At 71.4% G+C, this 57377-nt stretch carries 52 protein-coding genes (2 of these 52 cut by a window edge); 28 read left to right on the plus strand and 24 right to left on the minus strand.

Annotated features, from left to right (window positions below):
* The 5 genes from OG417_RS33515 to OG417_RS33535 form a co-directional block, all read right to left on the minus strand.
* On the minus strand, positions 1-138 hold the 5' portion of the coding sequence (locus OG417_RS33515) for an ABC transporter permease (protein WP_329237143.1). It extends 621 nt beyond the left edge of the window; the window shows 138 of its 759 coding nt (coding positions 1-138); the start codon lies at positions 136-138; its stop codon lies off the left edge, out of view.
* Complete coding sequence (locus OG417_RS33520; protein WP_329237146.1) at positions 135-974, minus strand: ABC transporter permease; 840 nt, start codon at positions 972-974, stop codon at positions 135-137. Before OG417_RS33520 ends, OG417_RS33515 begins: the two co-directional genes overlap by 4 nt.
* Entirely contained in the window at positions 971-1768 is a 798-nt protein-coding gene (locus OG417_RS33525; protein WP_329237149.1) for an ABC transporter ATP-binding protein, read from the minus strand. The genes OG417_RS33520 and OG417_RS33525 overlap by 4 nt, the downstream gene beginning before the upstream one ends.
* A gap of 12 nt (positions 1769-1780) precedes the next feature.
* Positions 1781-2788: an ABC transporter substrate-binding protein gene (locus OG417_RS33530; protein ID WP_329237152.1), complete on the minus strand. Its 1008-nt coding sequence runs from the start codon at positions 2786-2788 to the stop codon at positions 1781-1783.
* A 267-nt stretch (positions 2789-3055) separates the two neighbouring features.
* Positions 3056-4060, minus strand: a complete 1005-nt coding sequence (locus OG417_RS33535) for an LLM class flavin-dependent oxidoreductase (protein WP_329237155.1) — start codon at positions 4058-4060, stop codon at positions 3056-3058.
* Between the two features lie 68 nt (positions 4061-4128).
* Between OG417_RS33535 and OG417_RS33540 the strand changes: the two genes are divergently transcribed.
* Both OG417_RS33540 and OG417_RS33545 read left to right on the plus strand, forming a co-directional pair.
* Positions 4129-5301, plus strand: a complete 1173-nt coding sequence (locus OG417_RS33540) for an acyl-CoA dehydrogenase family protein (protein WP_329237157.1) — start codon at positions 4129-4131, stop codon at positions 5299-5301.
* A 13-nt stretch (positions 5302-5314) separates the two neighbouring features.
* Positions 5315-5914: an SRPBCC family protein gene (locus OG417_RS33545; RefSeq protein ID WP_329237159.1), complete on the plus strand. Its 600-nt coding sequence runs from the start codon at positions 5315-5317 to the stop codon at positions 5912-5914.
* A gap of 15 nt (positions 5915-5929) precedes the next feature.
* Here OG417_RS33545 and OG417_RS33550 read toward each other — a convergent pair whose 3' ends face one another.
* A complete protein-coding gene (locus tag OG417_RS33550; RefSeq protein WP_329237161.1) occupies positions 5930-7102 on the minus strand; it encodes an amidohydrolase family protein in 1173 nt (390 codons plus the stop codon).
* Between the two features lie 72 nt (positions 7103-7174).
* On the opposite strand from OG417_RS33550, the gene OG417_RS33555 reads away from it, so the two are divergent.
* Genes OG417_RS33555 through OG417_RS33575 form a run of 5 tightly spaced genes read left to right on the plus strand, consistent with a single transcriptional unit; the run spans position 7175 to position 12572 of the window.
* The gene (locus OG417_RS33555) at positions 7175-8629 is read left to right on the plus strand and encodes an aldehyde dehydrogenase family protein (protein ID WP_329237164.1); all 1455 of its coding nucleotides are present in this window, start codon (positions 7175-7177) and stop codon (positions 8627-8629) included.
* Between the two features lie 13 nt (positions 8630-8642).
* Positions 8643-10265 carry a thiamine pyrophosphate-binding protein gene (locus OG417_RS33560; RefSeq protein WP_329237167.1) on the plus strand — a complete coding sequence of 541 codons (1623 nt, stop codon included), beginning with the start codon at positions 8643-8645 and terminating at the stop codon, positions 10263-10265.
* Positions 10262-11431, plus strand: a complete 1170-nt coding sequence (locus OG417_RS33565; protein WP_329237169.1) for a CaiB/BaiF CoA transferase family protein — start codon at positions 10262-10264, stop codon at positions 11429-11431. Before OG417_RS33560 ends, OG417_RS33565 begins: the two co-directional genes overlap by 4 nt.
* A 23-nt stretch (positions 11432-11454) precedes the next feature.
* A complete protein-coding gene (locus OG417_RS33570; protein WP_329237172.1) occupies positions 11455-12105 on the plus strand; it encodes a GntR family transcriptional regulator in 651 nt (216 codons plus the stop codon).
* Positions 12102-12572, plus strand: a complete 471-nt coding sequence (locus OG417_RS33575; protein ID WP_329237175.1) for a RidA family protein — start codon at positions 12102-12104, stop codon at positions 12570-12572. Before OG417_RS33570 ends, OG417_RS33575 begins: the two co-directional genes overlap by 4 nt.
* Here OG417_RS33575 and OG417_RS33580 read toward each other — a convergent pair.
* The 3 genes from OG417_RS33580 to OG417_RS33590 form a co-directional block, all read right to left on the minus strand.
* On the minus strand, positions 12544-13221 hold the full coding sequence (locus OG417_RS33580) for a GntR family transcriptional regulator (protein ID WP_329237178.1): 678 nt from the start codon (positions 13219-13221) through the stop codon (positions 12544-12546). The genes OG417_RS33575 and OG417_RS33580 overlap by 29 nt on opposite strands.
* A 121-nt stretch (positions 13222-13342) precedes the next feature.
* Complete coding sequence (locus OG417_RS33585; protein WP_329237181.1) at positions 13343-14041, minus strand: 4-carboxy-4-hydroxy-2-oxoadipate aldolase/oxaloacetate decarboxylase; 699 nt, start codon at positions 14039-14041, stop codon at positions 13343-13345.
* 144 nt (positions 14042-14185) lie between these two features.
* On the minus strand, positions 14186-15559 hold the full coding sequence (locus OG417_RS33590) for an MFS transporter (RefSeq protein WP_329237184.1): 1374 nt from the start codon (positions 15557-15559) through the stop codon (positions 14186-14188).
* Positions 15560-15804: 245 nt separating this feature from the next.
* Here OG417_RS33590 and OG417_RS33595 point away from each other — a divergent pair, with 245 nt between their 5' ends.
* The 4 genes from OG417_RS33595 to OG417_RS33610 are packed head-to-tail and all read left to right on the plus strand — an operon-like array spanning position 15805 to position 19038.
* Complete coding sequence (locus OG417_RS33595; RefSeq protein ID WP_329237186.1) at positions 15805-16731, plus strand: DUF6282 family protein; 927 nt, start codon at positions 15805-15807, stop codon at positions 16729-16731.
* Positions 16728-17516, plus strand: coding sequence for an NAD(P)-dependent oxidoreductase (locus OG417_RS33600; protein WP_329237189.1), 789 nt, complete (start codon positions 16728-16730; stop codon positions 17514-17516). The genes OG417_RS33595 and OG417_RS33600 overlap by 4 nt, the downstream gene beginning before the upstream one ends.
* Complete coding sequence (locus tag OG417_RS33605) at positions 17513-18172, plus strand: GntR family transcriptional regulator (protein ID WP_329237192.1); 660 nt, start codon at positions 17513-17515, stop codon at positions 18170-18172. Before OG417_RS33600 ends, OG417_RS33605 begins: the two co-directional genes overlap by 4 nt.
* A gap of 20 nt (positions 18173-18192) precedes the next feature.
* Positions 18193-19038: a DUF72 domain-containing protein gene (locus OG417_RS33610; RefSeq protein WP_329237195.1), complete on the plus strand. Its 846-nt coding sequence runs from the start codon at positions 18193-18195 to the stop codon at positions 19036-19038.
* A 58-nt stretch (positions 19039-19096) separates the two neighbouring features.
* Here the strand turns inward: OG417_RS33610 and OG417_RS33615 are convergent, their stop codons facing one another.
* Entirely contained in the window at positions 19097-19966 is an 870-nt protein-coding gene (locus tag OG417_RS33615; RefSeq protein ID WP_329237198.1) for a FadR/GntR family transcriptional regulator, read from the minus strand.
* An 83-nt stretch (positions 19967-20049) separates the two neighbouring features.
* Here OG417_RS33615 and OG417_RS33620 point away from each other — a divergent pair, with 83 nt between their 5' ends.
* The 7 genes from OG417_RS33620 to OG417_RS33650 all read left to right on the plus strand — a co-directional run bounded on the left by OG417_RS33620 (position 20050) and on the right by OG417_RS33650 (position 28718).
* Positions 20050-20910, plus strand: a complete 861-nt coding sequence (locus OG417_RS33620; RefSeq protein WP_329237201.1) for an HpcH/HpaI aldolase/citrate lyase family protein — start codon at positions 20050-20052, stop codon at positions 20908-20910.
* A gap of 152 nt (positions 20911-21062) precedes the next feature.
* A complete protein-coding gene (locus OG417_RS33625; protein ID WP_329237203.1) occupies positions 21063-22511 on the plus strand; it encodes an MFS transporter in 1449 nt (482 codons plus the stop codon).
* Positions 22512-22564: 53 nt separating this feature from the next.
* A complete protein-coding gene (locus OG417_RS33630) occupies positions 22565-23089 on the plus strand; it encodes a MaoC family dehydratase (RefSeq protein ID WP_329237206.1) in 525 nt (174 codons plus the stop codon).
* Positions 23086-24291, plus strand: coding sequence for a CaiB/BaiF CoA transferase family protein (locus tag OG417_RS33635; protein ID WP_329237209.1), 1206 nt, complete (start codon positions 23086-23088; stop codon positions 24289-24291). The genes OG417_RS33630 and OG417_RS33635 overlap by 4 nt, the downstream gene beginning before the upstream one ends.
* A gap of 1 nt (position 24292) precedes the next feature.
* Positions 24293-25456, plus strand: a complete 1164-nt coding sequence (locus OG417_RS33640) for an acyl-CoA dehydrogenase family protein (protein ID WP_329237212.1) — start codon at positions 24293-24295, stop codon at positions 25454-25456.
* A gap of 151 nt (positions 25457-25607) precedes the next feature.
* Positions 25608-26990, plus strand: a complete 1383-nt coding sequence (locus OG417_RS33645; RefSeq protein ID WP_329237216.1) for an MmgE/PrpD family protein — start codon at positions 25608-25610, stop codon at positions 26988-26990.
* 513 nt (positions 26991-27503) lie between these two features.
* A complete protein-coding gene (locus OG417_RS33650; protein ID WP_329237219.1) occupies positions 27504-28718 on the plus strand; it encodes a sialidase family protein in 1215 nt (404 codons plus the stop codon).
* A 147-nt stretch (positions 28719-28865) separates the two neighbouring features.
* Here OG417_RS33650 and OG417_RS33655 read toward each other — a convergent pair whose 3' ends face one another.
* Entirely contained in the window at positions 28866-29633 is a 768-nt protein-coding gene (locus OG417_RS33655) for a FadR/GntR family transcriptional regulator (RefSeq protein WP_329237222.1), read from the minus strand.
* A 142-nt stretch (positions 29634-29775) separates the two neighbouring features.
* Here OG417_RS33655 and OG417_RS33660 point away from each other — a divergent pair, with 142 nt between their 5' ends.
* From OG417_RS33660 to OG417_RS33690, 7 genes are read left to right on the plus strand one after another with little or no spacing between them, the layout of a single operon-like run.
* Positions 29776-31383, plus strand: a complete 1608-nt coding sequence (locus OG417_RS33660; RefSeq protein ID WP_329237225.1) for an ABC transporter substrate-binding protein — start codon at positions 29776-29778, stop codon at positions 31381-31383.
* Between the two features lie 43 nt (positions 31384-31426).
* Positions 31427-32386 carry an ABC transporter permease gene (locus tag OG417_RS33665; protein WP_329237228.1) on the plus strand — a complete coding sequence of 320 codons (960 nt, stop codon included), beginning with the start codon at positions 31427-31429 and terminating at the stop codon, positions 32384-32386.
* A complete protein-coding gene (locus tag OG417_RS33670; protein WP_329237231.1) occupies positions 32386-34365 on the plus strand; it encodes a dipeptide/oligopeptide/nickel ABC transporter permease/ATP-binding protein in 1980 nt (659 codons plus the stop codon). Before OG417_RS33665 ends, OG417_RS33670 begins: the two co-directional genes overlap by 1 nt.
* A complete protein-coding gene (locus OG417_RS33675; RefSeq protein WP_329237234.1) occupies positions 34362-35381 on the plus strand; it encodes an ABC transporter ATP-binding protein in 1020 nt (339 codons plus the stop codon). The genes OG417_RS33670 and OG417_RS33675 overlap by 4 nt, the downstream gene beginning before the upstream one ends.
* A gap of 57 nt (positions 35382-35438) precedes the next feature.
* A complete protein-coding gene (locus OG417_RS33680; protein ID WP_329237239.1) occupies positions 35439-36368 on the plus strand; it encodes a dihydrodipicolinate synthase family protein in 930 nt (309 codons plus the stop codon).
* Between the two features lie 12 nt (positions 36369-36380).
* The gene (locus OG417_RS33685) at positions 36381-38183 is read left to right on the plus strand and encodes a sialidase family protein (protein ID WP_329237241.1); all 1803 of its coding nucleotides are present in this window, start codon (positions 36381-36383) and stop codon (positions 38181-38183) included.
* 53 nt (positions 38184-38236) lie between these two features.
* On the plus strand, positions 38237-40273 hold the full coding sequence (locus tag OG417_RS33690; protein ID WP_329237243.1) for a beta-galactosidase: 2037 nt from the start codon (positions 38237-38239) through the stop codon (positions 40271-40273).
* A 5-nt stretch (positions 40274-40278) separates the two neighbouring features.
* Here the strand turns inward: OG417_RS33690 and OG417_RS33695 are convergent, their stop codons facing one another.
* Positions 40279-41466 carry an ROK family transcriptional regulator gene (locus tag OG417_RS33695; RefSeq protein WP_329237245.1) on the minus strand — a complete coding sequence of 396 codons (1188 nt, stop codon included), beginning with the start codon at positions 41464-41466 and terminating at the stop codon, positions 40279-40281.
* A 186-nt stretch (positions 41467-41652) separates the two neighbouring features.
* Between OG417_RS33695 and OG417_RS33700 the strand changes: the two genes are divergently transcribed.
* Both OG417_RS33700 and OG417_RS33705 read left to right on the plus strand, forming a co-directional pair.
* Positions 41653-45126: an alpha-N-acetylglucosaminidase TIM-barrel domain-containing protein gene (locus tag OG417_RS33700; protein WP_329237248.1), complete on the plus strand. Its 3474-nt coding sequence runs from the start codon at positions 41653-41655 to the stop codon at positions 45124-45126.
* A 181-nt stretch (positions 45127-45307) separates the two neighbouring features.
* On the plus strand, positions 45308-47014 hold the full coding sequence (locus OG417_RS33705) for a KOW motif-containing protein (protein WP_329237252.1): 1707 nt from the start codon (positions 45308-45310) through the stop codon (positions 47012-47014).
* 43 nt (positions 47015-47057) lie between these two features.
* On the opposite strand, the gene OG417_RS33710 is transcribed toward OG417_RS33705, so the two are convergent.
* Entirely contained in the window at positions 47058-47648 is a 591-nt protein-coding gene (locus OG417_RS33710; RefSeq protein ID WP_329237256.1) for a S1 RNA-binding domain-containing protein, read from the minus strand.
* Between the two features lie 186 nt (positions 47649-47834).
* A complete protein-coding gene (locus tag OG417_RS33715) occupies positions 47835-48593 on the minus strand; it encodes an ROK family protein (RefSeq protein ID WP_329237259.1) in 759 nt (252 codons plus the stop codon).
* Between OG417_RS33715 and OG417_RS33720 the strand changes: the two genes are divergently transcribed.
* A complete protein-coding gene (locus OG417_RS33720) occupies positions 48592-48873 on the plus strand; it encodes a fibronectin type III-like domain-contianing protein (protein ID WP_329237262.1) in 282 nt (93 codons plus the stop codon). The two genes, OG417_RS33715 and OG417_RS33720, sit on opposite strands and share 2 nt — an antisense overlap.
* A 174-nt stretch (positions 48874-49047) precedes the next feature.
* On the opposite strand, the gene OG417_RS33725 is transcribed toward OG417_RS33720, so the two are convergent.
* The 10 genes from OG417_RS33725 to OG417_RS33770 all read right to left on the minus strand — a co-directional run.
* On the minus strand, positions 49048-49803 hold the full coding sequence (locus tag OG417_RS33725) for an SDR family oxidoreductase (RefSeq protein ID WP_329237267.1): 756 nt from the start codon (positions 49801-49803) through the stop codon (positions 49048-49050).
* Positions 49804-49869: 66 nt separating this feature from the next.
* Positions 49870-50574: an ABC transporter ATP-binding protein gene (locus OG417_RS33730; protein ID WP_329237269.1), complete on the minus strand. Its 705-nt coding sequence runs from the start codon at positions 50572-50574 to the stop codon at positions 49870-49872.
* A complete protein-coding gene (locus OG417_RS33735) occupies positions 50558-51298 on the minus strand; it encodes an ABC transporter ATP-binding protein (RefSeq protein WP_329237272.1) in 741 nt (246 codons plus the stop codon). Before OG417_RS33735 ends, OG417_RS33730 begins: the two co-directional genes overlap by 17 nt.
* The gene (locus OG417_RS33740) at positions 51295-52338 is read right to left on the minus strand and encodes a branched-chain amino acid ABC transporter permease (protein ID WP_329237274.1); all 1044 of its coding nucleotides are present in this window, start codon (positions 52336-52338) and stop codon (positions 51295-51297) included. The genes OG417_RS33735 and OG417_RS33740 overlap by 4 nt, the downstream gene beginning before the upstream one ends.
* Complete coding sequence (locus tag OG417_RS33745; protein WP_329237277.1) at positions 52335-53216, minus strand: branched-chain amino acid ABC transporter permease; 882 nt, start codon at positions 53214-53216, stop codon at positions 52335-52337. Before OG417_RS33745 ends, OG417_RS33740 begins: the two co-directional genes overlap by 4 nt.
* A 24-nt stretch (positions 53217-53240) precedes the next feature.
* The gene (locus OG417_RS33750; protein WP_329237280.1) at positions 53241-54503 is read right to left on the minus strand and encodes an ABC transporter substrate-binding protein; all 1263 of its coding nucleotides are present in this window, start codon (positions 54501-54503) and stop codon (positions 53241-53243) included.
* A 23-nt stretch (positions 54504-54526) separates the two neighbouring features.
* Complete coding sequence (locus tag OG417_RS33755; RefSeq protein WP_329237283.1) at positions 54527-55282, minus strand: SDR family oxidoreductase; 756 nt, start codon at positions 55280-55282, stop codon at positions 54527-54529.
* Positions 55279-56211 (minus strand): polysaccharide deacetylase family protein, encoded by a 933-nt coding sequence (locus OG417_RS33760; RefSeq protein ID WP_329237285.1) that lies wholly within the window; start codon positions 56209-56211, stop codon positions 55279-55281. Before OG417_RS33760 ends, OG417_RS33755 begins: the two co-directional genes overlap by 4 nt.
* Complete coding sequence (locus OG417_RS33765; RefSeq protein ID WP_329237288.1) at positions 56208-56957, minus strand: isochorismatase family protein; 750 nt, start codon at positions 56955-56957, stop codon at positions 56208-56210. Before OG417_RS33765 ends, OG417_RS33760 begins: the two co-directional genes overlap by 4 nt.
* Positions 56951-57377, minus strand: partial view of a CaiB/BaiF CoA transferase family protein gene (locus OG417_RS33770; RefSeq protein WP_329237291.1) — the final stretch only. The gene runs 770 nt beyond the window's last position; only the last 427 of its 1197 coding nucleotides appear in the window; the start codon falls outside the window, past its right edge — the gene reads right to left on this strand; its stop codon occupies positions 56951-56953. The genes OG417_RS33765 and OG417_RS33770 overlap by 7 nt, the downstream gene beginning before the upstream one ends.

A 57377-nucleotide genomic window follows, 5' to 3' on the forward strand; every position in this document is an offset into this window, starting at 1 on the left:
GGCCGCCGGCGTGGGGATCGCGAAGGTCAGCCTCGACAGCAGCCACCAGAGGACGGCGGCGGCCAGGAGCACGAGCACCGAGCCGATCGCCACGGCCGGCGGCGCGGACGCCCTCCGTGCCGGGGACAGGGTCGTCATGAGCCGGACCTCCCTTTGAGCAGGGCGCGTTCGAGGAGCGCGAGCGCCGATGTCAGCGCCAGTGAGATCACGAAGACGACGAGGATGTAGGCCACCATCGTCGCGTTGTCGAACGACTCGTACAGGTAGCGGATGCGGTGGCCGAGCCCCGAGGACGCCGTGGTGAACTCCATCGCGATCGCGCCGATCAGCGCGTACACGCCGGCGAGGCGGAGCCCGGCGAGCAGGAACGGCGCGGCGGCGGGCAGCGCGATGTGCAGCAGCGTCTGGCGCCGGCCGCAGCCGAGGGAACGGGCCAGCTTGAGGTGGACCGGCCGGATGCCGCGCAGCCCCACCCACGTGTTGAGCGCCATGGGGATGAACGCCATGGCCGTCGAGAGGATCACCACCGGCCACTGGTTGATGCCGACGAGGACGATCATGACCGGGTAGAACAGCACCATCGGGACCGCGTAGAACGACACCAGGTACGGCTCGAAGATCTTCCCGGCGATCGGCGCCTTCCAGAACACGATGCCGACGACCAGTCCCAGGACGGCGCCGCCGGCGAAGGCCATGCCGACCTCCCAGACGGTGCTTCCGCAGTCCGCCCAGAACTGGCCGGTGCGCACGGCCGCGGTGAACGCGGTCCATACCGAACCCGGTTTGGGCAGCGTCGCCTCGGACCACAGAGACGCCGCCGAGCCGGCGATCCACACGACCACGGCGAGCACCACGAGGCCGGCCGTCGACCAGGCGCCGGCGGGCCCCGGCAAACGCACGGTGCGCCTCCGCGCGGCCGGCGGCACCGTCTCGGCCGCCGCCGGCCGCACGGCCTCGCGTACGCGGCCCGTCACGCCGACTCCGCCATGAATCCGCGCATCGCTTCCTTCTGCAGCGACTCCCAGATCCGGTTGCGCAGGTCGTTGAACCGCGGCGTGGACACGACGCCCGCGTCGCGGTCGTCGGGCAGGTCCACGTCGATCACGTCGATGATCCGGCCGGGCCGGTACGACATGACCCACACCTGCTGCGACATCAGCAGCGCCTCGGACATGTCGTGCGTGACGAACAGGACCGTCTGCTGCGTCTGGCCCCAGATGCGGCGCACCTCGGCGCCCAGCAGCAGCCGTGTCTGCTGGTCCAGTGCCGCGAACGGCTCGTCCATCAGCAGCACCGAGGGCCGCTGGGCGAGCGTCCGTGCGAGGGCGACGCGCTGGCGCATGCCGCCGGACAGCATTGACGGGTAGGCGGACTCGAACCCCTGCAGCCCGACGAGCTCCACCATCTCGCGGGCACGGGCGGCCCGCTCTCCCTTGGGGACGCCGAGGACGCGCATCCCGAAGACGACGTTCTCCGTCACCGTCTTCCAGGGCAGCGTCGAGTCCTCCTGGAACACCATGCCGGTGCGGCGGTCCGGGCCGGTGACCCGCGCGCCGTTGATCTCGACCGTGCCCGAGGTGGGTCGTTGCAGGCCGGCCACCACATTGAGCAGCGTCGACTTGCCGCAGCCGCTCGGGCCGACGATCGAGACGAACCGATGCTCGCCGATCTCGTGTGTGATCCCGTCGACGGCGGTGACGGGCTCGTCATCGCCGTTCGCGTCGAACCGTACGGTGACGCCGTCCAGTCTCAGTCCCGCGGTAGCCATCCTGGGACCTCCCTAGGAAAGATTTCCGGCGCGGTCGGCCGCGGGCAGGTACCGCTGGTCGAGGACCTTCGGCCAGTCGACCGGCGCCTTGATCTGGCCGGCGCCCCGCATCATGTCCGACAGGTTCTTCAGGGCGGCCGGGTCGACCTTCAGCGAGTACGCCTTCGCCGTCTCCGGCGTCTGCTTCAGCGCGTCCGTCATGGTCGCCTCGTCCACGCCCACGAGCGGCCCGAGCTCCTTGCCCGCGACGTCGGGCTGCTGGGCGACACTCTGCAGCGCCTGGTCGGCGACCTGCAGGAACTTGCTGACGGCCGCGGAGTGCTTCTTGGCGAAACCGGTGTTGACCGCGACCATGTCCGCCGGGAAGTCGCCGATGAGGTCGCGGGCCTGGACGAGAACGCGGGCGCCGTCGGTCTTCTGCTTCTGGGTGATGAACGGGTGCATCGCCCAGCCCGCGGTGATCTTGCCGGACTTGGCGGCGGTCCAGTTGTCGCCCATCGCGCCGACCGACACCCCCTTGATCCCGTCCTGTGGCGCTTTGGCCTGCATGGCCTTGAGCACCAGCTCGGTGGAGGAGCCGGCGGTCGAGTAGCCGAGGGAGGCTCCGTTGATGGTCGCGCCGTTCTTGGCGGTGATCCAGGAGAAGTCGTTCACCTGGAACCACGGCGCGATGACCTTCAGGTTGGCGGCCGGCTTGCTCGACGCCAGCACGACCGAGGCTCCGCCCGCGATGGCGATGTCGGCGTCGCCGCTCGTGACGACGCGGAGCGTGTTGCCACCGCCGCCGCCCGAGTAGATCGACACGTCGAGTCCCTGCTGCTTGAACCAGCCCTTGTTGATCGCGAGCTGGAGGACCGCCATGAAGGGCAGCTTGTCGACGTCCGTGGCGGACACCCGGACCTTGACGTTGCCGGATTCGGACTCGTCACCGCCGCCTCCACAGGCGGTGGCGGTGGCCATGGCCAGGGTGGCCACCGCGAGTGCGACGAGGCGGCGTGGCCTGCGCGACGTTCTGTTCATGCGTCTCTCCTCACTCCGCCGGCCCGCGGCAGGAGGGTGTGAGCTTTCGGGGGATGGCTCGTGCAGGGATACGGCGGGCCGCCACCGCGGCCACCAGGCCGAGGAGCGCCAGGAGAAGCACCGGCCAGGACCAGTCGCGATGACGGGTGCGGGCCGAGGCCTCCGATGATTCGCGGTGCGCCGGCGGCTGCGTGGCAGTGCGCCGCAACGGCGGAGGGGCACCTGGTACGGGCGCCCCTGGAGGTGGATACGGGTCCGCCATGGGGACTAGCCCCGCGGTTCCAGGCCGTCGACGATCTCGGCGAACGCCCGGATGGTCGCCGTCCTGCTCTCCCCCGGCCGCACGAACGGGACGATCGACATCTGGTCGATCCCCAGCTTGGCGACGTCGGCGACACGTGCGCGGCACTCGTCGGGAGTGCCGGCCATGGCGAACAGATCCACCAGCTCGTCGGGCACCAGGTCGGCGTGGTCGGCCTCGGTGTCCATGTGGTGGTAGTAGTCGTAGGTCTCCCGGATGCGGTCGATCGCCTCCTGCAACGACGGGTCCACCTGTGCGGGCAGCGGGCGGATGCAGACCCGCGCCACGTGTGCGCGGGTGAGGTCGCGGGCCCGCACCGGGTCGTCGGCGATGGCCGTCGGCGTCCACAGCACGATGTGCAGGTCGTCAAGGGTGCGGCCGGAGGCGCGGGCGCCCTTCTCGATCGTCGCCAGGGCGGCCTCGACGAACTCGCGGGCCGTCCCGACCAGGACGATCACCCCGTCGGCGATCCGGCCGGCCAGCTCCAGGATCTTCGGCGCCGACGCCGCGATGTAGATCGGCACGCGCACCGGCTCGCGCAGGTAGCCGAGGCGGAACTCCGCGCCGCTGTCGGGTTCGCGCACGGCCTCTCCGCGGAACAGCCGGCGCAGTTCGTCGACGGCCTCCTCGAGCTGGGCCAGTTTGAGAGGCGACAGTCCCATCGTCCGCAGCGAGGAGTCGCCGGTGCCGATGCCCAGCGCCACGCGTCCGCCCGTGTACTCCGCCAGAGTCGCCCAGGTCGAGGCGAGCAGGGATCGATGCCGGGTCACGGCGTTGGTGACGCCGGTGCCGAGCACGACCCGCTCGGTGCCGACGGCCGCGGCGCCCATCGTGATCGAGGATTCGCGCCAGATGTTCTGCGAGTCGCCGAACCAGACGTTGTCGTAGCCGAGTGTCTCGGCGAGCCGTGTGTAGTCCCGGATGACCCCGACGGGCTCGGTGGGGAAGAGCCCGACGCCCTTGCTGATCACGCGACCTCCGCAGGTATCATGAATCATGTATACATGACCCTAACGGAGCCCGATCTCGAAGGGAAGACATGTCGAGCAGCTCGTTGCAGTCCCTCAGCCCGCTTGACCTCGACCGGCTGCTGACCGCCGACGAACGCGCCGTACGCGACGCGGTACGCGACCTGGCCGCCAAGGAGCTCCTGCCCAATGTCGAAAAGTGGTACGAGGCAGGGAGGATCCCCCGCGAACTGGCTCAGGAGTTCGGCAGGCTCGGCCTGCTGGGCATGCACCTGAACGGCTACGGCTGCGCCGGCATGAGCGCCGTCGACTACGGCGTCGCCTGCCTCGAACTCGAGGCCGTGGACAGCGGGCTGCGCAGCTTCGTTTCGGTCCAGGGCTCCCTCGCGATGACCGCGATCCACCGGTTCGGCTCGGAGGAGCAGCGCGAGCACTGGCTGCCGCGGATGGCGACCGGTGAGGTCGTCGGCTGCTTCGGCCTGACCGAGCCCGACCACGGCAGCGACCCGGCCGGCATGCGCACCCGCGCCCGCCGCGACGGCGACGACTGGGTGCTGAACGGCGCCAAGATGTGGATCACGAACGGGAGCATCGCGGACGTCGCCGTCGTGTGGGCCGCCACCGAGGACCGCGTCCGCGGATTCCTCGTCCCCGCAGGCACGCCCGGCTTCACCACCCGCGAGATGAAGCGCAAGCTCTCGTTGCGCGCCTCGATCACCTCCGAGCTGCTCCTGGACGAGGTGCGGCTGCCCGCCGACGCGGTCCTGCCGGGCGTGACCGGCCTGCGCGGGCCCCTGTCGTGCCTGAACGAGGCGAGGTACGGGATCCTGTGGGGCGCGATGGGCTCCGCCCGTACCTGCTTTGAAACCGCCGTCGACTACGCCGGCTCGCGGGTCCAGTTCGGCCGGCCGATCGCCGGCTTCCAGCTCACCCAGCGCAAGCTCGCCGACATGTACCTCGAGCTGACCAAGGGAGCACTGCTGGCCCTGCAGATCGGCCGGTTGAAGGACGCCGGCGAACTGACGCCGCAGCTGGTCAGCGCCGGGAAGCTGAACAACGTCCGCGCGGCGCTGACGATCGCCCGCGAGGCCCGCACCATCCTGGGCGCCAACGGCGTCACGCTGGAGTACCCCGTCATGCGGCACGCCGCGAATCTGGAGTCGGTGCTGACCTACGAGGGCACCAGCGAGATCCACACCCTCGTTCTCGGTGAGGCCATCACCGGGATCCCCGCCTACCGCTGAGAGGGAGACACCGGTGCGGCTGCGGAACGCGTTCCAGGTACCCACGAGCATCGACACCGCCTGGGAGGTGCTCACCGACATTCCACGCCTGGCTCCCTGCATGCCCGGAGCCCGTCTCGACGAGCCGTCCGGCGGCGGGGAGTTCACCGGCGCGGTCAAGGTGAGAGTCGGCCCGATCGGAGTCGAGTACCGGGGCACCGCCCGCGTGCTGGAGCGCGACGACGCGGGGCGGCGGATGGTGGTGGAGGGCCGGGCGCGCGACGTCCGCGGCCAGGGCGACGCCACGGCGGTGATCACGCTGACCGCCCGCGAGGAGTCCGGCACGACGATGGCCGAGGTCGTCACCGACCTCGACATCAGCGGGCGGATCGCCCAGTTCGGACGAGGCGCGCTGGAGCAGGTGAGCGGCCGTCTCGTGGAGGAGTTCGCCGGGCGGCTGCGCGCCGAGGTGACGGGCGGCACGCCGCCGCCCCCCGCCGCGGACGCCGTGAGCCTGCGCACCCTGCTTCCCGGCCGGCCCTCGCCCGCCGCTCTGCGGTACGTGGCCGCCGCCGCGGCGACCGCGGCGGCCCTGGCGGTCCTGGCCGTCAGGGCACGCCGCGGGCGTCGCTGAACGATGCGGACCTGGTCAGTACGCCGTGACCGCCGCGCTCGCCTGAGGCGGCGGAGTCTGCTCGCTGCGCCCGCTGACCAGCGGGACACCGTCGACGAGAACCGCGGAGATGCCCGGCAGGTCGCCGAGGGCGAAGCACTCCAGCGCGTCCGTGCCGCGCGAACCCTTGATCGGGCCCAGCACGACGAGATCGGCCGGGCGCCCGGGGGCGAGCACGCCCTGGGGCAGGCCGTGCCGGGCGGCGGTGTTGCCGGTGGCCGCCGCGACGGCGAGTTCGGGCGCGAGTCCGCAGACCGAGGCGAGGAAACAGATGTTGCGCATCATGCCTCGGGGGATCACGCCCGTGCCGCCGGGCGTGTCGGTGCCCACGGTGAGCCGGTCGAGCCGGCCGGCCTCGCGCAGGTGGTCGACCGTGACCATGGTCGCCCGGTAGTTCATCGAGCTGCACACCTCGAAACCGGCGTCCGGCAGGTCGTCGATGACACCGCGAATCTCCTCGTCGGGCATGGGGATCGGGCCGCCGGAGATGTGCCCGACCACGTCCGGCCGTACGGCGGCGACCACGTCACGGCCGGCGACCCGGCTCGAGCCCGAGCGCGAGACGCCGCCCGAGTGCATCTTCACGGTCATGCCGCGCTCGGCCGCCCAGCGCATGTACTCGACCGCCTCGCCGTCGTCGAGGCGGTTCCAGTCGTAGAAGATGAACTTGAGCTGCCGGATGCCGGCCTCGGCCATCTGGTCGAAGTGCGCGGCGGTCATGCCCGGCACCAGCAGCAGCGTCCCCGCCTCGACCTTCACCCCCGAGGGCCGCGTCCGCGCGAGAGTGGCGCGCGACAGCCGTGCCAGGCCGAGGACCAGGTCGGGGGTGAGGTCCTCGAACGGCAGACCGGGGACGTGCAGCTCGCCGGCCGAGACCATCGTCGTCGTCCCGCCGTGCAGGTAGTTGTGGATCCAGCCGACCGCGTTCTGGGCCGGCGTCCACTCCCCCACGGTCGGATGCACGTGGCCGTCCACCAGGCCGGGGATGACGGTGAGCCCGTTCGCGTCGACGACCGTGTCGGGAGCCGGGCAGTCGCCGCCGACCGAGGTGATCACGCCGTCCTCGACCACCAGCGTCGTGTCGCGCACCGGTGGCGCCGCGTCCCCCGTCACGAGCAAGCCGATACCGGTCACCAGCGTCCGTCCCACGGTGCCTCCCAGGATTGATCGGAGAATACGGACTATGTATACATGATACGTGACCCCACGGAAGGTGCTCAGATGACGACTGCGGTGCAGAGCCTCGTCGGCGGCCGGTGGCGGGACGGGTGCGGAGCCGCCCGTACGTCGGTGAATCCGGCGCGCCCCGGCGAGGTGGTCGCCGAGTTCTCGGCGGCCGGCGACCAGGACGCCGAGGACGCGATCGCCGCGGCGAACGCGGCGGCCCACGCGTGGGCGCGCACGCCCATCCACGAACGGGCCGCCGTGCTGCGCCGCGCCGCGGACCTGCTCGACGCCCGTGCCGAGCCGGTGGGCACCGAGTTGACCCGCGAGGAGGGCAAGACCCGGCCCGAGGGGATCGCGGAGGTGCGCCGCGCGGCGGAGATCCTCCGGTTCCAGGCCGATGAGGCCAACCGGGACGCCGGCGAGATCTACGCGTCGCCGCGCCGGGAGGAGCGGATCCTCGTGGTGCGCAAGCCGCTCGGTGTCGTCGCGATCGTCACGCCGTGGAACTTCCCGATCGCCATCCCCGCATGGAAGATCGCCCCCGCGCTCGTGCACGGCAACTGCGTCGTGTGGAAGCCCGCGAGCCTCGTCCCACTCCTCGCCTACCGCTTCGCCGAGGCCCTCGTCGAGGCGGGACTGCCCGCCGGCGTGCTCTCACTCCTGCTCGGCCCCGGATCGACCGGGTCGTACCTGGCCCGGCATCCCGGCGTGGCCGCGGTGAGCTTCACCGGCTCCACCGAGATCGGCACGGAGCTCATGGTGACCTGCGCGGGACTGCGCAAGCCCGTGCAGACCGAGATGGGCGGCAAGAACGCGGCCGTCGTGCTCGCCGACGCCGACCTCGACGTGGCCGCCGAGCAGATCGTGCTCGGTGCCATGCGGTCGACCGGGCAGAAGTGCACGGCGACGTCGCGGCTGATCGTCGAGAAGCCGGTCTCGGACGACCTGCTCGCCCGCGTCCGCCGCCGGCTCGACGGGCTGAACGTCGGCGACCCGCTCCTGGAGGAGACCGACATGGGCCCGGCGGCCTCGCTCGACGCCCGCGACTCGATCTTCGCCGGCATCGACGGGGCGGTGGCCGACGGCGCCGAGGTCCTCACCGGCGGTGGCCGTTTCGCGGACGAACGCGCGGACGCGGCGTTCGTACCGCCGACCCTGCTCCGCCTGTCCTCCACCGACCCGGCCGTATGGCGCGAGGAGGTGTTCGGGCCGGTCCTGTCGGCCGTCACCGCGACCTCGGCCGACGAGGCGTTCGCACTGGCCAACGACTCGCCGTTCGGGCTCGCGGCGTCGGTCTTCACCGAGGATCTCGGCCGGGCCATGCGCGCCGTCGACGAGTGCGCCGTAGGCGTCCTGCACGTGAACTCCGAGACCGCCGGCGCCGATCCGCATGTGCCCTTCGGCGGGGTAAAGGACAGTGGGTCGGGGCCGAAGGAGCAGGGGCGGGCGGCGCGCGAGTTCTTCACCCACACCACGACGGTCTACCTGCGCCCCGGCGCGCGAACCTGAAAGGAGAGCCGCCATGGAGGAGGCATCAGTCGCCCGGCGTGTACTCGAGGCGTTCGAGCGGGCGGGCGTACGTAAGGCGTTCGGCCTGCCCGGGGTGCACAACCTCGCGTTCTGGCGCGACGCCGGACCGGGCACTCCGGAGATCGTCGGTGTGCGGCACGAGCAGACCGCGGTGTACGCGGCCGACGGGCTGGCGCGCGCGACCGGCGGGCTCGGTGTCGCCCTGACGACCACGGGACCCGGCGCGGCGAACGCCGCGGGGGCCTTCGGTGAGGCCGCCGCGGCCGGCTCGCCGGTCGTGCTGGTCGCCAGCGAGGTGTCCACGGCGCTGCGCCGGCCGGGGACCGTACGGGGCATCCTGCACGAGTCACGCGACCAGGCCGGCATCTTCGCCCCCCTGGCCAAGGCGGTGTACCGGCCGCGGACCGCCGCGGAGGCCGGTGCGGCGGTCGGCGACGCGGTGCTGACCGCCATGTCCTGGCCGCGCGGGCCGGTCTACGTCGACATCCCGACGAATGTGCTCACCGAGCCCCTGCCGCCGATCGAGGTCTCCGCGCCGACACGCCGGCCCCCTGGCCTCGGGCAGGTCGACCGGCTGGCCGCGCTGCTGGAGGAAGGCGTCGGCACCGTGATCTGGGCCGGCGGAGGCGTCGTGCAGTCCGGCGCCGAGGCTGAGCTGGTCGCGCTGGCCGAGCGCCTGGACGCGCCGGTGGTCACCACGTACGCCGCGCGCGGCTCGATGCCGCCCGGTCACCCCCTGCACGTCGGCCTGCCGCCGCACGAGCCCGAGGTGGCCGAGCTCATCGAGAAGACGGGCCTGCTGCTCGCCCTGGGTACCGGCTTCGACGGCATGATGACCAGGAACTGGCGGATGCCGCTGCCCGGCCGTCTGGCGGTGGTGAACTGCGCCGAGGAGGACCTCGCCAAGAACCTCACTCCGGACGTCGCCGTACTGGGCGACGTCCGCACCGTGCTGGTCGAGCTGCTCGGTCTCCTCACGCCCAGACCTCCGGGAGCCGCGGAGGGGCTGGGGGCACTGCGCGAGGCGACCCGCGGCCGTCTGACGGCCGACCCGCGCACCGCCGAGGCGATGCGGTTCCTCGCGAGCGTGGAGTCCGCGCTCGGCGAGGACACGGTGGTCGTCTGCGACATGGCCATCCCCGGCTACTGGTACGGCGGGTACGGACGGGTCGCGGGCGGACGCCTGCTGCAGTACCCGGTCGGCTGGGGCACGCTCGGCTACGCCCTGCCCGCCTCGGTCGGACCGGCCGCGGACGGGCGGCCGACCCTCGTGATCTCGGGCGACGGTGGCCTGATGTTCGCGCTGGGAGAGTTCATGACGCTGGCCGAACGCCGCCTGCCGGTCACCGTCCTGGTCCTCGACGACGGCGGCTACGGCATGCTCCGGTACGACCAGGAGGTCGCCGGCGACCCGATCCGCGGCACCGACCTGCGCAACCCGGAGTGGGAACGGCTGGGCGAGGCGTTCGGCGTCCCCGCGACCGTCGTCGACGGGGTCGGTGAGGCGCTGGCGGGCGCACTCGCCGAGGCGCTCTCCGATCCGGGGCCACGGCTGGTCGTCGCACGAGCCGCGTTGCTGCCCCCGAAGACGACGTCGCCGAGGTGGTTCGAGTGACCGGCCCGCTGGACGGCGTGCTCGTCGCCGACTTCTCCCGCGTGCTGTCGGCCCCGCTCGCGACGATGTTCCTCGCCGACCTCGGCGCCGACGTGATCAAGGTGGAGCGACCCGGCACCGGCGACGACACCCGGCAGTGGGGACCGCCGTACTGGGGAGACCAGAGCACCTACTTCCTCGCGGCCAACCGCAACAAGCGCAGCGTCGCCCTGGACCTGCGAACCGATCGCGGCCGGACGGCGGCGCTGACGCTGGCCTCACGCGCCGACGTCGTCGTGGAGAACTTCCGGCCCGGCACGATGGACTCCTTCGGCCTCGGGTATGAGGCCGTACGGGGACCCAACCCCCGCGTCGTGTACTGCTCGGTGTCCGGCTACGGATCCGGAGCGGGCCGCGACCGTTCCGGCTACGACTTCGCGGTGCAGGCCGCCGGCGGGCTGATGAGCATCACCGGGCCGGCCGACGGGGAGCCGACGAAGGTCGGCGTCGCACTCGTGGACGTGCTGACCGGCCTGCACGCGGTCATCGGCATCCAGGCCGCGCTGTACGAGCGGCGGCGGACCGGACGCGGGCGGCACGTCGAGGTCAACCTGCTCTCGTCGCTGCTCGCGAGCCTGGCGAACCAGGCCTCGGCCTTTCTGTGCACCGGTGAGGTGCCCGGCCGGCTCGGCAACGACCATCCGAGCATCGCGCCGTACCAGCTCGTGCGGACCGCGACCCGGCCGGTGGCCCTCGCGGTGGGCAATGACGTGCAGTTCCGCGCGCTGGCCCATGCCTTCGACGCGGACGACCTGGCCGCCGACCCGCGGTTCGCCACCAACCGGGACCGGGTGGCGAATCGCGGGGCGCTGGATGAGGCGCTGGCCGGGCTGCTGTCGGCGTTCGACGCTGATGAGGTCATCGCGCGCTGCGCGGCGAACGGGGTGCCCGCCACACCGGTGAACGACCTGGCCCAGGCGTTCGCGCTGGCCGAGGAGCTCGGGCTGGACCCGGTCGCGCGGGAACCGGAGAGCGGCTGGGCGCCGCAGGCGGCGAACCCGATCAGGTTCGACGGGGAGATTCCGGCGTATCGGCTGCCGCCGCCAAGGCTCGGCGAGCACGACAATGATATTCTCCGCTGGCTCGATACAATGGAAGAAAATCCGATGACTCCTGGAGCACGTTGATGTCACTCCCGAAACGGACATTCGTGCGTCCACCCACCGCGCAGGAGGCCGTTCTCCGAGAACTGCGCGACGCCATTATCAGCGGAGCGATCGCGCCGGGCACGCAGCTTCTCCAGGAGGAGGTGGCAGAGCAATTCGGCGTCAGCCGCGTCCCGGTGCGCGAGGCACTGCGCATCCTCGAGGGCGAAGGCCACCTGACCCACACGGCGCAGCGCGGCTACTATGTCACCGCGCTCGACATCGATGACCTGGTCGAGATCTACCGGCTGCGGCAGCTTCTCGAGTCCGCCGCCGTCCGGCACACGGCCGGCCGGCTCACCGAGGCGGACCTGACGGTCATGCGCGAGCTGATCGAAAAGATCGACGAGGCGGGCGCCGCCGATGATATCGGCGGCATCGCACGCGCCAACCGTGATTTTCACTTCATGCTCATCGACTCGCCGGGACAGGCACGCCTCGTACGCCTGATTCATCAGCTGTGGGATGTCTCGTCCCCGTATCGCTCGCACTATTTCGCCGGTAAGGAAAATCGCGAACGGCTACAGAAAGAACACCGCGCGATTCTGCGTGCCGCCACCGCCGGGGACACCGAAAAAGTGATCGAACTCCTGGATCTGCACCGCCGGAACGCCATCGCCGAGCTCGCGGCCGCACTCAGCGAGCAGCCGTCGTGACCCCGCGCGAACGGGCCGTGAGCCTGGGCATCGACCTGCCGCCCCCGGCGCGTGCCCTCGGCGCCTACACGCCGGTCCGCGTGGAGGGCCGGCAGGCCTGGGTCTCGGGCCACACGGCGCGCCGGCCGGACGCCGGCCGCGTGACCGGTGTGGTCGGCGAGGACGTCGACGTGGCGACCGCGCGGGACGAGGCGCGTACGGCGGCGATCAACCTGCTCGCGGCGCTGGAGTCCACCGTCGGGATCGACGCCGTCGACGGGGTCCTGCACCTGCGCGGGTACGTGCGCGCCGCCTCCGGCTTCACCGAGCATCCGCGGGTGATCGACGGGGCGTCGGACCTGCTGCACGAGGTCTTCGGGACCGATGGCGCGCACGCGCGTACGGCGGTCGGCGTCGCGTCGTTGCCGGGAGGTGCGTGCGTCGAGGTGGAGGCGGTCTTCACTCTGCGGACCGCGTACCCCCGCTGACCGTGCTGCGGATCGACTCGACCGTGCCGGTCCGGTGGGTGTGCATCGTCTCCAACATCGCGTCGACGTCGTGGTCACGCGCGGCGTTGAGGAGCCGCCGGTGCTCCTGGCGGTCGCGCAGCTCCGACAGGCGCGTCTTCATGTAGTAGGAGCGGTAGAGGTCGGAGACGTCCCACATCTGGCTGAGGATGCGCAGCAGGTGCTTGCGCCCCGACATCTCGAACAGCGCGAAGTGGAACCGCCGGTGCGCGGCGAGCCACTCGCTCCAGTCCGCCTCCTTCTCCGCTCGGATCATGGTGTCCAGATCGGCGGTCATCGCCGCGATGGTCTCGGCCGAGATGTTGTCCACGGCCTCCCGCAGGGCCTCGCTTTCGAGGATCTGCCGGATGTCCTGGATCTGCTGGAGCTCCTCGACGTCGATCCGGGTCACCTGGTAGCCACGGTGCGGTGAGTAGGTGACCAGCCCCTGGCCTTCCAAGGTGCGCAGCGCGTCACGGACGGGCACCCGGCTCACGCCGTAGCGCTCGGCGATCTCGTCCTGCATGATCTGGCTGCCCGGAACCAGGTCACCGCTGAGGATCTCGCGCCGCAGCTCCTGCAGCACCGCGGCCTGCGCGGTAGGTGGACGCTTACTCAGCCCAGGACGCACTGCATACACTCCGAATGCCGGACAACGGTAGGAAGCACCTCGACCCTCAGCCTATGCGGTCGGCCCGCCTGTGCGGGCGGCGCCGGCGGCGTGAGCGCACCGGCCCTCCCGGCGCTCCGCGTCAGCCCTCGGTGTACTCGGCGGCGGTGACGTACTCCACGCCCTGCTCGCGCAGGAGGGTGCGGAGGTCGTAGCGGTCGAGGCCGAGTTGGCCGCCGGCCAGGGCCGCGCGGGTGGCCTCCTCCTTCTCGGTCCGGGCCCGGGCCTTCCGTACGCCCTCGGTGGCGTCGGCGCGGGGGACGCATAGGACGCCGTCGTCGTCGGCCAGGATGACGTCGCCCGGGCGGACCAGGCCGCCGCCCACGACGACCGGCACGTTCACCGCGCCGGCGGTCGCCTTCACCGTGCCCTGGGCGCTCACCGCGGCCGACCAGACGGGGAAGCCCATGGCGTTCAGTTCGGCGACGTCGCGGACGCCCGCCTCGATGACCAGCCCGCGCACGCCGCGGGAGCGCAGTGACGTGGCGAGCAGTTCGCCGAACATCCCGTCGGTGCACGGCGAGGTCGTCGTGACCACGAGGATGTCGCCGGCCGTGCACTGCTCGACCGCCGCGTGGATCATCAGGTTGTCGCCGGGCGCGCACAGCGCGGTGACCGCGTTCCCGGCGATGCGCGTGCCGCGCTGGATCGGGCGCAGGCCCGTGCCCAGGTACCCGATCCGGCCCAGGGCCTCGTGCACGGTGGCGACCCCGTACCCGGCGAGATCGTCGACCACCGTCAGGTCGGTGCGCGTGATGTCGGTGACGACCACTTTCCTCATGACAGCTCCCCGGTGACCTGTGGGTAGAGACGCATGTACGCCTCGGCGCGCGGCGGGTGGTCGCCGGCGTCGAGGGACTCGATCTCGGCGCCGCGCGCCGGCTCTCTGGTCGTCATGGGATCCTCCCGCATCTCGGTGTGCGTCTCAGACGGCGCTCGGCGCGGCCGCCGGCTCGGCGTTCGCGTCGAAGTCGACGTCCCGGGTCTCGGGCCCGATCAACGCGCCCGCCAGGATGAGGACGCCGCCCAGGACGAGCAGCACGACGGGCGTGTACGTGTAGGGGATGAGGTGTTTCAGCCAGTCCTGGTAGTAGGCGTAACCGGCCGTCACCAGCAGCGGAAGGCTGTAGCCCATGCCGAAGCCGCTGCCGCGGACCGCGGCCGGGAACCGCTCGCAGATGTAGGACGGCGTCACCGCGAACATGCTGGCGCCGCTGAGCCGCACCAGCAGGGTCAGGGCGAACACCAGCGGCAGGCCCGACCACGGCCCTTCCGCCAGGAACGCGAACGCGGCGGCGCAGACGACGCCGACGCTCACCCCGCAGGCGATGAAGAACGTGCGGCGCCCGATCCGGTCCGTCAGCGCGCCGATCAGCGGGAAGCAGAAGGTGTGCACGAACTGCGCGAGCACCAGCGTGCCGGTGATCTGCGTCGGGGTCAGCGTCGTCTGGGAGCCGAGCAGCGTGGGGAGCAGCCCGGACGCCATGTTGGAGGCGAACCAGACGCCGGCCATGAGGACGAACACCTGCCAGAAGCTGCGCCGGGCGGAGCCGAACAGGACGGTCTTGAGCGGGTTCTCGCGCTTCTTCGTCCGGGCGGAGGCGAGCCAGACCGCCGACTCGCGCACCGTACGTGAGTAGTACACGAGGAAGATCACGCCGAGGACCGCACCGGCCGCGAAGGGGACCCGCCAGCCCCACTCGGCGTAGGCCGAGTCGGGTCCGCCCGCCGGGGCGATGTGCAACATCAGGAAGCTGAGCAGCGAGATCGAGCAGTACGACAGCGGGAATCCGATGCTGACCAGGCTTCCGTACAGGCCACGGCGCCCGTGCGGGGCGATCTCCATGGCGAGCGGGATGGCGCCGGTGTACTCGCCGCCGAGGAAGACGCCGTCGACGAACCGCAAGAGGATCATCGCGGCGACGGCCCACAGGCCGATCTGCGCGTGACCGGGCAGGGCGGCGATGATCCCGGTGGTGACCGCGCAGCCCGCGACCGACAGCAGCGTCACCCGCCGCCGGCCGACGCGGTCGGCGAGCCGGCCGAAGATGAGCGAGCCGAGCGGGCGGCCGATCAGCGTGGAGACGAAGACGGCCGCGGTGATGATCGCCTTGGTTCCCGGCGGAACGGAGGACGGCACGAAGTAGGACAGGGCGGGGGCGAGCGCGATGGTCGGCAGGTAGACGTCGAACATGTCGACGAAGAAGCCGAACGCCCCGCCGATCACGGCGGCTCGGCGCTGGGCGGTGTCGGGAGCGGGGGCGGGGGCTGGGGCGGGGGCGGGCGGGGTCGAGGTCATGGAGCACCAAGTCCGGAGCCCGCCGGAGGCCGCAAGCGAGCTCCAATTGTTGACAATCGTGTGGCCAATCGTGGGGCGACGGGCCGCGACTGTCAAGGGGTCGGTCGCGAACCCTCCCCCTCAATACCCCGATTGAACTGCGAGATCTCTGGCCAGACTGACCGGGTCTTCGCCGCGGCGGCATTGCGAGCCCGCCCTGACAGAGTTAGATTGTCAACATTATTGCTGTACATTCGGAGACGAACATGACCAACGCTTCGCCCCCGTCCCCGCGGGCACGCGCCCTCGTCGAAGGCGCGTACGACACGCACATCCACGTCGCCCCGGACGTGATGGAGCGCCGGATCGACGACATCGACCTCGCGCGGCGGTTCGCCGACGTGGGGATGGCGGGCTTCGTGCTCAAGTCCCACTACGTACCCACCGCGGAACGGGCCCAGGTCGTCCGCAAGGTGGTGCCCGAGGTCCACGCCCTGGGCGCCATCACGCTGAACGGCTCGGTGGGCGGCCTGAACCCCTCGGCGGTGGAGATCGCCGGCCGCCTGGACACGCGTGTCGTGTGGATGCCGACCGTCGACAGCCGCAACCAGCGGGACAGCCGGGCGCAGGACCCGGCGGGCGCCAAGCCGCCGATGTGGGCCGCGCTCCAGGACGACCTGCGAGCCGCCGGCATCGAGCCGCCGGCCGTCGACGTGGTCGGCGCCGACGGCGCGGTCACCGAGGCAGTACGCGACGTGCTCACCGTCGCCGCCAAGCACGGCATGACCCTCGCCACCGGGCATCTCAACGCCGCGGAGATCGTCGCCGTCGCCGACGCGGCCTTCGACGCGGGCGTACGCTGTGTCGTCGTGACGCACCCGGAGTTCACCTCACAGCGTCTCCCCGTGGACGTGCAGCGCCGGCTCGCCGAGCGCGGTGCGCTCCTCGAACGGTGCTTCACCACCGCGCACACCGGCAAGGTCACCTGGCGACGGCTGCTGGACAACATCCGGGCCGTCGGGCCGGAGCACTCGGTGCTCTCCAGCGACCTGGGACAACCGTTCAACCCGCCGGTCGAGGACGGCCTGGCGATCATGGCCGACACGCTGCTGGAAGACGGATTCTCCGAGAAGGAGATCCAGGTCATGACGGTCGCCAACAGCCGCCGGGTCGCGGGCGAGGAGGCCCGATGACGGCCGCGGGGTGCGTCGCCGTACTGGGCCTCGGCGAGGCGGGCGGCGCGATCTCCCAGGACCTGGCCGCCGCGGGCGTCCGCGTGCGCGCCTACGACCCGCTGCCGCTGCCGTCGGACGGCCTCATCTCGTGTTCGGACGAGGCCGACGCCGCTCGCGGCGCCGACCTGATCCTCAGTGTGAACAGCGCGAAGGCCGCCGAGGACGCGCTGCGAGCGGGCCTGGCCGGTGTGGGTGAGGGCGCCGTGTGGGCGGACCTGAACACCGCCGCGCCCGCGCTCAAGCGCCGGCTCGGGGAGCTGGCCGCCGAGGCCGGCGTCGCGTTCGCCGACGTGTCGCTCATGGCGCCCGTGCCGGGCAAGGGGCTGTTCACGCCCATGCTGGTGTCCGGCCCGGCCGCGCGCGCCTACGCCGGCCTGCTCGGCCCGGTGGGCGCGCGGGTCACGACGCTCGACGGACCCGCCGGGGAGGCGGCCACCCGCAAGCTGCTGCGCAGCGTGTTCTTCAAGGGCATGGCCGCGGCGGCGGTCGAGGCGCTGCACGCCGCCCGGCAGGCCGGGCTCGAGGACTGGATGCGGCAGCACATCGCCGAGGAGCTCGCCTCCGCCGACGAGACGTTCGCCGGACGGCTGGAGACCGGCAGCTACCGCCACGCGGTGCGCCGTGCCGAGGAGATGCGCGCCGCGTCACAGCTGCTCGGCGAGCTGGACGTGCCCGCGCGGATCAGCGACGCGAGCCGCGCCTGGCTCGACCAGCTCGCCGGAGAGCCGGCGCCGGACCAGTGACCGCGACACCGCGCCCGCCCGCCGGCACGGCTCCGGCCACGAGCGACGGCGTGTCGGCGGCGATCCGTGAGGCGATCCTCGCCGGCGAGTTCGTGCCGGGGCAGCGCCTCGTCGAGGCGGACCTGTCCGCGCGGTTCGGCACGAGCCGCGGAAGCGTGCGCGCGGCGCTGTTCGACCTGGCCAACGAGGGCATCGTCGAGCGTGTCCAGAACCGCGGCGCGCGCGTCCGCGCCGTCACGCTCGACGAGGCCATCGAGATCTCCGAGGTCCGCATGGCGGTCGAGGGCCTGTGCGCGGCCAAGGCCGCCGAGCGCATCACCGACGAGCAGATCGCCGAGCTCCGCGCGCTCGGCGCCGCGATGCGCGCGGCCGTGTCGGAGGGCCAGGTCACGCGCTACTCCGAGCTCAACCAGACGCTCCACGGGCGGATCCGGCAGATCAGCGGCCAGTCGACCGCGGCCGGGGTGCTGGAGCGGCTCCGCGCGCAGAACGTCCGCCACCGGTTCCGGCTCTCCCTCATCCCCGGACGGCCGCACGTCTCCCTGGCCGAGCACCTGGCCATCATCGACGAGGTCTGCGCCCGCGCTCCGGAGGCGGCCGAACGCGCCGCCCGCCGCCACCTGCTGAGCGTCATCGACGCCCTCGGCTCCGTGTGACAGGCGCTAGCGTCGTTCTCATGCGGCTTCATGTGGGATGCGCGATGTGGACGCACGCGTCGTGGCAGGGCCGGTTCGTGCCCGCCTCCTCGCGGGAACGGCTGCGGTCGTACGCGACCTGGTGCAACGCGGTGGAGGGCAACACGACGTTCTACGCGACGCCGTCGCGGGAGACCGTACGGACCTGGGCGGAGCAGACCGATCCCGGCTTCCGCTTCGTGGTCAAGCTGCCCAAGGCGATCACGCACGAGCGCCGCCTCGGGGACGTCGAGGAGGACCTGCGGGCCTTCCTGACCGCGATCGAGCAGCTCGGGCCGCGGGTCCACGCCCTGTGGGTGCAGCTCCCCCGGTCGTTCGCGCCGGGTGACGCCGGTGTGCTGGCCGGTTTCCTGCGCCGGCTCCCCCGGACGTACCGCACCGCGGTCGAGGTCCGCCACCCGGCGTTCTTCGAGGACGCGCGGGCCGCCCGGCTCCTGGAGCGGGTGCTGGCCGGCCCCGGCGCCGAGTGGGTGCCGTTCGACACCGTCACGCTGTTCCAGAGCCCGCCGTCCAGCGACGCCGAGCGGGACGCGTGGCTGAAGAAGCCGCGCGTGCCCCGCAGGACGGCCGCGCTCACCGACCGCCCGATCGTCCGCTACCTCGGCCGCGACTCCACGGAGCGTACGGTCGAGGGCTGGCAGGAGTGGGTCGGCGCGGTCGCGGGCTGGCTGCGCGAGGGCCGCTCCCCCACGGTGTTCGTGCACACCCCCGACAACGCCGACGCGCCCGCACTCGCCCGGCGCTTCCACGACGAGGTACGCGCACGCGTGCCGGAGCTCGAGCCGCTGCCCGAACCCGCGCCGGTCGAACCACTGAGCCTGTTCTGACCGTACGGCCCCGCTCGGGGTTGAGTGCCGGCGCCGAACGCCTCGGTGGGTCTCCTCTTCAGGCGCCGGGGCCGCCGCGCCAGGTGCCCGGGTGTCCGTAGAGCTCCCGCAGGTCGAGCAGGTGGTTGCGCATGGCCTCCTCGGCTTCGGCCGCCTCACCACGGTTGATGTGCTCGGCGATGGTGGCGTGGCAGGCATCGACCCCGTCCCACTCCTCCTGGGCGACGGCGGCGCGGTCGAGCCGGGTGCGCAGCACGTCGCTGACCGGCTGACCCATCATCGTGAACATCAGGTTGCCCGTGGCCATGAGGATCAGGGTGTGGAAGTCCATGTGGGAGACGAAGCCGCTCGGATCGTTGGAGTCCCGGGGGGCCGTGGCCGCGGCTCGCAACGCCTCGACGGTCTCCTCGTCGGCCCGTTGGGCGGCCAGCCGGGCCGCGGCGGGTTCGAGCAGGAGGCGGGCCTCGAGGAGGTCGCCGATGCCCAGTTGCGGGGTCGCCACCAGCACGCCGAGTGCGCCGCCGACGTCCTCGACCAGCTTGGCCGGGTCCGGGGCGGCGACGAACGAGCCGCCCTGGACTCCTCGCCTCGTCTCGACCAGGTGCTGGCTGGTCAACGCTCGCAGCGCCTCCCGGACCGTTGACCGGCTGACTCCGAACATCCTGGTCAGCTCGGCCTCCGCGGGAAGGCGTACGCCGGGTTCGAGGATGCCCCGCATGATCTGCGAGCGGAGCTCGTCGGCCACCTGCCGGTAGGCCGGCCGGACCTTCTGGACGCGCAGATGCGCGGTCGGCGTCCCGCGGCGGCGCGTTCCGGTGCCGGCGACGTCGCGGTGGTACGCGCCGTCGTCGTCCGTCGTGCCGCGGTCGCCGCCGGGCCCGGTCGCCGGAAGCGCGGCGGCGCCTCGTTGGTCCGGGGTCGGGGCCATGTGATCACGCTCCCCTTCGGTTGCTTGCATCCTACCGGCGGTACGGGTAGACCAGCGCGGCCACATGTATAAAAGTCGGACGTATGAATCCAACCCCGCTCGACGCGCGGACCGCAGTGCTCGCCGCGCGCACCCTGCTGTTCGTTCCCGGTGACCGTCCGGACCGCTTCGCCAAGGCCGCGGCGTCCGGAGCCGACCTCGTCGTCCTCGACCTGGAGGACGCCGTCGCGCCCACGGCCAAGCCGGCCGCCCGGGAGGCCGTGTGCGAATGGCTGGCCTCCTCCGGGCGAAGCGCGATGGTGCGGATCAATCCGCCCGGGACCGAGTGGTACGCGGCCGACGTCCGCGCGGTGGCCGCCGTCGCTCAAGCCTCCGGCGGGGCTCTCGTTCCGGCAATGCTGCCGAAGGCGCAGGACCCGGCCGAGGTGACTGCGCTCGTGTCCGCACTGGGGCCGTCCGCCCACGTCGTACCGCTGATCGAGACCGCACTCGGCGTGCATCGCGCCGTCGAGGTCTGCGGTGTGCCCGGGGTCGTGCGGCCCGCGTTCGGCAGCGTGGATCTGGCGGCGGAGCTCGGGGTCGACCCGGACGACCGCGGCGCGCTCTGCCACGCGCGCTCGGCCCTCGTGCTCGGTGCCCGGGCGGCCGGAGCGGGTGCGCCGATCGACGGAGTGACAACGGCGGTGCGGGACGAGGCGGCCCTGCTCGCCGACTGCGCCCACGGCCTGTCCCTGGGTTTCACCGCCAAGTTGTGCATCCACCCGGCGCAGGTGGGACCGGTCGCGGCCGCGCTCTCGCCGACGCCGGAGCAGGTCAGGTGGGCTCGGTCGGTGGTCGAGGCGGCCGCCGCGGGCGGGGTCGCCGTCGTCGACGGGAAGCTCGTCGACGGGCCGGTGGTGAACCGGGCGCGCACGGTACTCCTTCGCGCCGGCGTGACGGCCTAGGCGGTCCAACCGATCGAAGCCTATCCGCTCAAGGTCTTGCCGAGTAAAACGTCTGACATTTACCGTGTCCCCATCGCGAACACTCCGGTCACCCCGCCCGGTGCGGGTGGGGCCCGCCGAGCGCGCACCGGAGCGCGCCGAGGGAGGACGCCATGACCACAGGCCCGTCTCGACCGACCGACATCGACCTCGAAACCGGCACCGACACCGGCACCGATCCGGCCGGCTCCCCGGCCGCCCCGGACCCGGCAAGCACTGCGAACACCGACCTCGCCGCCCGGCTCGATCGGATCCCGATCGCCACGCCGATGCATCGCCGCTGGGTATGGCTGCTCGGCTACCTGTTCATCTTCGACCTCGTCGACCTCAACTCGTTCGCCTACGCCGCCCCGGCGCTGCGCAGCGAGTGGAAGCTGTCGATCGGCGGCGTGGGAGCGATCACCTCGGCGGGCTTCGTCGGGATGTTCCTCGGTGCGATCGCCGGCGGCCGGCTGTCGGACCGCCTCGGCCGGCGCCCCCTGCTCATCGGCGCCGTGTTCTTCTACTCGCTGTTCTCGATGCTCAGCGCGTTCTCGACCGGCCCGCTGATGCTCGGGGTGCTGCGCGTGCTCACCGGATTCGGGCTGCAGGCGATGACCGGCGTGCTGCTGGTCTGGGTCAGCGAGATGTTTCCGCGGTCGCTGCGCGGCCGTTATCAGGCGCTGCTGCTCGCCATCGGGCTCGCCGGCGTGCCGATCGCGGCGTGGGTGGCTCGGCTCGTCGTCCCCCTGGGCCACGGGGCATGGCGGTGGATCTTCGCGGTCGGCGCGCTGGGCGCGATCGGCGGCGTACTCGCGCTGCGCGTCCTGCCCGAGTCAGTGCGCTGGCGCGCGGCGCACGGCCGCACCGATGACCGTCGGGAGGCGGAACTGGTCGCAGTCATGGAGGCGCAGGCCGAAGCGCGTACCGGGCGGCCGCTGCCGCCGCCGGTGATCGACCGGCCGGTCGTTCCCGGGCGGTTGACCGAACTCCTGCACGGCACCACCCGTCGCAAGACGATTGTCGCCGCCTTGGCGTGCGTGTTCCTGATCCTGTCCTTCTACGGGTTCAGCTCGTGGGTGCCGACCCTGCTGGTCGAGCGGGGCTACACCACGGCGCAGAGCCTCACGTTCTCCTCGATCCTCGCCATCGCCGCCGTGCCGGGCGCACTTCTCGCGCTGCCGGTCATCGACCGGTTCGAGCGCAAGACAGTGATCTTCGGGTTCCAGATCGTCGTCCTGGTGCTCCTGCTGCTGTTCGGGCTCGTCCACAGCCCAGTGGCGATCATCGTCTGCGGTTTCGGCGCGGCCATGCTGATGCAGACCGGCGTCGCGACGCTCTACACCTACATCGCCGAGGTGTTTCCGCTGCACCTGCGCGGCCTCGGCTCCGGGATCGCGAACGGATCGGGCCGCCTGGCGGGCGTGCTCGGCGGATTCCTGGTCGCCGGGCTGTACTCGGGGATGGGCCAGACCGCGGTCTACACCTACCTGGCGGTCGCCGCGCTGCTCATGGGCCTGGTGATGGCGCTGTTCGGCGAGCGGACCACCAACCGGCGTCTCGAGGAGATCGAGCGCGAATGACCACCGATCAGCCGATATTCGGCATCGAATCCAACGCAGAGGGAGTGAACGGCGTGGCTGTGAAAGCCGGCTGGCAGGGACGGTTCTATGAGGACTTCCAGATCGGAGACGTGTACCAGCATCCGCTGGGCCGCACGGTCACCGAGACGGACAACTCCTGGTTCACGCTCCTGACGATGAACACCAACCAGGCGCACTTCAACGCGCAGGTGGGGCAGTCCTCGGAGTTCGGCCGGATGCTGGTCGTCTCGTCGCTGACCATCGCCATCGCGATCGGCCAGTCGGTCACCGACACGACCCAGAACGCCTTCGCGAATCTCGGTCTCGACGAGCTGAAGCTGACGGCCCCGGTCTTCGCCGGCGACACGATCTGGTCGGAGTCGATCGTGCTGTCCAAGCGGGAGTCCGGCTCGCGGCCGCACGCCGGGATCGTCTCGATCAGGACCCGGACGCTCAACCAGGACGCGGTGGAGGTGCTGTCCTTCAAACGCACCTTCTACGTGCACAAACGCGACGCCGACCGCGCGAGGTCGCTGTTCCCGCAAGCCGCCGAGCCGCTGACGCTGGAGAACTCGTGAGGCCGCTCGAGGACCTGCGGATCGTCTCCCTTGAGCAGTACGGAGCCGGCCCGTTCGGTTCGATGCACCTGGCCGAACTCGGCGCGGAGGTCATCAAGGTGGAGGACCCGTCGGCAGGCGGAGACGTCGGGCGGACGGTGCCGCCCTACGACGAGGACGGCGACTCGCTGTTCTTCCAGTCCTTCAACCGGGACAAGGCCTCGATCACCCTGGACATCCGCACGCCCGAAGGCCGGGAAGTGTTCGAGGACCTGGTCCGGACCTCCGACGCCGTGTACTCCAACCTGCGCGGAGACGTCCCCGAGAAGCTCGGGATCCGCTACGCCGATCTGAAGGACGTCAACCCGAGGATCGTCTGCTGCTCGCTGACGGGGTTCGGGATGACCGGACCGAGGTCGGCGGAGCCCGGCTACGACTACGTCCTGCAGGCGCTCGGCGGGTGGATGTCGCTGACCGGGGAGCCCGGCGGGGCACCGCAGAAAACGGGGCTCTCGCTGGTGGACTACTGCGGTGGGTACGTCGCCGCGATCGCTCTGCTGGCCGCGGTCCACGCGGCCCGCCGCGACGGTGCCGGGACGGACTGCGACCTGTCGCTCTACGACACCGCGATCAGCCTCCTGACCTACCCGGGCACCTGGCATCTGACGGCCGGGTACGAGCCCACCAGGACCCGGCACTCCGCGCACCCGTCGCTCGTTCCGTTCCAGGCGTTCGAGGCGGCCGACGGGTGGCTGGTCGTGGGGTGCGCCAAAGAGAAGTTCTGGCACCGGCTCACCGAGGTGATCGGCCGTCCGGACCTGGCCGCCGACCCGCGCTACGCCACCTTCGCCGACCGCAACCGGAATCGGGACACGCTTCTGCGGCTGCTGGAGGAGATCTTCCGCACGCGGACGGTCGCGGACTGGCTGGCGCCGTTGTACGCGGCGTCGATTCCGTGCGCCCCGATCAAGGACGTCGCGGACGCCATGACCGACCCGCACACGCTCGAGCGGGAGCTGATCGCCGAGACGCCCCATCCGGCGTTCGGGACGGTGCGCAGCCTGCGGAGCGCGGTCCGGGTGGGCCCGCCGGGAGCGGACCGGGAACCGACCCGCGGCGCACCGCCGATGGGGGCCGACACCGACCGCGTGTTGCGCGCGTTGGGCTACGACAACGACAAGATCGCCGCGCTGCGTGAGGCCGGCGTGCTGGGAAGGGGCTGACGTGGACTTCCGGCTGAACGATGGACAGCGACTCTTCCGGGACACGCTCCGGGACTTCGTCGACAGGGAGATCGTGCCGGTCGCGCGCGACTGGGAACACTCCGGGCGGTATCCCACGGAGATCGTCGAGGGCATGAGGCAGCTCGGTCTGTTCGGGCTGGCCGTACCGGAGGAGTACGGCGGGATCGCCGCGGACACCGTGTCGTTCGCGCTGACCTTCGAGGAGATCTCGCGGGGCTGGATGGGCGTCGCCGGCATCCTGGGCAGCCATTCCGTCTCGTGTTTCATGCTCGCCAAGCACGGCACCGAGGAGCAGAAGGCCAAGTACCTGCCGGAACTGGCCACCGGAGAACGGCGCACCGGAATCGCGCTGACCGAGCCGGGTGCGGGCACGGACCTGCAGGGGATCCGGGCCACCGCGCGCCGCGAGGGCGACGAGTACGTCATCAACGGGACCAAGATGTGGATCACCAATGCCAGGCACGCCGACCCGTTGCCGGTACTGGTGAAGACCGACCCCACGGCCGCTCCCGCGCACAGGGGGATGAGCATCCTGCTCGTCGAGGCCGGGACGCCCGGGCTGGAGGTCACCCGGGACATCGGCAAGCTCGGCTACAAGGGCCCCGAGTCCTGCGAGGTCGTCCTGGTCGACGTCCGGGTGCCGGCCGCACAGCTGCTCGGCGGCGTCGAGGGGCGCGGGATGCAGCAGGCGCTGTCCTCACTGGAGACCGGCCGGATCAACATCGCCGCCCGCAGCGTGGGCATCGCCCAGCGGGCGTACGACGAGGCGCTAGGTTACGCCCGCAAGCGCACCGCGTTCGGCCGGGCCATCGGGGACTTCCAGGCCGTGCAGCAGCGGCTGGCGGAGATCGCCGTGCGCCTGCAGGCCGCGCGGCTGATGACGTACTGGGCGGCGTCCCGGATGGATGACGGCGTCCGGATGGACACGGAGTCCGGCATGGCGAAGATCTTCGCTTCCGAGCAGGCGCTCGCCTGCGCGACCGATGCGATGCGGATCCACGGGGGTTACGGCTACTCGACCGAGTTCGAGGTCGAGCGGCTCTACCGGGACGCACCGCTCATGTCCATCGGCGAGGGCACGAACGACGTCCTGCGTGGCGTCGTGGCGAAGTCGCTTCTCGCCGGTAAGGCGACCATCCGGTGATGTTCCGGCCCGGTGACCCGGACGGTGTCCTCAGTGACCGCCGACGGGGCCGGTGCCGGATCGCCGGGCGAGCCCGGAGCTTCCCCTCCCGCCGGTCCCGGCCCGCCCGTGCGGCCGGCGTCCCGTCCGTCCTCGACCAGGAGGCTTACCGATGACGATCAGTTCTGTCCGTACCGCTCTCGCTCGGCAGGTGGGCGAGTTCGCCGCCGGTGCCGACCTGTCCGACGTGCCCGCGGCCGTACGGGAGCGTGCGCGCCACCTCGTCCTCGACGCCGTGGGGCTGGCATTCGCCTCGACCGCCTACCGGTTCCCGGCCGTCGCGCTGGAGGCCCTGGCGGCGTTCGGCGGCGGTGACCACCCGGTGCTCGGCATGCGGGACCGGCTCTCCGCCAGGGACGCCGCGGTGCTGAACGGCGTGCTCATCCACGGCATGGACTTCGACGACACCCACATCCCCGCCGTAACGCACGTGTCCGCGGCCGCTCTACCGGCGGCCCTGTCCGCCGCGGTGAGCCGGCGCGCCACCGGCGCGGACCTGCTCTTGGCGTACATCCTCGGCGTCGAGGTCTCGGCGCGGGTCGGGCTCGGCGGCGCGGGCGGGTTCCACGATGTCGGCTTCCATCCGACGGCCGTGGCCGGCGCCTTCGGCGCCGCAGTGGCCGCCGGGAAGATCGCCGGGCTCGACGCCGACGGGTTCGCCGCGGCGCAGGGAGTGGTCGGATCGATGAGCGCCGGGCTGCTCGAGTTCCTGGCCGATGGGGCCTGGACCAAGCGCCTGCACCCGGGCTGGGCCGCGATGTCCGGCCTCACCGCGGCGAGCTTCGCCGCGGCCGGGTGGACCGGCCCGGCTGCGGTCTACGAGGGTCGCTTCGGGCTGTACAACACGCATCTCGCCGGGCGCGAGGTCCGTCCCGAGGCAGTGGGAGCGGGGCTCGGTGACACCTGGGAGCTGGTCCGCACGGCGGTCAAGCCGTATCCCATCTGCCACTTCATCCACGCGTTCGCCGACGCCGCGCTCGCCGTACGCTCCGAGATCGGCGCAACGAAGATCGCCCGAATCCGGTGTGCGATCCACCCGGTGCCGGGCAAGGTCGTCTGCGAGCCGATGGCGGCGAAGCGTGCGCCGCGGGACGAGTACGACGCCAAGTTCAGCCTGCCGTATGTCGTCGCCGCGGCGCTGACCCGTGGCCGGTTCACGCTCGCCGAGCTCGAGGACGACGCCCTTCGCGACGCCGACATCCTGGCCCTGGCCGAGAAGGTTCAGGTATCGGAGGATTCGGACAGCGCGTTCCCGGCCGCCTACTCCGGCGCGGTCGAGATAGAACTGGCCGACGGGCGCGTGCTCCGACACCGTGAGCAGATCAACCGCGGGCATGACGAACGGCCGCTGAGCAACGCTGAGATCGTCGCCAAGTTCCGGGAGACGATCGGCGGGGTCGCCACCGATGCGACCGCGGACCGCGTGCTGAACGCCGTGCTCTCGCTCGGCGACGGCGCACCGGCCGCAGAGTTCGCGGAGGCGTGCCGCGCCTGACGGTCCGTCCGCATCGGGATGCCGGTGGGCCGCGCCAGAGGGCCCGGGACCGCAGATCGCGGCCCCGGGCGCCGTCGAGTGTCAGACGACGCTGATGCCCGGCATCGGGCAGAGCATCTTCTTCCGCGCCGGGAACTTCTTCACGCGGTCCACGGCACCGTCTTGCTCCGGCGACGATTCCGAGCACGGCTTGAAACCCGGGTGGGGCTATCCGATATTCCGGCGAAGACCGGACACGCGGCTCTGCGCTTTCCAGCAATATTCGGCCGAAGTGCAGGGCGTGAATGCGAACAGCCGGCCGTGGCGTTTATCCGCTATCGAGGAAAACGTCGACCGGACTCCACGGTGCGCAATTCGTCCGCACATGAGCGCGGCGTCCTCGGGCGCTCGACGGGACCCGCGGCGTCGGGAGTCCGGCGTCGCGCGAGCACCGGCGGGAGCCTTGACGCCCCTCGCGGGCACCGTTAGCTTTCCTCGGACATAGGACGTCCTACGTCCAGATTGGGGAGAGGCATGCGTCTGCACAAGCGCGGCGGTCCGGCGTTCGCCGCAGGGGTCACGGCCCTGCTCGCGGCCGTGGCCGCCGACGTGACACCGGCCCAGGCGGCGACGGCCCAGGCGGCACGGTCCGGGTGCGAGGTCTCCGTGCCGTACACGGCCGGAACCGAGGGCTACAGCGCGTTCCGCATACCGGCGGTAATCACCACGAAGTCGGGTGACCTGCTGGCGTTCGCCGAGGGCCGGTCGGACGGGCTCGGCGACGCGGGGAACATCGACACGGTCGTGAAGCGCTCGACCGACGGAGGCTGCACCTGGCAGCCACTGCGGGTCGTGCAGGACAGCGGCCCGAACACCTCCGGCAACCCCGCGCCCGTCGTCACCGCGAGCGGCCGCATCGTGCTGCTGACGACCTACAACGCGGGCACCGCGACCGAGACGCAGATCCTGCGCGGCCAGGTGCCGGCCGAGGACGGCAGGCGCGTGTTCACCCAGTACAGCGACGACGAGGGGGCCACCTGGTCCGCGCCACGCGAGATCACCGCGACGGCCAAGCTCCCGGACTGGCGCTGGTACGCCACCGGCCCCGGGCACGCGACGCGGCTGACCCACGGACCGCACCGCGGCCGGCTCGTCGTCCCGGCGAACCACTCCGTCGCGCCGCCGGCGGGCTCGGCCGACCTCGGCTCGGAGGCGAAGTACTACGGCGGGCACGACCTGTACAGCGACGACGACGGCCGTACCTGGCACATCGGCTACGTCGACGACAACACCGACGGCCAGGTCAACGTCAACGAGACCTCCGCCACCGAGCTGCCGGACGGGCGCGTCTACTTCAACACGCGCGACCAGAACGGCACCGCGGACGGGAACCGCGCCGACGCCTACAGCCTGGACGGCGGCCGGACCCTGCGCCGGCCGTTCCAGCCACAGCCGGCGCTCGCCGGACCGGTGGTCGAGGGCAGTGTCCTGCAGGCGCGCGGGCCCAAGGCTCCGCTGCTCTACTCCGGCCCGGCCGATCCGAGCAAGCGAGCGGTCATGACGCTGCGCACGAGCCGCGACGGCGGTGTCACGTGGCGGTCGGCGCTCACGCTCTCGCAACTGCCGGCGGCCTACTCCGACCTCGTCCAGATCGACGCGCGCACCGTCGGCCTGCTCTACGAGACGGGCAACGCCGGCGCCAACGAGACGATCACCTTCCGCCGCATCGACCTGGGCGGCCTGTCCTGAGAAGACCGCCTGGCGCCCCCGCTCAGCAGGGCATGGGGTCCCAGACGTCGCCCGGGGGACCCGCGCCCGTCGCGGGTCCCCCGGGCGCGGAAAGTCGTCGGGCCCGGGACGGCGGCGTCCCGGGCCCGGTGTGCATGCCGGAGGGGCTCAGCCGCTGCGCAGGCGGGCGAGCCGGGTGCGGATGCCGGCGAAGTGCGCGCTCATCGCCGCCGCGACGGCCTCCCGGTCTTGGGCGATCACCGCTTCGTAGATGTCGCGGTGCTTGCGCGCGACCTGCTCCGGAGCCTCGTCGGGGGTGCCCAGCTCGTCGCTGAGCTGGTAGTAGACCTGCCAGAACGCGCCCAGAAGCCGGCCGACGAGCGGATTGCCGAGCGGCCGGTAGAGCAGGTCGTGGAAGAGCCGGTCGGTCTCGGGCTTGACCGCGCCGACGAGCGACTCCTCCTCCATGCGCTCGATCACCTCGCGGGCCGGGGACAGCATCCCGGCGAGGTCGGCGCCGCCGTGCCGGTCGATCAGGCGCCACGCGAGCCCGTTCTCCAGGATCTCGCGGATCTCGGTGAGGTGGGCCAGGTGGTTCGACTCGTCCTGCGGGGAGATCCGGCTGTGGAAGGCCAGCTCGTCGACCAGGCCGTTCAGCGACATCTCACCGACGAACATGCCGAAGCCGTGGCGGATGTCGACGATGCCGACGGCCTGCAGGGCCTTGAGCGCCTCGCGGATGGAGTTGCGCCCGATGTCCAGCTCCTGCATGAGCTCGGACTCGGTCGGCAACGGGTCGCCGGCGGCCAGTCCTCGCCGAACGATGATCTCTTTGACCGCCTCCTGGACCTCGATCGCGCGGCTGAGCCTGCGGCTTCGCGAAGGAGCCGGCCCGCCGGGCTCGGGGAGGTGACGACGACCGTCGCGCAACGTCACGGAAATCTCCTGATCATCTGCTCTTGACTTGGCACAGAACCGACTTCTACTCTCCAACGCTACAGGAGATAGGACGTGGGACGTCCCATATCTGCCCCTAAAATTTTCGCCGCCTTCCTGACCGCCCACCCCGGGAGACACCGTGAGCGCCCCTCGACCCGCCTTCAGCCGCCGCGACTTCCTGCGTTACAGCGGGACGTTGAGCGCCGCGGCCGCCATCTCCACGACGATCTCCGCGTGCGGCGGCCCCGCCTCGACCGGTTCGGCCGGTTCCGGCGGCAACAAGGACCTCGTCACCGTGGTCATCGGCTACGGCAACGACCAGTCCTGGGACCCGAGCATGACGGCCTCGGCCTTCACGATGGCCGCCAACAACCACATCTACGAGGGCCTGGTCGACACCGACCCGATCACCCGCGCGCCGTACGCGGCACTCGCCACCGCCCTGCCGGCCGACACGTCGGCGACGTCGTGGAAGTTCGCGCTGCGTCAGGGCGCGACGTGGCACGACGGTAAGCCGGTCACCGTGGAGGACGTCCTGTTCTCCTTCGACCGCGTCATGGACCCCTCGACGCTGGCGTCCTCGTTCTTCACGAGCTGGCTGAAAGAGGTCCGCAAGGTCGACGACACCACCGTCGAGCTGGTCTTCAAGTTCCCGTTCCCGGACGCGCTGCCCCGCCTGACCATCGCCAAGATCATGCCGAAGCACGTGTTCGGCGCGCCGGGCGGCTGGGACGCGGCCAAGAACGGCAAGGCCGTGGGCTCGGGGCCGTACAAGATGACCGCGCACAACCCCAAGTCCAACACCGAGTTCGAGGCCTACTCGGGCTACAACGGCCCGCGCAAGCCCGCGATCAGGAAGATGAACTGGCTGTCCATCGTGGACGCCTCGGCCCGCGTGGCGAAGATCTCCGGTGGCAGCGCGGAGGCGCAGATCGCCGACAACGTGCCGTACGCCAACATCGACCAGCTGCGCAAGCAGGGGCTGACGGTCGAGGGCGGCAAGGGCATGAACCACATGTTCCTGATGTTCAACACCGCCCAGAAGCCGTTCGACGACGTACGCGTGCGCCAGGCGCTGTTCTACGCGATCGACACCAAGAAGATGATCGACGTGGCGCTGAAGGGACACGGCACCCCGGCGAGCAGCTTCCTCAACCAGCAGAACCCGGCGTACGCCCGGGCCAAGACGGTCTACGACTACAACCCGGACAAGGCCAAGTCGCTGCTCGCCGCCGCGGGAGTCAAGAACCTGTCGGTCACCCTGATGGCGGTCAACGTGAGCTGGATCAGCGACTGCCTGCCGACGATCGCCAACTCCTGGAACGCGATCGGCGTGAAGACCTCGCTCCAGCCCCAGGACACCAGCGCGCTGTTCACCAAGATGGACCAGTCGCAGTCGTACCAGGTGGTCGCGGCGGCCTCGAACCCCAACCAGTTCGGCCTCGACGCCGACCTGATCCTCCGGTACAACTTCACGTCCGGCGGCACCTGGATGAAGTACACGAAGTGGGACAAGAGCTCTGACGCCAAGGCGCTCTTCGCGCTGATGGACAAGGCAACCCGTGAGCCGGACAAGCAGAAGAAGCTGGCGCTCACGCACCAGTACATCGACGTCATCGCCGAGCAGGCGGTGCTCTATCCGGTCGTGCACACCGAGCTGATGACCGCCTGGGATCCCAAGAAGCTCACCGGTGTGCGTGCCCAGGCCTACCCCGGGGTCACCCTCCTGCAGGCGAAACGCATCTGATCGTCCGCCGCCGCACCCCGACCCGACCCCCCAGGAGGCACCCGTGGCAGTGATCGCCAGAATGCTGGTGCGCCGCGTCCTCATCCTGATTCCCCTGTTGCTGGGCGTCGTTCTGTTCGTCTTCATCATCATGCGGTTCTCCGACAACAAACCGGAGTACGCGTATTTTGAGGGCGCCAATCCCACCCCGGCGCAGATTCACCAGTTCCAGGTGGACAACGGCCTGCTCGATCCGCTGCCGGTGCGGTATGTGCGCTTCGTCGGCCAGCTGGTCCGCGGCGACATGGGGACGAGCGCGCTCACCAAGGCGCCGGTGCGCAGCTCGATCGCGACCGCGATGCCGCTGACGCTGCAACTGACGCTCTTCGGCGTGGTGATCGCGATCGTGCTGGCCCTGATATTCGGTGTCGTCGCGGCGATATTCCGGGACCGATGGCCGGACCAGCTGATCCGGCTCGTCTCGCTGATCGGCGTCGCCTCGCCGGCGTTCTGGCTGGCGCTGCTGATGATCCAGTACCTGGCGGTCGACCGCGGCTGGTTCCCGACCAGCGGATACATCAATCCGGCGGACTCGGTCAGCGGCTGGCTGCGGTCGCTGACCCTGCCGGCGCTGGCGCTGTCGCTGCCCGTCGCGGCCTACCTCACCCGGATCATCCGCACGTCGATGGTGGAAGAGCTCGACAAGGACTACGTGCGGACCGCGATCGGCAGCGGCCTGCCGCCGATCGTGGTGGTGGGCCGCAACGTGCTGCGCAACGCCCTGATCAACCCGCTGACCGTGCTCGGTCTGCGGGTCGGCTACCTGCTCGGCGGCGCGGTCGTGATCGAGACCATCTTCGCGCTGCCCGGCATGGGCCAGCTCATGATCACGGCGGTGCGCAACGGCGACCCCGCGGTCGTCCAGGGCGTCGTGCTGACGATCGCGACCGGCTTCGTCGTGGTCAACCTCATCATCGACATCCTCTATCTCCTGGTGAACCCCCGACTGAGGAGCGCCGGCTGATGCGCAGCGGACTGGCCAGAAGACTGTCGCGAGCGGGCATCGGCTTCCGCCGGCTGGGCCCCGCCTCGTGGGTCGCCCTGGGCGTGGTGGTCGTCATCGTCATCGCCGCGGTCTTCGCCCCGGTGCTGGCGCCGCACTCGCCGTACGTCCAGGAGGTCTCGGGCGGCGGCCCGAGCGCCTCGCACTGGATGGGCCTGGACAGCGCCAACCGCGACATCTTCTCGCGGTTGCTGTACGGCGCGCGCTGGTCGCTGGTGATCGGGCTCGGGGCCACCGCGATCGCGCTGGTGTGCGGGGCGCTGATCGGCGCCGTCGCCGCGACCTCCCGCCGGTCCGTCGACGAGGCGATCATGCGCGCGCTCGACGTCATCATGGCGTTCCCGGGCATCGCGCTCGCCGCCGTACTGGTCGCGGTCTTCGGCGGAAGCATCCCGGTGCTGGTGCTGGCCATCGCCTTCCTCTACATGCCGTCGGTGGCGCGGGTGGTGCGGGCGAACGTCCTCGCCCAGTACGGCGAGGACTACGTCGCGGCCGAACGCGTCATCGGCGCCCGCGCGCCGCACATCCTGCTCCGGCACGTCGCGATCAACTGCGCGGCCCCGGTGCTGGTGTTCTGCACGGTGATGGTGGCCGACACGATCGTCTTCGAGGCGTCCCTGTCGTTCATCGGCGCGGGCGTGCGCCCGCCCGACCCCTCCTGGGGCAGCGTCATCGCCGACGGCCGGAACATGGTGCTGCTCGGCGGGTGGTGGGCCACCGTCTTCCCCGGCCTGCTGATCCTCCTCACGGTGCTCGCGCTGAACGTCCTGGCCGAGGGTGTCTCCGACGCCTGGGCGGCGCCGGCCGAGCGGCGTTCCGACTCCCCGGGCGCGCCGGCGCACCGGTCGCCGGCCGCCGCGCCGGCGGCCGAGCAGGCCGAGCAGGCGGCGCTGACCGGCCTGGCCGAGGCCGCGCGCCGCCTGGCCCGGCGGGCCCGTCCGCTGCCGGAGGGCCGGCCGGTCCTCAGCGTGGAGAACCTGACCATCGGCTTCGAGAAGCGCCACAACGGCGTGAACGTCGTCGACGGCATCGGCTTCGACGTCCGGCCGGGCGAGGTGCTCGGGCTGGTCGGCGAGTCCGGGTGCGGCAAGTCGCTGACCGCGTTGACGATCATGGGCCTGGAGCCGGCCGGCGCCCGCGTCGGCGGCCAGATCCGCTTCGACGGCAAGGACCTGCTGGAGCTGTCCCGGTCGGCGCGGCGACGGCTGCTCGGGCACGAGATGGCGATGATCTATCAGGACGCGCTGTCGTCGCTGAACCCCGCGATGACCATCAAGGCCCAGCTGAAGCAGGTCGTCCGGCGCGGGGGCCGGCGCAGCCCGGCGGAACTCCTGGAGCTGGTCGGGCTCGACCCCGTGCGCACGCTCTCGTCCTATCCGCACGAGCTGTCCGGCGGCCAGCGGCAGCGGGTGCTCATCGCGATGGCCCTCTCCCGCGACCCCAAGCTGATCATCGCCGACGAGCCCACGACGGCACTCGACGTCACCGTCCAGGCGCAGGTCATCGAGCTGCTGCTGCGCCTGCGGGCGGAACTGGACTTCGCGCTCATCCTCGTCTCGCACGACCTGGCGCTGGTCTCCGACGTGACCGACCGGGTCGCGGTGATGTACGGCGGGCAGATCGTCGAGACCGGCGTGACGTCCGCCCTGGTGGGCGCGCCCGCACACCACTACGCCCGCGGGCTGCTGGGCTCGGTGCTGTCGATGGAGGCCGGCGCCGACCGCCTCGCCCAGATCCACGGTGTGGTGCCCTCCCCCGCGGACTTCCCCAGCGGCTGCCGGTTCGCCGACCGGTGCCCCGCCGCCACCGAGGTGTGCCGTACGGAGACGCCGCGCCTCACGGGCGCGGACGACCGGCACTCGGTGGCCTGCCACCACCCCGCGGCCGACGTCTCGGCCTCCCTGTCCGCCTCCGCTTCCCCGACGAAGGAGGGCTCATGACGCAGCCAGGCGAGGCGCTCGTCGAGCTGACCGACGTCCACGTCGTGCACAAGGCGCGCTCGGGCGGCCTGTTCACGCGGGACCGTGTGTACGCGCTGACCGGCGCGGGCCTGACCGTCGCGCCCGGCGAGACCGTCGGCATCGTCGGCGAGTCGGGCTGTGGCAAGTCCACGCTGGCCAGAGTCGTCATCGGGCTCCAGCGGCCGACCGCGGGAACGGTGTCCTTCGAGGGACGCGACGTCTGGTCGATGCCGGGCGCCGAGCGCCGGAGCGCGATCGGGTCGAGCATCGGCATGATCTTCCAGGACCCGGCCACGGCGCTGAACCGCAGGCTGCCGGTCCGCCAGGTGCTCCGCGACCCGCTCGACGTCCACCGCGTCGGCACCCCCGAGGAGCGCGACGAGCGGGTCCGCGAGCTGCTCGACCTCGTCGGGCTGCCCCCGGGCGCGGCGGACCTGCTGCCCGGCCAGATGTCCGGCGGGCAGCGGCAGCGGGTGGCGATCGCCCGCGCGCTGGCGCTGCGGCCCCGGCTGCTGGTCGCCGACGAGCCGACCAGCGCGCTCGACGTGTCGGTCCGCGCGCAGATCCTCAACCTGCTGGGCGACCTGAAGGAGCGGTTCGGCCTGGCCATGGTGTTCGTCTCCCACGACATCCAGACGGTACGGCGGATGAGCGACCGGGTCGTGACGATGTACCTCGGGCGGATCGTGGAGCAGGCCCCGGCCGCCGCGGTGCCCGGCGCGGCCCGCCACCCGTACACCCGGGCGCTGTTCTCCGCCACGCCCGGCCTGCTGTCCCCGATCGACCCGATCCCACTCGTGGGTCCGGTCCCGTCCGCGACCCGGCCGCCGAGCGGCTGTCCCTTCCGCACCCGCTGCTGGAAGGCCGACGACGTCTGCGCCGCCGAGATGCCGGCCGCGGAGCAGGACGGGGACGGCGTCTTCCGCTGCCACCACCCGGTGCGCTCCGGTGCCACCGACCGCGAACTGATCAGCCAAGCGAACGAACGTGCCTGAGCCTCGCGTAAGGCGACACGCACAGCACCTCGGCCTCCGGCCGTCGAAGGAGAATCCATGACCCACGCCGCCCCGTTGTCCGGCGTCATCCCCCCGGTGTGCACCCCTCTCACCCCGGACCGCGAGGTCGACACCGCCTCGCTGATGCGGCTGGTGGACCACCTGCTGGAGGGCGGGGTGGACGGACTGTTCGTCCTCGGCTCCACCTCGGAGGTCGCGTTCCTGCCCGACGGACACCGCCGCACCGTGCTGGACACCGTGCTCGGCCACGTCGCGGGGCAGGTGCCGGTGCTCTCGGGCGTCATCGACATGACCGCGCCCCGGGTGGTCGACCACGTGCGCGTGGCGGTCAAGGCCGGCGCGGACGGCATCGTGGCCACCGCCCCGTTCTACGCGCGCACCCATCCGGCCGAGATCGCGATCCACTTCCGCACCATCGCGGCGCACGCGGGCATCCCGGTGTACGCCTACGACCTGCCGATCTCGGTGCACAGCAAGCTGACCGCCGACCTGCTGCTGGAACTCGCCGCCGAGGGCGTGCTCGCCGGCCTGAAGGACTCCAGCGGCGATGAGGCCGGGCTGCGCGAGGTGATCCTGCGCCGCCGCGACCGCGACCTGGCGTCGTTCGCGGTGATGACCGGCTCGGAGCTGACCGTCGACTCCGCGCTGTGGATGGGCGCGGACGGCGTGGTCCCCGGCCTCGGCAACGTCGACCCGCACGGCTACGTACGGCTCTACCAGGCCGCCTCGCGCGGCGACTGGGAGGCCGCGCGGGCCGAGCAGGAGCGCCTGTTCCGGCTGTTCCCTCTCGTGCACGTCGGGGGCCCGCACATGGGCCGGAGCTCCTCGGCCCTGGGAGCGTTCAAGGCCGCGCTGTTCCTTCGCGGCGTCATCGACCACCCGACCACGGCGCTGCCGCAGATCCCGCTCGACGCGGACGACATCGCCCGCGTCAAGGACTTCCTCTCCGAAGCCGCCCTCATCTGACCGGAGGACACCGTGGCCCATCTCAGATCCCCCCGCCGTACGGCGGCCGTGGGGCTCCTCGCCGCCGCGCTGCCGCTGGCGACCGCCGGAGCCGCGTCCGCCAGGACCGCCCCGGAGTTCACCCAGCAGGTCATCTTCGCCCAGCACACCGACGGCTACTCCTGCTTCCGCATCCCCGCGATCGTCCGCGCGAACGACGGCACCCTGCTCGCCTTCGCCGAAGGTCGCGTCAACGGCTGCGGCGACGCCGGCGACATCGACCTGGTGCTCAAGCGCTCCACCGACGGCGGCCGCACCTGGGGCCCCCTCCAGGTCGTGCTGCCCGGCAACGGCGACACCCGCGGCAACCCGGCCCCGGTCGTGGACCGGCGGACCGGGCGCATCGTCCTCATGACGACCTGGAACCCCGGCGACGACGACACCATCCGGCACCCGTTCGTACAGACCAGCGACGACGACGGCGCGACCTGGTCCGCGGCGCGCGACCTCACCGGTGAGCTGGTCAGGCCGGAGTGGAACTCCTGGTACGCCACCGGCCCCGGCCACGCGATCCAGCTCCAGCACGGGCCGCACAAGGGACGCCTCATCGTCCCGGCCAACCACGAGGGCGACGGCGGGGCGCTCAAGGGCGGCCCGCAGGGCGGCCACCTCGACTACAGCGACGACGGCGGCCTCACCTGGAAGATCGGCGCCGACGACACCCGTACGACCAACGACGTCAGCCCCGGGGAGCTCAGCGCCACCGAGCTGGCCGACGGGCGGATCTACGTCAACGCACGCGACAACACCGGCACCGACCCCGGCAACCGCAACACCGCCACGAGCAGCGACGGCGGGCTGACCTTCGACGCGCCGTTCCGCACCCTGCCCAAGGTCGACGCGCCCAAGGTGCAGGGCTCGGTGCTGCGCGCCGGCAAGAAGATCTACCTGTCCGTCCCGGACCACCCGGTAACCCGCGAGGTCATGGCGGTCCGTACCTCCTCCGACAACGGCAAGAACTTCCAGAAGCTCGGCAAGGTCATCAACTGGGGCCCCTCCGCCTACTCCGACCTCGTCGACCTGGGAGGCGACCGACTCGGCCTCCTCTACGAGGCCGGGCAGGCCGGACCGTACGAGGAGATCCGCTGGGCCCGGTTCAACACCGCCTACCTCGCCACTCCCAACGGCACTCCCCCAGGCCTGCCCAAGCCACCCGCGCCCGGCCCGACGACGCCCGATGAGTCCGGACACGACAACGACGGGTACGTCCGCGGCGCGATGACCTCACCGAGTGAGTTCGACGGCGTCGACGACTACGTCCAGGTGCCCTGGAACAACTCCCTCGACCTCGGCGACGGCGACTTCACCTGGTCGGTCCGGATCCGTTACGGCGACACCGCCGGCACCCACGCGATCCTGTGGGCCTACCGCGTCGGCAGCGGCGCGCCGGAGATCTGGCTGCGGGCGGAGCCGGCGAGCAAGCGCATCCGCGGGTTCATCCAGACCGACCAGGGCAGCGTCACGGTCGACACGAGCCAGGCCTACAACGACGGCCAGTGGCACGACGTCGTCCTGCGCCGGGCCGGCGGGAGGCTCACTCTCAGCGTCGACGGCCAGGCCACCTCGGTGGCCGACCCCGGTGGATCGGTGACCCTCGGCAAGCAGTTCACCATCGACGGCATCGACGTCGGGCAGCGCCTCGACGGGGTGCAGCGCTTCCACGGCTCCATCACCGACGTCCGGGTCTTCGCCGGCGCCGTCCCCGACGACCAGGTCGCCACCACCCACCGCGGCCTGCGGCTGTCGTTGCCGCTCGACCAGATCGAGGCCCAGTGAGTGAGCGCGGCGAACGAATCGACGAACACGCAGTCTCACCTCCGCGAGGGCCCATGAACCGTATCGATGCGCTGCGGGAGCGGGTCGGCATCGCCTACGGCGGCGACTACAACCCCGAGCAGTGGCCGGAGGAGGTGCAGGAGGAGGACCTGCGGCTGATGAAGGAGGCCGGGGTCTCCCTCGTCAGCGTCGGCATCTTCTCCTGGGCCTCGGTCGAGCCACGTCCCGGGGAGTACGACTTCGGCTGGCTCGACCGTGTCATGGACCGGCTGGCCGGGGGCGGCGTCGCCGCGTGCCTGGCGACCATGACGGCCTCGCCCCCGCCCTGGCTCACCACGCGCCATCCCGAGATGCTCACCGTACGGGCGGACGGGTCGACCATCTCGCCGGGCGGGCGGCAGCACTACTGCCCCTCCAGCCCGGTCTACCGCGAGCACGCCGTACGCCTGGCCGAGCGGGTCGCCGCCCGGTACGCCGGCCATCCCGCGCTGGCGCTCTGGCACGTGAACAACGAGTACGGCAACGTCATCCCGTGCCACTGCGACGTGTCCGCGGCGGCGTTCCGGCGCTGGCTGGCGGACCGGTACGGCTCCGTCGAGGGACTGAACGACGCGTGGTCGACGCGGTTCTGGGCGCAGGGGTACTCCTCGTTCGAGGAGGTGCTGCCGCCGCGCTCGCCCGCGCCGTTCGCCAATCCGGCGCACGCCCTGGACTACGCGCGGTTCACCTCCGACGAGCTGCTGGCCTGCTACCTCGCGGAGAAGGAGGTCCTGCGCCGCGTCACGCCGGACGTGCCGGTGACCACCAACTTCCCGCCGTCGCTGCGGCCGGTCGACCAGTGGGCGTGGGCGCCGCACCTGGACGTGGTCGGCTACGACGCCTACCCCGATCCGCTCGACGGCGACGCCGCGCCGAAGGTCGCCTTCTCCTACGACGTGATGCGCTCCCTGCGCGGCGGACAGCCGTGGCTGCTGATGGAGCAGGCCCCGGGCGCGGTCAACTGGCGTCCGCGCAACGCCGCCAAGCCGCGCGGGGCGATGCGCCTGTGGAGCTGGCAGGCGGTCGCGCACGGCGCGGACGCGGTGATGTTCTTCCAGTGGCGGCAGTCGCGGGGCGGCGCGGAGAAGTTCCACTCGGCGATGGTGCCGCACGGCGGGCCGTCGACCCGGCTGTTCGGCGAGGCGAGCGCGCTGGGCCGGGAGCTGGGGGCCGTCCGTGACCTGGCCGGCGCCGAGTCGCCGCGTGCGGATGTGGCGATGGTGCTGGACTGGCCGAGCTGGTGGGCGCTGGAGGGCCCGGCCCACCCGAGCACGGACGTGCGCTTCCTGGACGCCGCGTGGTCGTGCCACCGCCCGCTGTACGACGCGGGCGTGGCCTGCGACGTCGTACGCGCGGACGCCGACCTGTCGGCGTACCGCGTGGTGGTCGTGCCGAACCTCTACCTGACCTCCGACGAGGCCGCACGCGCCCTGACCCGGTACGTCGAGGAGGGCGGCACGCTGGTCATGTCGTTCTTCTCCGGCATCGTCGACCCGTACGACCGCGTTCACCTTGGCGGCTACCCGGCCCCGTTCCGCGCGATGCTGGGGCTGACCGTGGAGGAGTTCCATCCGCTGGCCGAGGACGCGTCGGTGGGCCTGACGCACGGGTCGGGCACGGTGTGGTCGGAGGAGGTACGGCTGGAGGGCGCCGAGGCGGTCGCGCACTTCACGACGGGACCGCTCGCAGGCGAACCGGCCGTGACACGACACCGCTTCGGCCGCGGCGAGGCCTGGTATCTGGCCACCCGCCCCGACCCGCGGACCATGCGCGCCCTGTTCGACCGGGTCCGCGACTCCGCCGGTGTCACTCCGGTGCTGCCCGGCCTGCCCGAGGGCGTCCAGGCGCGGGTCCGGGAGAAGGACGGGTCGCGCTGGTACGTGGTCCTCAACCACGGCGCCGAAGCGGCCGACGTCCCGCTGCCGGCTCCGATGCGCGACGAGCTGACCGGTGCCGCACCGGCCGGCTCGCTGCGCCTGGAGCCGCGCGGCGTCGCCGTGCTGCGCTCGAGCCGGCCAGAGGAGGGCGGCCCCTTGCGCGCGGCGCGCTGAGCCGGTCAGGCGGGGAGCTGGTGCCAGACCTCGTCCAGGGCCAGGCTCAGGGCGCCGGTCAGGATCGTGTCCTCGGCCAGGCCGGAGATCCCCACCTCGGGCGGGGCGAGGGTCAGGTCGGCCAGGTGCCGGGTGATGGCCGTGAGCAGGACGGGTCCGGCGCGGGCGACCCCACCGCCGATCACGACCGCGTCGGGGGCCAGCACCAGCACGGCCGGTGCGATGGCGTGGGCGAAGGTCCGGGCGACGTCGTCCACGACCCGCTCGGCCACCGCGTCGCCGGCGGCTGCCGCGGCGAAGACGGCGGCGGCGTCGACCGGGCCGTCGCGCAGGACCGATCCGGGATGCGTACGGGCGGCGCGGCGGGCCTGTTCGGCGATGGCCTCGGCGCCGATGGCGCGTTCGAGGGGGCCCCTGCCGTCATCGGTGTCGGGGACGCGGCCGGGCGGCCGGATGAAGCCGATCTCGCCCGCGGACCCGGTGCCCCGGTGGAGGCGTCCGTCGATCACGACGCCGGCGCCCAGCCGCTCGCCCCACTGGACGGCCAGCAGCGTGCCGGCCTCGACGCGTTCCCTCGCGACAGCCAGGGCGGCGAGGTTGGCGTCGTTCTCCACCCGCACCGGGCAGCGGAACCGGTCGCGGAGGTGATCGGAGAGGTTCACCGAGGTCCAGCCCGGCACGCTGGGCGCCAGGAGGATCCGGCCGGAGCCGGGGTCGACGATTCCGGGGGTGGCGACGACCACCGCGGCGATCTCGTCCGCGGCGAGGCCGGCGTCCTCCAGGGCGCGCGCGATGACCGCGTCGACGACGGTGAGAAGGCGGCTGGCCCTGTTGTGGTCGACCGATCGGCGCACGGCGGCCAGGCGGCGGCCGGCGAGGTCGTCGATCCCCGCGGTGACGGTGTGCGGGCCGACGTCGAGGCCCAGCACGGGCGCGGCGCGGCCCCGGAGGGAGACCCGGACGGCCGGCCGGCCGCCCTTCCGCGAGGCGGCGGCCGGGTGGTCGTGCTGAACCCAGCCCGCCTCGACCAGGTCCTCCACCGCCTGGCCCACGGTGGGGCGGGTCAGCCCGGTGAGTTCGACCAGCTCGGCGAGCCGTACGGGATCGGGCGCGCACGCGCGCACCGCGCGCAGCACGGAAGCGGTGTTGAGGCGGCGCAGGACGGGCGTGCCGACCGCGCGCTCTTCTTCCATTGCTCCCCTCCGGAAGATCCGCCGGGACCTCTTGACCCAAGAGTCCCGCACGGACATTATGAGTCGGCTGGTTTTGCAAAGAGCTTAATAAACTTCCCCTCCGGTGGAGGTGCCGCCATGGTGTTGGGCCGAAGACTGGGAAGACGATCGGGCTCCAGGCGCCGATCTCGCGCACTGATCGCCGCGATGGCCGCGGTGCTGGCCGTGCCGCTGGCCGCGGCGCCACCGGCGACGGCGGCGACCGCCCGCCCGGCGGTCGCGGCACACGACACCGGACCGGCCGCCCGGGCGCTGGAGCGGATCCTCGGAAAGAGCCGGGCCCATCAGGTGACGCTGCGGACGATCGACAAGGGCACCGGCGCCGACCGGTTCCGGGTCTCCGCCGAGGGCGGGCACCTGGTGGTCGCCGGCACCTCCCCGGCCGTACAGCTCACCGGCTTCGGCTGGTACCTGCGCAAGGTCGCGCACGCCGACGTCGCGATCGGCGGGTCGCAGCTCGACCTTCCCGCGCGGCTCCCGCTGCCGTCCGCGCCGATCGAGCAGGACGCGTCGGTCGCCAACCGCTTCGCGCTCAACGACACCAACGAGGGATACGCCGGCGCGTACCTGAGCTGGCAGGAGTGGGAACGCCGCATCGACGTGCTCGCGCTGCTCGGCATCAACCAGGTGCTGGTGTACGAGGGGCAGGAGGCCGTCTACCAGCGGGCCTTCCAGCAGTTCGGGTACAGCGCCGCGGACATGCGCGCGTGGATCCCGGAGCCGGCCCACCAGTCGTGGTGGCTGCTGCAGAACATGTGCTGCACCGGCTCACCGATCTCCCAGCAGCTGATCGACCGTCGCGCCGCGCTCGCCCGGCGCATGATCGACCGGCTGCGCGAGCTGGGCATGACGCCGGTGCTGCCCGGCTACTACGGCACGGTCCCGACCGACTTCGCACAGCGGAATCCGGGGGCCAACACCGTGCCGCAGGGCACCTGGAACGGCCTGGAGCGTCCCGACTGGCTCGACCCGACCGGGCCGGAGTTCGGCAAGGTCGCGGCGGCGTTCTACCAGGCCCAGACCCAGCTGTACGGCGCCACCACGATGTACAAGATGGACCTGCTGCACGAGGGCGGCACCGCCGGGTCGGTGCCGGTGGGCCCGGCGTCGAAGGCCGTCCAGGACGCGCTCGAGGCCGCCCACCCCGGTGCGATCTGGGTGATCCTCGGCTGGCAGAGCAACCCCCGCAAGGAGACCCTCCAGGCGGTCGACCGGTCGCGGATGTTCATCGTGGACGGCCTCAGTGAGCAGCCCACCGTCACCGACCGGGACAAGGACTTCCTCGGCACGCCGTACGCCTTCGGCACGATCTGGAACTTCGGCGGCCACCAGAACTTCGGCGCCGGCCTCACCGTGTGGAACGAGAAGTTCCACGCCTGGCAGGCCAAGCCGGGCAACGCCATGAACGGCATCGCGCTGATGCCCGAGGCCATCGACAACAACCCGGCCGCGGAGGCGTTCTTCACCGAGATGGCGTGGGAGACCGCGCCGGTCGACATGGACGCCTGGTTCGCCGAGTACGCCACCGCCCGCTACGGCGCCGCCGACCCGCACGCCCTGGCGGCATGGCAGATCATCGAGCGCACGGCGTACTCCTGGCCGGCGGGCAAGGACACCCGGCACGTGACCGCCCTGTTCGACGACCAGCCGAGCCTCACCGACACCGGGACGGCGTTGCAGTACGACCCGGCCGAGTTCGAGAAGGCCCTGCGCGAACTGCTCCAGGTGGACCCGCGGCTGCGGCGCTCCGACGCGTACCGCTACGACCTGGTCGACGTCGCCCGGCAGGTGCTCGCCAACCGCAGCAGGGCGCTCCTGCCGAAGATCCTCACCGCCTACCGCGACCGCGACACCGTCGCCTTCGGACGGCTCACCGGTCAGTGGATGGCCGAGATGAAGCTGATGGACGAGGTCCTCGGCACCGACCCGAACTTCCTGCTCGGCACCTGGCAGCGGGAGGCGGCCCGCCAGGCCGCGAACGCCAAGGAGGCCGCGAGGCTCGACTACGACCTGAAGTCGCTGGTGACGCTGTGGCAGACCGAGAGCCCCGGGCTCCAGGACTACGCGCGGCGGGAGTTCAACGGCCTGGTCGGCGGCTACTACGCCAAGCGCTGGAAGATGTTCTTCGACGCGCTGTTGGACTCGCTCAGGACGGGTGAGCAGCCGAAGCCGATCGACTGGCGGGCGGTCGCCGAGAGCTGGGCGCACGCGGGCACCCGCTACGCCGCCCAGCCGCACGGCGACGCGTACCGGCTGGCCGCCCAGGTGGCCGGGGAGCCGTCCGGCACGCTGACCGTCGCCTCCGACCGGAAGGGGATCGCCCCCGGCGGCACGGTCAACGTCACCGCGACCTTGACGAACGACTCGGCGGGCACCGCTCGCGACGTGCGTCTGGCGTTGACCGCGCCGAGCGGCTACACCGTCCGCCCGGGGACCAGCCCGGGAAGCGACGTCGACTCCGGCGGGACCGCGACCGCGACCTGGACGGTGACCGCCCCGGCCGACGCCGCGGCCGGCACGCTGCCCACCCTGGACGCCACGGCCTCCTGGCGTACGTCCTCGGGCGAGTCCGGGCGGGCCACCGCGCACGCTCTCCTCATGGTCGGCGGGAGCACGATCGCGCCGCCGTACAAGACGGCCGCCTCCGCACCGGCCGAGTTCGCGCGGACCGGCGACACGATCGGCATCGCCGCCGGTGGCAGGGACGTGTGGGGCGCCACCAACGAACTCGCGACCGTCTACGAGAGCGGTGGCCTCACCTCGGGCCACGCGGTGTCCACGAAGGTGACGAAGCTGGACGGCGCGTCCCCGTACACACGCGCCGGCCTGGTCGTCAGCTACGACCTGTCCAAGACCGGGTCCGCCGGGTACGCCGACATCGCCGTCACCCCCGAGCACGGCTGCGTCTTCTCCTACGACACCGACGGCGACGGCAGGCTCGACCACGTGACCGAGGTCGGCGGGTTCACCGCCGGCGACCTCTACGTACGGCTCCGCACGGACGGCGACCGCGTGACCGGCTCGTGCAGCTCCGATGACAGGAACTGGACCGTGATCGGGTCCGGCACGGTCGCCGGCGCGTCGGCCACCCAGGACGTCGGCATGTTCGTCAGCGCGGTCAACAGCCACACGTCACAGGAGGCGATCGCGCTGTTCAGCGGCGGCATCACGGCCGCGGCGGACACCTCCCGCGACGGGTCCGGCGACGTCCTGCAGAGCCTCCACAAGCCGGTGACGGCGCTGTCCTCGGAGTCCGGCCGTCCCCCGGAGGTCGCCAACGACGGCAATCGCGCCAACTCGCCGTACTGGGGCGGCCCGATGACGTACGGGCAGACCTGGTGGCGCGTGGACCTCGGCGCCGTGAACGACGTGTCGCGCGTGAACGTCCGCAACTACGTCGACGGCACCCGCTACTACACCTACCGGCTGGAGGGCAGTGTCGACGGCACCCACTGGTTCACCCTCGGCGGCCGGAACGGCCCCGCCCCCGCCACCGACGCGGGCGACACGATGAACACCGAGGCCAGGGCCCGGTACGTCCGGGTGGTCGGCCTCGGCAACACGGCCAACGCCACCTTCCACCTCACCGAGGTCAGCGTCTACGGCACTCCGACGACCTAGCGTGCGCGGCGGGTGCCGGCCGTGGCCGCCTCTGGCGGACCGCCCACGGCCGGTACCCGCCCTGGCACAGGTCATTTTCACTGTCGGCGCGGTCGTGGCCATCGCCTACTTTTCGATCTCGTCGGTGACGATCTCTAACATGGCCCTCCTTCAAGAGATCGCCGACCTGGAGACCTGATTCATGGACCGCGCCATCGTCAAGATCATTGCTGGCCCGTTCGCCACCTTCGAGGGTGAGATCGTCTCTGTTGACGGGGACAAGGTGCTGGTGCGGGTGGCGATATTCGACCGGGAAACAACGGTGGAGCTCCGTCGCGACGAGTTGGAGACCCCAGAGGGACTCGAAGCGCTGCGGCGGCTGGGCGAGCGAGACGAAGATATCGTCGCGCTGCTGCGGGGCCGGATCGCTGAACAGCACGACGACTTGGCGGAGGTGCAGAGTTTCGATTTCTTCCTTCAACGTATTGATATGCCGGAAAATGAGCTGGTCGCGGAGTGGGATGCATACGTCACATACCGCGCCGAAGCGGAGATACGCGCTGCGAGGCTGAAGGCGACAGCGCTGAAGCGGTTCGATGAGGAGATGGCTCCGCTGTCGGCCGACGAGGCGACCGCGCGGGTCGAAGGCGACCCTGAAAACTGGCTTCCCGCGAGAGCCGCCCGACAACGGCAGCGGTCGCGCTATCCGGATCCCGAAGGCTCCGACCCGGAGTCGCGGCTGCTGGCGCAGATCTTCGGAGCGACCCTCCCTCCACCATCGCCGATGGAGAAGGCCAAGGAGCGGCGAATCCGTGCGCGATCGGCGGCGGATGCGCGGGATTACACGGTATGGAGGACATCCGCCCGGCCCCCGGGACAGCACGCGCAAGCCCGGTCAGACGCTTTGGCCAAGGTGGAACGGGAGCGGGCGGCGATCGAGGAGCGGTTCGCCCGGGACTGGGGCGTGGAGCTACCGGATTCGATCTTCCGGTTCTGGGCGTTCTTCCAAGCTTGCGGGCCGATCGAGCGGCAGGTTCTGGACGAGCTGGAACTCTCCCCGTTCGGGATCATGGACCTGTTCGACGCACCCACGCGCCGATCTCGTGACGGCGTCGACGTTCGCGTGCACGGCCGCTACTACCGTGATCCGCCGGAGTTCCTCACGTTCATGCACGGCGGCACCGACGGGCTGCACTTCGGCCTGTGGTTCGACGACGGCCGCACCTGTGCCGGAGTCGCCGCCTATTACAACAATGACGGTGGCGGCGTCGGCCTGCCCAGCGGCACCCCGCTCGAAGCGGTACGGACGACGCTCGAAAGTCACTGGCACCACGTGAACGACCCGGCATACCTCGGCGAGGACGACGACGAGACCATGCCCTATGAAACGGAGCCGGCCGAACGACGACACCGAATCCGGCTGCTCCGCGAATTCCTGATGACCTTCGAAACCGGCGACCGGCTCGAGGAAGGCGAGGAATACCGCGATACCTACCGAGATCCCCAAGAGATCCTGGAACACGGGCACCCGGACCGGATCGAGACCCTGGACGGCGGTGGCGCGCTCGTCCACGGCGAGACCGCCATCGACCGCAAGAGACAAAAACCCTACGACGACTACGAATTCTGCACGAACCTGAAAAAGGAGCTGCCCGAAGCCCCTGCCGCCCTCGAGGCACACGTCGCCGAGGCCCGCCGGCGCTGCGCCGCCGGGAATCCCGCCGACGCGCTCGCTCTCGGCCGCGACCTGCACTGGATCAGTGGAGGGGACCCGAGCCTGGAACACCACGCCAACGAACTTTTGGTCATGGCCTACCGGGCCCTCGACCGCGACAACCTCGCCGCGATCGCCGAGGCCCACCACCGCCACCGCGACCTTCCCCAAGTCGGCGTTCTTCGAGAACAGTGACCAGCTGGTACCGCAGACCGTCGATCGCTGCGGCCGAGGTCTGCTACTCGACTCGGCGGCGCGACAGGGTGAGCCGGCGCTGTAGCGGGTCGATGTCCGTGATGACGACCGCGACCTCGTCGCCGACCCGTACTGCTTGGTCTGGTGTCTCGACGGGCGGTGTGGCGAGCTCACTGAGGTGTACCAGGCCTTCGACGCCGTCCGCGACGCGGACGAAGGCGCCGAAGGGCACCAGTTCGGTGACCGGGCCGTGCAGAACCTGCCCGACATGAACGTCGCGGGCGAACAGCTGGAACGGATCAGGCTGGGTGGCACGCCGCGACAGCCGGGCTTCGCCGTTGTAGGTGTCGAAGGCAAGGAACTCGCAGGTGATGTGCTGTCCTGTGGAGACTGTCTCGGACGGGTCCTCGCCCCGCTGCCAGGACAGCTCGGGAATGGTGATGAAGCCGACGCCGGGGAAGACGGGATGGTCCGGTCCGTCGTCCAGATCGACGAAGACGCCGAAGCGCTCGATGGCCACCACGGTGCCGGACAGTCGCTGTCCCGGACGAAGCGCCTTGAGGTATGCCCACAGCTGTGGGTGCTCGGTCGCCAGGTACGCACCGAGGGACCGATCGCCTTCCGCCGCCCCCATGGCTCCAAGGCTCCCATGAGCCGCCGGAACCCCGGGATCGACGCCCCAACCTCGAGTCCACGCCCGCAAAGAGGTCAGACGCCTCGTCGCTTGCGCGGGGCGATGGTGTAGCTGAAGGAGATCACGAAGTCGATCGCGAGTACACGGGCTCTGCCTCCTCGGCGCCGACGGGCCCCGCCATCCTGATCAAGAAGGGGCGAGCAGGTGCGCGGAGGTGCGGCGCGTGGCGAGTGCGACGGCGCCGAACACCTCGGCGCGGTCGCCGAGACGGCCGGCGGTGACCACCACTCCCTGGCTGATCGCCGGCGGCAGCCGCCTGCCGAGGACCTCCCGTACGCCGTCGAGCAGCGGTGCGCCCGCGGCGGCGACGCCGCCTCCGACGATCACGAGCTTGGGGTCGAGCACGGCGCAGATGCCCGACAGGGCCCGGCCGATCGTGCGGCCCGCGTCGGCGACGACCCGGTGGCATCCGAGATCGCCGGCCACCGCCATCTCGACCACGTCCGCCGGCGTCGTGTCCGGGCCCCGGCTGTGCGCCACCGCGCCGACGAGCGCGCCGGTGCCGACGACCGTCTCGAGGCAGCCGCGGTTGCCGCACCGGCGGACGAAACCCCCGTCCACGACGGTGACGTGCCCCAGCTCCCCGGCCGCGCCGGCGGCGCCCTCGTACGGCCGGCCGTTCAGGCTCAGGCCGGCGCCGACGCCGTCGGACAGCATCACGTAGATGAGGTCGTCGGCGCCCCGGCCGACGCCGAACGTCCACTCCGCGATCGCGCCCAGGTTGGCGTCGTTGCCGACGTGCACCGGTACGCCGACGCGTTCCCGCAGCCGCGCGGCGATGTCGACGTCACCCCAGTCGCGCAGCATGGAGGGGCTGCGCAGCGCGTGTGACACGCGCTGCACGGGCGCCGAGACCGCGACGCCCATGCCGATGACCCGCCGCATGCCGTGCCCCGACGTCACCAACCGCGGTTCGCGGGCCGGTGACGCGGTGCCGCAGCTCTACGTGGCGACACCGTTCGAGCCGGCGTCGGCGCAGCGTCCGGTCAAGCGCCTGGAGGCCTTCCAGAAGGTCACGGTGGCGCCGCACCAGACCAAGCGCGTGTCGTTCACGGGCCGGTGTCCCAATTCGCCTTCTGTCGCCACGGTCACCGCCACGGTCACCGCCACGGTCCACTACAACGGGAAGACGGCCTCGACGAGCTTCGTCGTCCACGTCTCCTGACCGAACGAATCGGGGACGGATCCCTTCGGGGGTCCGTCCCCTTTTCATTCACTCTCAGCCCCGCCGCGTACCGCGCGAGGTTCCGCCCCGGCGGCCGGCCCAGCCGGCCGCTTGGCGGTGACGCCTCCACCGGCCGCTCCCAGGACGCGGTCGGGCCACCGCGACGGCCGGTCCCTAGAGGCTCTGGACGAGGCCGCCGTCGCAGCGCACCGCGGTGCCCGTGATGTAGGACGCGGACGCGCCGCACAGGAACGCCGCGGCCGCGCCGAACTCGGCCGGTGTGCCGTATCGCCCGACCGGGATGGCGGCCTGAGCCGCGGTGGCGACCTCTTCCACCGTACGGCCCTGGCGTGTGGCCACGGCCTGGTCGAGCGCGGCGACCCGGTCGGTGGCGATACGGCCGGGGAGCAGCATGTTGACGGTGACGCCGTCCGCCGCCACCTCGCCGGCCAGGGTCTTCAGATACCCGGCGAGCGCGGCCCGGCCCATGTTGGACAGGGCGAGGCCGGCCAGCGGTGCCGCCACGCCGCTGGAGCCGATGGCCAGGATCCGGCCCCAGCCGCGCTCCCGCATACCGGGCAGGGCGGCCTCGACAAGCCGCTGCTGGTTGCGGAACAGCGAGTCGAACGCGGAGGCGAAGTCGTCCTCGCCGAGGTCGGCCGCGCGGCCGGGCTTGGGGCCCGGCCCGTTCAGCACGAGGATGTCGACCGGCCCGTCGATGAGTGTGCGGACGACCTGCGGATCGGAGAGGTCGGCGGCCACACCGGTCGCACCGGGCAGTGTCGCCGCGATGTCGCGGGCCAGGTCACCGCGGCGGCCGGACACGACCACGCGGGCGCCTTCCGCGGCCAGCGCCTCGGCCACCGCCCGGCCCAGCCCTCCGGTGGAGGCGCAGACGACCGCTGTTCGGTTCTCGATCCCCAGATCCATCAAAAACCACCGTTCCGTTGATGTGTACGCGCCGGCACGAGCAGGTCCACCGGGCCGAGGAACCGCCTACAGCCCGAGGAAGGCCGCACGCAGCCCGTCATCGGCCAGCAGTTCAGCCGATTCTCCCGACATAGTGATTTTTCCTGACTCCAGAACGTAACCGCGCTTGGCCCGCTTGAGCGCCTGCACGACGTTCTGTTCGACGAGGAGAATCGTCATCCCCCGTTCGGCGACGGTGCCGGCGAGTTCCATCGTCTGGCTGACGAGCAGCGGCGACAGACCCTCGGTGGGCTCGTCGAGCATGAGCAGCCGCGGCTTGGCCATCAGGCCGCGCGCCATCGCCAGCATCGACTGTTCGCCGCCGGAGAGGGTTCCCGCCTGCTGTCTGCGCCGGTCGGCCAGCACCGGGAACAGGTCGAAGACCTCGGCGCGGGTGCTGGCGGCGTGGCGCGCCGCGCGCTTGGTGTACGCGCCGAGGTCGATGTTCTCCTCGACCGTCATGTACCCGAACAGCTGCCGTCCCTGCGGGACCAGGACCAGTCCGCGTTCGACCCGCGCGTGGCTGGGCAACCGGGTGATGTCCTCTCCGTCGAACAGGATCGAGCCGGCCGACGGCGGCAGCACTCCGGCGAGCGTGTTCAGGGTCGTGGTCTTCCCCGCGGCGTTGGCGCCGATGAGAGACACCACCTCACCCGCGTCGACGGTGAGGTCGATACCGTGCAGGACCTCCAGTTGCCCGTAGCCGGCACGCAGGTCAGAGACCGTGAGCATCGCGGTATTCCGTTCCTAGGTACGCCTCGATCACGACAGGGTTCTCGACGACTTCTTCCGGCGTGCCGACCGCCAGTTCCTCTCCGTGGTTCAGCACGACGACCCGGTCGGACAGGTTCATGACGACCTGCATCAGATGTTCGATCACGATGAGGCTGATCCCACGCCGTCTGATGGCTTGGACCAGTTCCACGGCGAGCGGGAGTTCCCTCGGGGTGAGTCCGGCGAAGACCTCGTCGAGGAGCAGCACCTTCGGCCGGGTGGCGAGCGCCCTGGCCACCTCCAACCGCTTGAGATCAATGAGCGACAGCTCGCGGGCCGGCCGGTGCGCCTGTGCGGCCAGGCCCACGAACTCCAGGGTCTCGGCCGCGATCGACCGGGCCTGGCCCTCCGCCGCACCACCGCCGGTCGCGCCGACCAGGACGTTGTCGGTGACCGACAGGCTGCGGAACGGCCGTACGACCTGGAACGTGCGCGTCATCCCGGCGGCGCACACGCGGTGCGCGCGCCAGCCGGTGACCTCACGGCCCGCCAGGCGGATCTCCCCGCGGGTCGGCCGCAGCGTGCCGGAGAGCATGTTGAAGACGGTCGTCTTCCCGGCCCCGTTCGGCCCGATGAGCCCGACGATCTCGCCCTCGTCGAGCGACAGGTCGACGCCGTTGACCGCCTTCACGCCGCCGAACTGCTTGGTGAGCCCACGCACGTCCAGTAGAGGTGATGTCATGCGCGCCGCCTCCTCAGCCGGACGAGCAGTTGACTCGCGCCACCGAGGATTCCCTGGGGCAGGAAGAGCACCAGCACCACGAGCAACGCGCCGTACAGCAGCAGATGCACGCCTCCCGGGAAGGCACCGGCCAGCCACGAATCGGCCGGGATCAAGATGATCGCTCCGATCAGCGGGCCGTAGCTGCGCCCGAGACCACCGAGGATGGCCAGCAGCACGACCTTCAGCGACACGTCCAGCGCGAACGCGCTCGTCGGGTCGACGAACGCGACGTAGGTGACGTAGAAGCACCCTGCGAGGGACGACAGCGCGATGCTGGTCGCCGTGGCGATCAGCCGGGTACGAGTGGCCGGGACACCCGCGGCCTCGGCGGCCACGTCGTCGTCGGCGACCGCACGCATCCGCCGCCCGATGGCGCGCCGGTCGATGAACACCGACACGAGGACGGAGACGAGCGCGATCACCCCGATGACGAGCAGGTAGGGCACCCGGCCGACGAAGACGAACTGGCCACCCGACGGGTTGACCGGCCAGGTCTCTCCCTGCGAGCCCCCGGTGAGCCCCTTGGCGTACACGGCCAGCGTCGTCGCGATCAGCGGCAGGGCGAAGGTCGCGAGGGAGAAGAACGGCCCTCGCAGACGGAAACCGGGGAACAGCAGCAAGGTACCGATGACCGTCATGGCGACGACGATGAGCGGCGTCGCCGCCCACCACGACCAGCCGTGGTTCACCGCGTAGGTCACCGCGTACATGCTGACGCCGATGAACAGGGCATGCCCCAGAGAGAGCATCCCGGTGTAGCCGCCGAGCACGTTCCACGCGCTCGCGGCCGTGATCCAGAACAGGGTCTCGATCACGATTCCCGCGAGATAGGCGTTGGGCCCGACGGCCAGCGCCAGGACCGCCAGCACGACGAGACCGGCGACGAGCGGCGTGCCGAGCCGGACCGGCAGCCGATCCCGCCAGCCCACACCGGGCACGGTGACCGGTGTCGTACGCGGTGGCTCGTCCACGGTGGTGGGGACGGAGTTCGAGGTCATTTGAAGCCCACCTCCTCCGCGCCGCGGCGGCCGAACAGGCCGGCCGGGCGCAGCAGTAGAACGACGATGAACACCGCGAGGGAGAACGAGTCCTTCAGACCGCCCGGCAGGTAGAACCCGGACAGCGACTCCACGATGCCGATGATCATGCCGCCCACGATGGCGCCGCCGAGGCTGCCCAGGCCGCCCAGCACCACGACGACGAACCCGGTGAACACCAGCCCGCCGCCCACCGTGGGCGAGATGAAGTAGTTCGGCGCGATCAGCACACCGGCGACCGCGGCGAGGCAGATGCCGATGGCGAAAGCGATGGCGAACAGCCGTTCCACGTTCACCCCGACCAGTTGGATCGCGTACCGGTTCTCCTGCACGGCGCGCAGCGCCCGGCCGGTACGGGTATGCCGCAGCGCGATGATCAGCCCGACACCGATCGCCATGGACGCGGCGAACGCGACGAGTTGCCCCACGCCCACGTCGATCCCGCCGAGGTGCAGTGACCTCTTGGCGAACGAGGACGACGCGGACCGGTAGTCCCCGCCGAACGCGAGCAGCATGGCGTTCTGCAACGCCAGCGACAGGCCGAAGGTGACGAGCATCTGCATGGCGGGCGGCGCCGACCCCATCCGGCGGAACAGGGTGCGCTCGAGGATCCACCCGCCGAGCAGCGCCGCCGGGACGACCAGGACCATGGACAGGTACGGATTGCCGCCGAGCGAGATGTAGAACCAGTACGCGGCGTACATGCCGAGAGTGATGAACTCACCCTGGGCGAAGTTGATCAGTCGCATCACGCCGAAGATCAGCGTGAGGCCCATGGCGATCAACGCGTAGAGGCCGCCCAGCAGCACTCCGGACACCACGAGTTGCAGTAGCGTCACGAGATCTCCTTGTCGGCTCTCAGGTCATCCCTTGGACCGCGGCGAGAGCGGGATCTTGACCGGCTTGGCCGACGCGTACTTCTGCGGGTAGACCACGACCGGGTTGTCGCCCTGCCACTGCATGCCCACCACGAACGCCCGCTCGTTGAGTCCCTTGGGGCTGAACTTCACGCCGTAGCCGAGGATCGTCGAGCCCGGCGCGAGGTCGACCGACTTCGCCGCCGCCGACAGGTCCTTGGGACTGTCGGACTTGGCCTTGGCCAGCACGTCCTGGAGCAGCACCCAGGTCGCGTCGAAGGCGATGGTGGGCAGGAACGTCGGGGCCGCGCCGCCGTGCGACTGCTTCCACTTGCCCACGAAGGTGGCGCGCAGCTTCTGAACGTCGGGGTTCAGGGCGGAGTCGGGGACGCTTGCGCTGCCCTCGGTGTCGAACAGTCCCTCGGTACCCGACCCCAGTGCGCTCTTGAAGGCGGGCAGCCCGTAGATGCCGCCGGTGCCCATGAACGCGGCGAGCTTGACGTTCTGCTGGTTCAGCGCCTTGAGGAGCAGCACGGCATCGTTCTGGTAGGACGCCGCGATCACGGCCTCGGGAGCCGCCTGCTTGATCCGCAGCGCGAGCGATGACTGGTCGTTCGTGTCGGTGGGGTAGGAGTAGTTGCCGAGGACGGTCAGGCCGTCCTTCCTCGCCTGGTCCTCCGCGCCCTTGGCCACGAGCGCGCCGTAGGACGAGTCGTTGTGGACGACCACGACCTTGGCCGGATGGCCGAGCACCGGGTTGATCATGTTCTTGACCATGTCGGCGCTGTTGGCCCCGTTGGAGGAGGCGGCGTAGGGGAACTGGAAGAAGTTCTTCAGGCCACGGCTGGTCAGCTGGTCGCTGATCGCGTCGGTCTCCCAGTAGAACGCGCCGTTGCGCACCGCCGCGGCCGAGGCGGCCAGTGCCAGGTCACTGGCATAGGTGCCCTCAACGATCTTGACGTGTTCCTTGACGGTCAGCCGCGTCGCCTCGCTCACGGCCGTCGAGGCCGATGACGGGTCGCCGTTGACGAGCTGGACCTTGCGACCCTTGACCCCGCCCTGGCCGTTGATCATGTCGACGGCGATCTGGGCGCCGTCGAGGCTGGCCTTCCCCAGTGTCGCCAGAGTGCCCGTGGTGGGGAACAGGGCGCCGATCCTGATCGGCCCGGACGAGTCGCTGCCGCCGGAGCCACAGGCGGCGACGGCCAGTGACATCACTCCCGCCATGGAGGCGGCCGCCATCCGGCGTCCGGTGACCGTTCGTTTCATCTCTTCTCCTCAGGAGCAGGGGGTCAGAAAGCGTGGCGGCGCATGCCGCCGTCGACGGGGATGACGGCACCGGTGAGGTAGCCGGCGGCCGGGTCGGCCAGGAAGGCCGTCAGTGCGGCGACGTCGCTCGGCTCGCCGAAGTGGCCGACCGGGATGTGGTCGGCGGCGAACCGGGCTCGTTCCCCCGGGTCGGGGTACAGGCGGGTGACCATCTGTTCGCTGGTCACCCGGCCAGGGATGATCGTGTTCACGGTCACGCCGTCGGCGGCCACCGCGTTGGAGAACGCCTTCGCCCATACGGCGAGCGCCGCCTTGGCCGCCGTCGAGGCGTTGGGGGTGGCCGTCGGCTCCAGAGTGCCGCCCAGCATGATCACCCGGCCGTAGCGGCGGCGGCGCATCTCCGGGGAGAGCGCCTCGGTGATCCGGCGTGGTGTGTGGAACTGGATCGCGAACGTCTCCTCCCACACGGGCTCGCCGGTGCCGACGGGTGCCGGCACCGAGCTGCCGGCGTTGTTGATGAGAATGTCGACACCGCGCCCACCCGCCACGGAGATCACCCGGTCGACGTCGGAGGACACGGCGAGGTCGGCGACGATCGTCGCGTGTTCCCGGCCATCGCCGGTGGGCAGACCGGACACCAGCGTGTCGAGCAGTTCGCCGCGGCGAGCGACCGCGAGCACCGACGCACCCGCGGCGGCCAGGCCCGCGGCGACGCCGCGGCCGATGCCCGCACTCGCGCCGGTGACCAGTGCGACCCTGCCGGTGAGGCCCTTACTCATGCGACGGCCTCGGGTTCACCGGCCGGTGGCGGGAAATGCTCGCGCCAGTACCGGGCGATGTCGAGCCGGGTGGTCACCCACACGTCGTCCCGGCTCGTGGCGTGTTCGAGGAACTCGGCCAGCGCCGAGGCCCGGGCGGCCTGGCCGGAAAGGCGCGGATGCAGGCCGACGGACATCAGCCGCGGCGCCCCGTCGTCCTCCTCGGCGAGATAGTCCAGGGCGCGACGGCAGTAGTCGACGAAGTCACTCGGCCCGCCGAGGTGGCCGTAGTGGTAGAAGCTGTCGTTGTAGGTCATGGAGTACGGCACGACGAGCTGCCAGCTGTCCTCGACCGGCGCGTAGTACGGAATGTCGTCGTTGTAGGCGTCGGCGTCGTAGAGGAACCCGCCCTCCTCCATGAGGAGTTGCCGGGTGTGGATGCTCGGCATCCAGCGCGAGTACCAGCCGAGCGGCCGCTGCCCGCACGTGGCCGTGATGGACTCCACCGCGGCGGCGATCGCCTGCGCCTCCTCCTCCCGGCTCACCGTCCACGCCTCGGACCAGCGGTATCCGTGTGCGCAGACCTCGTGGCCGGACTCGACCAGCCAGGCGGCCGCGTCGGGGTTGCGTTCCAGCGCCATCGCCGCGGCGAACGCGGTGGTCCGCACGCCGAGGCGGTCGAACAGCCGCAACAACCGGAAGATCCCGGCTCGGCTGCCGTACTCATAGACCGACTCGGTACCCAGGTCCCGGTAGTTAGGGTCGACAGCGCGCGGGACCTCACCAAGGCCTTCGCCCCGGCCGTCGCCGTCGGCCATCGACCGCTCCGACCCCTCCTCCACGTTGACCACGACGTTGAGCGCGACCCGTGCCCCGCCCGGCCAGGTGCCCTGCGGAGGCCGGCGGCCGTACCCGACCAGGTCACGACGCGGACCCCTCCCGGTGGTCATGCCGTCGGCCCTTCGCGCAGCGCCGCGATCACCTCGTCGCACCACATGACGTCTCCGTACTGGCGGTCCAGGTCGAAAAGCGCCACCCGGTGGGAGATGCCGACGCGGTCGAAGACGCAGTCGGCCGGGACGACGACGCGGAAGTTCAGCGAGACGGCGTCGACCGCGGTGGCCCGCACGCAGTTGCTGGTCGAGCCGCCGACCACGATGACCGTGTCGACGCCCCGATCGATGAGCAGACCGAGCAGCGGCGTGCCGACGAACCCGGACGGCTTCTTCTTGACCATCACGATGTCGCCGTCCTTCGGGGCCACGACGTCGGCGATGGCGGCGCCGAAGCTGTCCTCCAGGCACCAGCCCTCGGACTCCACCAGGTCCCGCTTGCGCCGGTAGGCGCCCATGTCGGAACCATCGCGGGCCAGCTCGAACCGCGTGTAGAACACGGGCGCGCCGGCCTCGCGTGCCGCGTCGAGTAGCCGGGCGATCTGGCGTGCCCCCGCCCGGCCGACCTCGCCGCAGGAGGACACGTACTCATAGGGCTCGTCGCCGATCGGCCCCAGCATGTAGTTCTGCGCGTCGATCACGACGACCGCCGGGCGCTTCCCGAACCCCGAGCGGCGGGCGAACCTTCCGTGGGCCAGCCGGGCGCGCTCGTCCTCGCCGAGCAGGTCGTTCCACAGCGACGAGGGAGGCGGCAGGCTGTCCTGCGCGCCGGGGCGTGCCGTGGGTGCCGGGGCACTCACCATGTCGTTCGCTCCTGCTCTGTGTTCAGGCGGGCCAGCACTGCGTCGCGGTCGGCGTCGACCTCGGCGGGACCGGTCCGGCGGATGCGGCCAGGGGTCCGCGAGAGCTTGGGGATCACGTTCTGCATCCGGATCCGGCCGAGGTCGGCGTCGGGTACGGAGACGACGGTCTCGCGGGCGAGGTACTGCGGGTCGCGGACGATCTGGTCGGTCTCGTACACCGGCGCGATGGGAGCCTGTGCTCGCTCGAACGCCTCCAGGACGTCGGCAAGGCGCTGTCCGGCGATCCAGTCGGCCACGATGCCGTCGACCAACTCGGAGTTGGCCGAGCGGGCGGCGGGCTGGGAGAAGCGCTCGTCGTCCGCCAGTTCGGGCCGGCCGATGGCGGTGAAGATTCGGTTGGCGATCTGCTGGGTGCCCGCC

The sequence above is a fragment of the Actinoallomurus sp. NBC_01490 genome (assembly GCF_036227085.1).
Lineage (GTDB): Bacteria > Actinomycetota > Actinomycetes > Streptosporangiales > Streptosporangiaceae > Actinoallomurus > Actinoallomurus oryzae.

Excerpts from the sequence above, each read along its gene's own strand:
- OG417_RS33525 (WP_329237149.1), bottom strand. The coding sequence starts at position 1,768 with ATGGCTACCGCGGGACTGAGACTGGACGGCGTCACCGTACGGTTCGAC.
- OG417_RS33530 (WP_329237152.1), bottom strand. The coding sequence starts at position 2,788 with ATGAACAGAACGTCGCGCAGGCCACGCCGCCTCGTCGCACTCGCGGTG.
- OG417_RS33540 (WP_329237157.1), top strand. The coding sequence starts at position 4,129 with ATGTCGAGCAGCTCGTTGCAGTCCCTCAGCCCGCTTGACCTCGACCGG.
- OG417_RS33555 (WP_329237164.1), top strand. The coding sequence starts at position 7,175 with ATGACGACTGCGGTGCAGAGCCTCGTCGGCGGCCGGTGGCGGGACGGG.
- OG417_RS33560 (WP_329237167.1), top strand. The coding sequence starts at position 8,643 with ATGGAGGAGGCATCAGTCGCCCGGCGTGTACTCGAGGCGTTCGAGCGG.
- OG417_RS33585 (WP_329237181.1), bottom strand. The coding sequence starts at position 14,041 with ATGAGGAAAGTGGTCGTCACCGACATCACGCGCACCGACCTGACGGTG.
- OG417_RS33590 (WP_329237184.1), bottom strand. The coding sequence starts at position 15,559 with ATGACCTCGACCCCGCCCGCCCCCGCCCCAGCCCCCGCCCCCGCTCCC.
- OG417_RS33595 (WP_329237186.1), top strand. The coding sequence starts at position 15,805 with ATGACCAACGCTTCGCCCCCGTCCCCGCGGGCACGCGCCCTCGTCGAA.
- OG417_RS33600 (WP_329237189.1), top strand. The coding sequence starts at position 16,728 with ATGACGGCCGCGGGGTGCGTCGCCGTACTGGGCCTCGGCGAGGCGGGC.
- OG417_RS33610 (WP_329237195.1), top strand. The coding sequence starts at position 18,193 with ATGCGGCTTCATGTGGGATGCGCGATGTGGACGCACGCGTCGTGGCAG.
- OG417_RS33615 (WP_329237198.1), bottom strand. The coding sequence starts at position 19,966 with ATGGCCCCGACCCCGGACCAACGAGGCGCCGCCGCGCTTCCGGCGACC.
- OG417_RS33620 (WP_329237201.1), top strand. The coding sequence starts at position 20,050 with ATGAATCCAACCCCGCTCGACGCGCGGACCGCAGTGCTCGCCGCGCGC.
- OG417_RS33625 (WP_329237203.1), top strand. The coding sequence starts at position 21,063 with ATGACCACAGGCCCGTCTCGACCGACCGACATCGACCTCGAAACCGGC.
- OG417_RS33645 (WP_329237216.1), top strand. The coding sequence starts at position 25,608 with ATGACGATCAGTTCTGTCCGTACCGCTCTCGCTCGGCAGGTGGGCGAG.
- OG417_RS33650 (WP_329237219.1), top strand. The coding sequence starts at position 27,504 with ATGCGTCTGCACAAGCGCGGCGGTCCGGCGTTCGCCGCAGGGGTCACG.
- OG417_RS33670 (WP_329237231.1), top strand. The coding sequence starts at position 32,386 with ATGCGCAGCGGACTGGCCAGAAGACTGTCGCGAGCGGGCATCGGCTTC.
- OG417_RS33675 (WP_329237234.1), top strand. The coding sequence starts at position 34,362 with ATGACGCAGCCAGGCGAGGCGCTCGTCGAGCTGACCGACGTCCACGTC.
- OG417_RS33680 (WP_329237239.1), top strand. The coding sequence starts at position 35,439 with ATGACCCACGCCGCCCCGTTGTCCGGCGTCATCCCCCCGGTGTGCACC.
- OG417_RS33690 (WP_329237243.1), top strand. The coding sequence starts at position 38,237 with ATGAACCGTATCGATGCGCTGCGGGAGCGGGTCGGCATCGCCTACGGC.
- OG417_RS33695 (WP_329237245.1), bottom strand. The coding sequence starts at position 41,466 with ATGGAAGAAGAGCGCGCGGTCGGCACGCCCGTCCTGCGCCGCCTCAAC.
- OG417_RS33700 (WP_329237248.1), top strand. The coding sequence starts at position 41,653 with ATGGCCGCGGTGCTGGCCGTGCCGCTGGCCGCGGCGCCACCGGCGACG.
- OG417_RS33705 (WP_329237252.1), top strand. The coding sequence starts at position 45,308 with ATGGACCGCGCCATCGTCAAGATCATTGCTGGCCCGTTCGCCACCTTC.
- OG417_RS33710 (WP_329237256.1), bottom strand. The coding sequence starts at position 47,648 with ATGGGGGCGGCGGAAGGCGATCGGTCCCTCGGTGCGTACCTGGCGACC.
- OG417_RS33720 (WP_329237262.1), top strand. The coding sequence starts at position 48,592 with ATGCCGTGCCCCGACGTCACCAACCGCGGTTCGCGGGCCGGTGACGCG.
- OG417_RS33715 (WP_329237259.1), bottom strand. The coding sequence starts at position 48,593 with ATGCGGCGGGTCATCGGCATGGGCGTCGCGGTCTCGGCGCCCGTGCAG.
- OG417_RS33725 (WP_329237267.1), bottom strand. The coding sequence starts at position 49,803 with ATGGATCTGGGGATCGAGAACCGAACAGCGGTCGTCTGCGCCTCCACC.
- OG417_RS33730 (WP_329237269.1), bottom strand. The coding sequence starts at position 50,574 with ATGCTCACGGTCTCTGACCTGCGTGCCGGCTACGGGCAACTGGAGGTC.
- OG417_RS33735 (WP_329237272.1), bottom strand. The coding sequence starts at position 51,298 with ATGACATCACCTCTACTGGACGTGCGTGGGCTCACCAAGCAGTTCGGC.
- OG417_RS33740 (WP_329237274.1), bottom strand. The coding sequence starts at position 52,338 with ATGACCTCGAACTCCGTCCCCACCACCGTGGACGAGCCACCGCGTACG.
- OG417_RS33750 (WP_329237280.1), bottom strand. The coding sequence starts at position 54,503 with ATGAAACGAACGGTCACCGGACGCCGGATGGCGGCCGCCTCCATGGCG.
- OG417_RS33755 (WP_329237283.1), bottom strand. The coding sequence starts at position 55,282 with ATGAGTAAGGGCCTCACCGGCAGGGTCGCACTGGTCACCGGCGCGAGT.
- OG417_RS33760 (WP_329237285.1), bottom strand. The coding sequence starts at position 56,211 with ATGACCACCGGGAGGGGTCCGCGTCGTGACCTGGTCGGGTACGGCCGC.
- OG417_RS33765 (WP_329237288.1), bottom strand. The coding sequence starts at position 56,957 with ATGGTGAGTGCCCCGGCACCCACGGCACGCCCCGGCGCGCAGGACAGC.